This is a genomic window from Novosphingobium olei (genome assembly GCF_012927405.1).
GTDB classification, from domain to species: Bacteria; Pseudomonadota; Alphaproteobacteria; order Sphingomonadales; family Sphingomonadaceae; genus Novosphingobium; species Novosphingobium olei.
In genome coordinates this window covers 221,759-274,952 of record NZ_JABBGM010000003.1, presented here as the reverse complement: position 1 = coordinate 274,952, position 53,194 = coordinate 221,759, and the positions used below count along the sequence as shown (strand labels likewise).

66 protein-coding genes (2 of these 66 cut by a window edge) are annotated in these 53,194 nt (G+C 64.5%); 20 read left to right on the top strand and 46 right to left on the bottom strand.

Annotated elements, in window-relative coordinates; translation table 11 throughout:
* Together HHL27_RS09255 and HHL27_RS09250 are read right to left on the bottom strand one after the other, a co-directional pair.
* Positions 1-249, bottom strand: the 5' portion of a protein-coding gene (locus tag HHL27_RS09255; RefSeq protein ID WP_169493115.1) for an aquaporin. The gene continues 432 nt to the left of window position 1, outside the view; only the first 249 of its 681 coding nucleotides appear in the window; the start codon lies at positions 247-249; its stop codon lies off the left edge, out of view.
* Positions 246-605 carry an ArsR/SmtB family transcription factor gene (locus tag HHL27_RS09250; protein ID WP_169493114.1) on the bottom strand — a complete coding sequence of 120 codons (360 nt, stop codon included), beginning with the start codon at positions 603-605 and terminating at the stop codon, positions 246-248. Before HHL27_RS09250 ends, HHL27_RS09255 begins: the two co-directional genes overlap by 4 nt.
* A 373-nt stretch (positions 606-978) precedes the next feature.
* Here HHL27_RS09250 and HHL27_RS09245 point away from each other — a divergent pair, with 373 nt between their 5' ends.
* Positions 979-1,644 (top strand): hypothetical protein, encoded by a 666-nt coding sequence (locus tag HHL27_RS09245; RefSeq protein ID WP_169493113.1) that lies wholly within the window; start codon positions 979-981, stop codon positions 1,642-1,644.
* A gap of 78 nt (positions 1,645-1,722) precedes the next feature.
* Positions 1,723-2,550 (top strand): ThuA domain-containing protein, encoded by an 828-nt coding sequence (locus HHL27_RS09240; RefSeq protein WP_169493112.1) that lies wholly within the window; start codon positions 1,723-1,725, stop codon positions 2,548-2,550.
* A 138-nt stretch (positions 2,551-2,688) separates the two neighbouring features.
* Here the strand turns inward: HHL27_RS09240 and HHL27_RS09235 are convergent, their stop codons facing one another.
* The 9 genes from HHL27_RS09235 to HHL27_RS09195 all read right to left on the bottom strand — a co-directional run bounded on the left by HHL27_RS09235 (position 2,689) and on the right by HHL27_RS09195 (position 14,670).
* Positions 2,689-5,481, bottom strand: a complete 2,793-nt coding sequence (locus tag HHL27_RS09235) for a TonB-dependent receptor (RefSeq protein WP_169493111.1) — start codon at positions 5,479-5,481, stop codon at positions 2,689-2,691.
* Between the two features lie 196 nt (positions 5,482-5,677).
* Positions 5,678-7,075 (bottom strand): glycoside hydrolase family 43 protein, encoded by a 1,398-nt coding sequence (locus HHL27_RS09230; RefSeq protein ID WP_169493110.1) that lies wholly within the window; start codon positions 7,073-7,075, stop codon positions 5,678-5,680.
* A gap of 26 nt (positions 7,076-7,101) precedes the next feature.
* Positions 7,102-8,100: an arabinan endo-1,5-alpha-L-arabinosidase gene (locus tag HHL27_RS09225; RefSeq protein ID WP_169493109.1), complete on the bottom strand. Its 999-nt coding sequence runs from the start codon at positions 8,098-8,100 to the stop codon at positions 7,102-7,104.
* On the bottom strand, positions 8,097-8,729 hold the full coding sequence (locus tag HHL27_RS09220; protein ID WP_169493108.1) for a 2-dehydro-3-deoxy-6-phosphogalactonate aldolase: 633 nt from the start codon (positions 8,727-8,729) through the stop codon (positions 8,097-8,099). The genes HHL27_RS09225 and HHL27_RS09220 overlap by 4 nt, the downstream gene beginning before the upstream one ends.
* Positions 8,726-9,622, bottom strand: coding sequence for a 2-dehydro-3-deoxygalactonokinase (locus tag HHL27_RS09215; RefSeq protein ID WP_169493107.1), 897 nt, complete (start codon positions 9,620-9,622; stop codon positions 8,726-8,728). The genes HHL27_RS09220 and HHL27_RS09215 overlap by 4 nt, the downstream gene beginning before the upstream one ends.
* The gene (locus tag HHL27_RS09210; protein WP_169493106.1) at positions 9,619-11,184 is read right to left on the bottom strand and encodes an alpha-N-arabinofuranosidase; all 1,566 of its coding nucleotides are present in this window, start codon (positions 11,182-11,184) and stop codon (positions 9,619-9,621) included. The genes HHL27_RS09215 and HHL27_RS09210 overlap by 4 nt, the downstream gene beginning before the upstream one ends.
* Before the next feature lie 23 nt (positions 11,185-11,207).
* Positions 11,208-12,134 carry a Gfo/Idh/MocA family protein gene (locus tag HHL27_RS09205; protein WP_169493105.1) on the bottom strand — a complete coding sequence of 309 codons (927 nt, stop codon included), beginning with the start codon at positions 12,132-12,134 and terminating at the stop codon, positions 11,208-11,210.
* Positions 12,135-12,139: 5 nt separating this feature from the next.
* The gene (gene araD1 / locus HHL27_RS09200) at positions 12,140-13,138 is read right to left on the bottom strand and encodes an AraD1 family protein (RefSeq protein WP_169493104.1); all 999 of its coding nucleotides are present in this window, start codon (positions 13,136-13,138) and stop codon (positions 12,140-12,142) included.
* An 11-nt stretch (positions 13,139-13,149) separates the two neighbouring features.
* Entirely contained in the window at positions 13,150-14,670 is a 1,521-nt protein-coding gene (locus HHL27_RS09195) for an aldehyde dehydrogenase (NADP(+)) (protein ID WP_169493103.1), read from the bottom strand.
* Between the two features lie 224 nt (positions 14,671-14,894).
* On the opposite strand from HHL27_RS09195, the gene HHL27_RS09190 reads away from it, so the two are divergent.
* Entirely contained in the window at positions 14,895-15,584 is a 690-nt protein-coding gene (locus tag HHL27_RS09190; protein ID WP_169493286.1) for a FadR/GntR family transcriptional regulator, read from the top strand.
* A 112-nt stretch (positions 15,585-15,696) separates the two neighbouring features.
* Here HHL27_RS09190 and HHL27_RS09185 read toward each other — a convergent pair whose 3' ends face one another.
* The gene (locus HHL27_RS09185) at positions 15,697-17,001 is read right to left on the bottom strand and encodes a sugar MFS transporter (protein WP_169493102.1); all 1,305 of its coding nucleotides are present in this window, start codon (positions 16,999-17,001) and stop codon (positions 15,697-15,699) included.
* Positions 17,002-17,172: 171 nt separating this feature from the next.
* On the opposite strand from HHL27_RS09185, the gene HHL27_RS09180 reads away from it, so the two are divergent.
* The 16 genes from HHL27_RS09180 (at position 17,173) to HHL27_RS09105 (ending at position 26,059) form a co-directional block, all read left to right on the top strand.
* Positions 17,173-18,297, top strand: a complete 1,125-nt coding sequence (locus HHL27_RS09180) for an aldose epimerase family protein (RefSeq protein WP_240959629.1) — start codon at positions 17,173-17,175, stop codon at positions 18,295-18,297.
* 29 nt (positions 18,298-18,326) lie between these two features.
* Positions 18,327-20,123 carry an IlvD/Edd family dehydratase gene (locus HHL27_RS09175; RefSeq protein WP_169493100.1) on the top strand — a complete coding sequence of 599 codons (1,797 nt, stop codon included), beginning with the start codon at positions 18,327-18,329 and terminating at the stop codon, positions 20,121-20,123.
* Positions 20,124-20,135: 12 nt separating this feature from the next.
* Positions 20,136-21,005 carry an SMP-30/gluconolactonase/LRE family protein gene (locus tag HHL27_RS09170; protein WP_169493099.1) on the top strand — a complete coding sequence of 290 codons (870 nt, stop codon included), beginning with the start codon at positions 20,136-20,138 and terminating at the stop codon, positions 21,003-21,005.
* Positions 21,006-21,227: 222 nt separating this feature from the next.
* Positions 21,228-21,389 (top strand): hypothetical protein, encoded by a 162-nt coding sequence (locus tag HHL27_RS09165; RefSeq protein ID WP_169493098.1) that lies wholly within the window; start codon positions 21,228-21,230, stop codon positions 21,387-21,389.
* Positions 21,386-21,586 carry a hypothetical protein gene (locus HHL27_RS09160; protein WP_169493097.1) on the top strand — a complete coding sequence of 67 codons (201 nt, stop codon included), beginning with the start codon at positions 21,386-21,388 and terminating at the stop codon, positions 21,584-21,586. The genes HHL27_RS09165 and HHL27_RS09160 overlap by 4 nt, the downstream gene beginning before the upstream one ends.
* Positions 21,570-21,980 carry a hypothetical protein gene (locus HHL27_RS09155; protein WP_169493096.1) on the top strand — a complete coding sequence of 137 codons (411 nt, stop codon included), beginning with the start codon at positions 21,570-21,572 and terminating at the stop codon, positions 21,978-21,980. The genes HHL27_RS09160 and HHL27_RS09155 overlap by 17 nt, the downstream gene beginning before the upstream one ends.
* On the top strand, positions 21,977-22,225 hold the full coding sequence (locus HHL27_RS09150) for a hypothetical protein (RefSeq protein ID WP_169493095.1): 249 nt from the start codon (positions 21,977-21,979) through the stop codon (positions 22,223-22,225). Before HHL27_RS09155 ends, HHL27_RS09150 begins: the two co-directional genes overlap by 4 nt.
* Positions 22,215-22,748: a hypothetical protein gene (locus HHL27_RS09145; protein ID WP_169493094.1), complete on the top strand. Its 534-nt coding sequence runs from the start codon at positions 22,215-22,217 to the stop codon at positions 22,746-22,748. The genes HHL27_RS09150 and HHL27_RS09145 overlap by 11 nt, the downstream gene beginning before the upstream one ends.
* Positions 22,738-23,079, top strand: coding sequence for a hypothetical protein (locus tag HHL27_RS09140; protein WP_169493093.1), 342 nt, complete (start codon positions 22,738-22,740; stop codon positions 23,077-23,079). The genes HHL27_RS09145 and HHL27_RS09140 overlap by 11 nt, the downstream gene beginning before the upstream one ends.
* Positions 23,069-23,287 carry a hypothetical protein gene (locus HHL27_RS09135; protein ID WP_169493092.1) on the top strand — a complete coding sequence of 73 codons (219 nt, stop codon included), beginning with the start codon at positions 23,069-23,071 and terminating at the stop codon, positions 23,285-23,287. The genes HHL27_RS09140 and HHL27_RS09135 overlap by 11 nt, the downstream gene beginning before the upstream one ends.
* Positions 23,277-23,627: a hypothetical protein gene (locus HHL27_RS09130; RefSeq protein WP_169493091.1), complete on the top strand. Its 351-nt coding sequence runs from the start codon at positions 23,277-23,279 to the stop codon at positions 23,625-23,627. Before HHL27_RS09135 ends, HHL27_RS09130 begins: the two co-directional genes overlap by 11 nt.
* Positions 23,624-23,869: a hypothetical protein gene (locus HHL27_RS09125; protein WP_169493090.1), complete on the top strand. Its 246-nt coding sequence runs from the start codon at positions 23,624-23,626 to the stop codon at positions 23,867-23,869. The genes HHL27_RS09130 and HHL27_RS09125 overlap by 4 nt, the downstream gene beginning before the upstream one ends.
* A complete protein-coding gene (locus tag HHL27_RS09120) occupies positions 23,853-24,284 on the top strand; it encodes a hypothetical protein (RefSeq protein ID WP_206069484.1) in 432 nt (143 codons plus the stop codon). The genes HHL27_RS09125 and HHL27_RS09120 overlap by 17 nt, the downstream gene beginning before the upstream one ends.
* A 147-nt stretch (positions 24,285-24,431) precedes the next feature.
* Positions 24,432-24,626 carry a hypothetical protein gene (locus HHL27_RS09115; protein ID WP_169493088.1) on the top strand — a complete coding sequence of 65 codons (195 nt, stop codon included), beginning with the start codon at positions 24,432-24,434 and terminating at the stop codon, positions 24,624-24,626.
* Positions 24,623-25,021: a Lar family restriction alleviation protein gene (locus tag HHL27_RS09110; RefSeq protein ID WP_169493087.1), complete on the top strand. Its 399-nt coding sequence runs from the start codon at positions 24,623-24,625 to the stop codon at positions 25,019-25,021. Before HHL27_RS09115 ends, HHL27_RS09110 begins: the two co-directional genes overlap by 4 nt.
* Before the next feature lie 204 nt (positions 25,022-25,225).
* Positions 25,226-26,059, top strand: a complete 834-nt coding sequence (locus HHL27_RS09105; RefSeq protein WP_169493086.1) for a calcium-binding protein — start codon at positions 25,226-25,228, stop codon at positions 26,057-26,059.
* On the opposite strand, the gene HHL27_RS09100 is transcribed toward HHL27_RS09105, so the two are convergent.
* The 33 genes from HHL27_RS09100 to HHL27_RS08950 all read right to left on the bottom strand — a co-directional run bounded on the left by HHL27_RS09100 (position 26,056) and on the right by HHL27_RS08950 (position 52,200).
* A complete protein-coding gene (locus tag HHL27_RS09100) occupies positions 26,056-28,977 on the bottom strand; it encodes a hypothetical protein (RefSeq protein ID WP_169493085.1) in 2,922 nt (973 codons plus the stop codon). The genes HHL27_RS09105 and HHL27_RS09100 overlap by 4 nt on opposite strands.
* 47 nt (positions 28,978-29,024) lie before the next feature.
* Entirely contained in the window at positions 29,025-30,083 is a 1,059-nt protein-coding gene (locus HHL27_RS09095; protein ID WP_169493084.1) for an SGNH/GDSL hydrolase family protein, read from the bottom strand.
* Positions 30,083-30,250 (bottom strand): hypothetical protein, encoded by a 168-nt coding sequence (locus tag HHL27_RS09090; protein WP_169493083.1) that lies wholly within the window; start codon positions 30,248-30,250, stop codon positions 30,083-30,085. The genes HHL27_RS09095 and HHL27_RS09090 overlap by 1 nt, the downstream gene beginning before the upstream one ends.
* The gene (locus tag HHL27_RS09085) at positions 30,250-30,513 is read right to left on the bottom strand and encodes a hypothetical protein (protein ID WP_169493082.1); all 264 of its coding nucleotides are present in this window, start codon (positions 30,511-30,513) and stop codon (positions 30,250-30,252) included. Before HHL27_RS09085 ends, HHL27_RS09090 begins: the two co-directional genes overlap by 1 nt.
* 1 nt (position 30,514) lies before the next feature.
* Complete coding sequence (gene lysC, locus HHL27_RS22885; RefSeq protein ID WP_420874037.1) at positions 30,515-30,736, bottom strand: Rz1-like lysis system protein LysC; 222 nt, start codon at positions 30,734-30,736, stop codon at positions 30,515-30,517.
* Complete coding sequence (locus HHL27_RS09080; RefSeq protein ID WP_169493081.1) at positions 30,681-30,989, bottom strand: hypothetical protein; 309 nt, start codon at positions 30,987-30,989, stop codon at positions 30,681-30,683. Before HHL27_RS09080 ends, lysC begins: the two co-directional genes overlap by 56 nt.
* On the bottom strand, positions 30,986-31,255 hold the full coding sequence (locus tag HHL27_RS09075; protein ID WP_169493080.1) for a hypothetical protein: 270 nt from the start codon (positions 31,253-31,255) through the stop codon (positions 30,986-30,988). Before HHL27_RS09075 ends, HHL27_RS09080 begins: the two co-directional genes overlap by 4 nt.
* The gene (locus HHL27_RS09070; RefSeq protein ID WP_169493079.1) at positions 31,252-31,908 is read right to left on the bottom strand and encodes an N-acetylmuramidase domain-containing protein; all 657 of its coding nucleotides are present in this window, start codon (positions 31,906-31,908) and stop codon (positions 31,252-31,254) included. The genes HHL27_RS09075 and HHL27_RS09070 overlap by 4 nt, the downstream gene beginning before the upstream one ends.
* Positions 31,905-32,297 carry a hypothetical protein gene (locus HHL27_RS09065; RefSeq protein ID WP_169493078.1) on the bottom strand — a complete coding sequence of 131 codons (393 nt, stop codon included), beginning with the start codon at positions 32,295-32,297 and terminating at the stop codon, positions 31,905-31,907. The genes HHL27_RS09070 and HHL27_RS09065 overlap by 4 nt, the downstream gene beginning before the upstream one ends.
* Positions 32,297-33,019 (bottom strand): gp53-like domain-containing protein, encoded by a 723-nt coding sequence (locus tag HHL27_RS09060; protein WP_169493077.1) that lies wholly within the window; start codon positions 33,017-33,019, stop codon positions 32,297-32,299. Before HHL27_RS09060 ends, HHL27_RS09065 begins: the two co-directional genes overlap by 1 nt.
* On the bottom strand, positions 33,019-33,648 hold the full coding sequence (locus HHL27_RS09055; protein WP_169493076.1) for a DUF2612 domain-containing protein: 630 nt from the start codon (positions 33,646-33,648) through the stop codon (positions 33,019-33,021). Before HHL27_RS09055 ends, HHL27_RS09060 begins: the two co-directional genes overlap by 1 nt.
* A complete protein-coding gene (locus HHL27_RS09050) occupies positions 33,645-34,853 on the bottom strand; it encodes a baseplate J/gp47 family protein (RefSeq protein ID WP_169493075.1) in 1,209 nt (402 codons plus the stop codon). Before HHL27_RS09050 ends, HHL27_RS09055 begins: the two co-directional genes overlap by 4 nt.
* The gene (locus HHL27_RS09045; protein WP_169493074.1) at positions 34,850-35,188 is read right to left on the bottom strand and encodes a contractile injection system sheath initiator; all 339 of its coding nucleotides are present in this window, start codon (positions 35,186-35,188) and stop codon (positions 34,850-34,852) included. The genes HHL27_RS09050 and HHL27_RS09045 overlap by 4 nt, the downstream gene beginning before the upstream one ends.
* A gap of 10 nt (positions 35,189-35,198) precedes the next feature.
* Positions 35,199-35,876 (bottom strand): Gp138 family membrane-puncturing spike protein, encoded by a 678-nt coding sequence (locus tag HHL27_RS09040; protein WP_169493073.1) that lies wholly within the window; start codon positions 35,874-35,876, stop codon positions 35,199-35,201.
* Positions 35,873-36,739, bottom strand: coding sequence for a baseplate hub protein (locus HHL27_RS09035; protein ID WP_169493072.1), 867 nt, complete (start codon positions 36,737-36,739; stop codon positions 35,873-35,875). Before HHL27_RS09035 ends, HHL27_RS09040 begins: the two co-directional genes overlap by 4 nt.
* Entirely contained in the window at positions 36,736-37,710 is a 975-nt protein-coding gene (locus HHL27_RS09030; protein WP_169493071.1) for a phage baseplate plug family protein, read from the bottom strand. Before HHL27_RS09030 ends, HHL27_RS09035 begins: the two co-directional genes overlap by 4 nt.
* Positions 37,710-39,257 (bottom strand): phage tail tip lysozyme, encoded by a 1,548-nt coding sequence (locus tag HHL27_RS09025; RefSeq protein WP_169493070.1) that lies wholly within the window; start codon positions 39,255-39,257, stop codon positions 37,710-37,712. Before HHL27_RS09025 ends, HHL27_RS09030 begins: the two co-directional genes overlap by 1 nt.
* Before the next feature lie 464 nt (positions 39,258-39,721).
* Positions 39,722-40,255 (bottom strand): hypothetical protein, encoded by a 534-nt coding sequence (locus tag HHL27_RS09020; protein ID WP_169493069.1) that lies wholly within the window; start codon positions 40,253-40,255, stop codon positions 39,722-39,724.
* 1 nt (position 40,256) lies between these two features.
* Positions 40,257-40,697, bottom strand: coding sequence for a phage tail fiber protein (locus HHL27_RS09015; protein WP_169493068.1), 441 nt, complete (start codon positions 40,695-40,697; stop codon positions 40,257-40,259).
* 12 nt (positions 40,698-40,709) lie between these two features.
* The gene (locus tag HHL27_RS09010; protein ID WP_169493067.1) at positions 40,710-42,206 is read right to left on the bottom strand and encodes a DUF3383 domain-containing protein; all 1,497 of its coding nucleotides are present in this window, start codon (positions 42,204-42,206) and stop codon (positions 40,710-40,712) included.
* Positions 42,196-42,702, bottom strand: a complete 507-nt coding sequence (locus tag HHL27_RS09005) for a phage neck terminator protein (RefSeq protein WP_169493066.1) — start codon at positions 42,700-42,702, stop codon at positions 42,196-42,198. Before HHL27_RS09005 ends, HHL27_RS09010 begins: the two co-directional genes overlap by 11 nt.
* Positions 42,699-43,112, bottom strand: a complete 414-nt coding sequence (locus HHL27_RS09000) for a hypothetical protein (protein ID WP_169493065.1) — start codon at positions 43,110-43,112, stop codon at positions 42,699-42,701. The genes HHL27_RS09005 and HHL27_RS09000 overlap by 4 nt, the downstream gene beginning before the upstream one ends.
* Complete coding sequence (locus tag HHL27_RS08995) at positions 43,109-43,633, bottom strand: hypothetical protein (RefSeq protein ID WP_169493064.1); 525 nt, start codon at positions 43,631-43,633, stop codon at positions 43,109-43,111. Before HHL27_RS08995 ends, HHL27_RS09000 begins: the two co-directional genes overlap by 4 nt.
* Positions 43,621-44,058 (bottom strand): DUF4054 domain-containing protein, encoded by a 438-nt coding sequence (locus tag HHL27_RS08990; protein ID WP_169493063.1) that lies wholly within the window; start codon positions 44,056-44,058, stop codon positions 43,621-43,623. Before HHL27_RS08990 ends, HHL27_RS08995 begins: the two co-directional genes overlap by 13 nt.
* Before the next feature lie 3 nt (positions 44,059-44,061).
* A complete protein-coding gene (locus HHL27_RS08985) occupies positions 44,062-44,400 on the bottom strand; it encodes a hypothetical protein (RefSeq protein ID WP_169493062.1) in 339 nt (112 codons plus the stop codon).
* A gap of 4 nt (positions 44,401-44,404) precedes the next feature.
* Positions 44,405-45,448 (bottom strand): DUF2184 domain-containing protein, encoded by a 1,044-nt coding sequence (locus HHL27_RS08980; RefSeq protein ID WP_169493061.1) that lies wholly within the window; start codon positions 45,446-45,448, stop codon positions 44,405-44,407.
* A gap of 3 nt (positions 45,449-45,451) precedes the next feature.
* Positions 45,452-46,153 (bottom strand): gp53 minor capsid family protein, encoded by a 702-nt coding sequence (locus HHL27_RS08975; RefSeq protein ID WP_169493060.1) that lies wholly within the window; start codon positions 46,151-46,153, stop codon positions 45,452-45,454.
* Between the two features lie 2 nt (positions 46,154-46,155).
* Positions 46,156-47,403, bottom strand: coding sequence for a DUF2213 domain-containing protein (locus HHL27_RS08970; protein WP_169493059.1), 1,248 nt, complete (start codon positions 47,401-47,403; stop codon positions 46,156-46,158).
* Positions 47,400-47,525, bottom strand: coding sequence for a hypothetical protein (locus HHL27_RS22700; protein ID WP_277350561.1), 126 nt, complete (start codon positions 47,523-47,525; stop codon positions 47,400-47,402). Before HHL27_RS22700 ends, HHL27_RS08970 begins: the two co-directional genes overlap by 4 nt.
* Before the next feature lie 17 nt (positions 47,526-47,542).
* Positions 47,543-49,486, bottom strand: a complete 1,944-nt coding sequence (locus HHL27_RS08965) for a hypothetical protein (RefSeq protein WP_169493058.1) — start codon at positions 49,484-49,486, stop codon at positions 47,543-47,545.
* Positions 49,487-49,519: 33 nt separating this feature from the next.
* Positions 49,520-50,293 (bottom strand): phage head morphogenesis protein, encoded by a 774-nt coding sequence (locus HHL27_RS08960; protein WP_206069483.1) that lies wholly within the window; start codon positions 50,291-50,293, stop codon positions 49,520-49,522.
* The gene (locus HHL27_RS08955) at positions 50,293-51,807 is read right to left on the bottom strand and encodes a DUF1073 domain-containing protein (protein WP_169493057.1); all 1,515 of its coding nucleotides are present in this window, start codon (positions 51,805-51,807) and stop codon (positions 50,293-50,295) included. The genes HHL27_RS08960 and HHL27_RS08955 overlap by 1 nt, the downstream gene beginning before the upstream one ends.
* Before the next feature lie 132 nt (positions 51,808-51,939).
* Positions 51,940-52,200 carry a hypothetical protein gene (locus HHL27_RS08950; protein WP_206069482.1) on the bottom strand — a complete coding sequence of 87 codons (261 nt, stop codon included), beginning with the start codon at positions 52,198-52,200 and terminating at the stop codon, positions 51,940-51,942.
* 82 nt (positions 52,201-52,282) lie between these two features.
* On the opposite strand from HHL27_RS08950, the gene HHL27_RS08945 reads away from it, so the two are divergent.
* A complete protein-coding gene (locus HHL27_RS08945) occupies positions 52,283-52,444 on the top strand; it encodes a hypothetical protein (RefSeq protein ID WP_169493056.1) in 162 nt (53 codons plus the stop codon).
* On the opposite strand, the gene HHL27_RS08940 is transcribed toward HHL27_RS08945, so the two are convergent.
* Positions 52,416-53,194, bottom strand: partial view of a PBSX family phage terminase large subunit gene (locus tag HHL27_RS08940; protein ID WP_169493055.1) — the 3' portion only. It continues 685 nt past the right edge of the window; 779 of the gene's 1,464 nt are visible here — the last part of the coding sequence; the start codon falls outside the window, past its right edge; its stop codon occupies positions 52,416-52,418. The two genes, HHL27_RS08945 and HHL27_RS08940, sit on opposite strands and share 29 nt — an antisense overlap.

Below are 53,194 nucleotides of genomic sequence, written 5' to 3'. Positions count from 1 at the left end.
CGCCTGGCGCGTATCGAGCGCGCCGAGGATGCGGAACACCAGCGTTACCGCCGGATTGAAATGCGCGCCGGAGATCGGCCCGAGCATGGTGATCAGCACGTAGAGCATCGCGCCGGTGGCGATGGTATTGCCCAGCAGCGCCACCGCGACGTTGCCCTGCGACAGGCTTTCGCCCATCACGCCCGAGCCGATTACGGTCGCAAACAGAAGGAAGCTGCCGACGGCCTCTGCCAGAATCGGGCGGGTCAAGCTGCCGCTCCCTCGCAAGGGGCGGGAATGGTGCAGGCGGGGACGGCGATCCCGCAGTCCGCCCCGCCGCAGCAATTTTCGGTCAGGTAGCCGATCAGCGCGCTCATCGCCGCCAGGTCGGCGCGATAGATGATCGAACGGCTGCGGCGTTCCTGGCTGACCAGCCCGGCCTGTGCCAGCAGCGCAAGGTGATGGCTGAGCGAGGATGGCGCGAGCGCAAGGCGCGCGGCAAGCTCGCCCGCGGCAAGGCCGTTGCCGCCGGCCTCGATCAGCAGGCGAAACGCTGCGAGGCGATGGTCCTGCGCCAGCGCGCCGAGCGCACGGACGACGTGGGAAGCTTGCTCGTCTGAATCCATGTTTCGAATATTGTCGAAATGTCGAAAGGTCGTCAACCGATCACACTCGCCCCCTGAGTCATCCGACTATTTCCTTGATCTTAACCGCGGGGAGGAGGACACTTGGCATTATGACGATGCGATCGGCGATCTCCCTGCAACGCGCGCTATCGCTGCGTCACGGACGATTGCTCCGATACCGCGCGGATCGCTGCCGTACTGGTCGCGCTTGTACAGGTGTCACAGGGACTTGTCTGCTCGTCTGGCCCCGTGAATTGCGTTACCATCCCATTGCACAAGCTTCCGCCGTGCCGAGCGTTTCGGTGTGCAGCGGTCTTGTGTCCGCCCGCGCGGAAATCCCCGCCGGAATGCCCCGTACTGCGGAGACACGGTGATGAGCGACCACACCGAAGAACGCCTTGCTGCCTATCTCGACGGTGCGATGACCGCCGATGAGGAAGCCGCGTTCGACCGCGAACTCGCCGCCGACGTGGTGCTGGCCCGCCTGGCGCTCGAATGGCGCGACCGCGACCGCCAGCTTGCCGACCGCACCACGCGCCGCACACCATCGGTCGAGCCTGAAATTGTCGAGCGGCTGAGCCGAGGCCATGCCCGGCCGCAGACTGTGGCGGCACCACGGCCGGGGGCTTGGAGCTGGCAGCGCCTGGCCATGATCGTCGCTGCCATGGCAATGGTCGCAGCGGGTGTCGTCTCGGCGCTAAGGCCGCGTGCAGCCAAGAGCGCGGCCGATCCCGTGTCGCTCGCGCTCGAAGGCACGTCTTCCGGGCGCACCGCGCATCTCGCCGATGGCCGGATGCTGACGCCCGTGCTGACGGTGCGGGCCGCCGACGGCAGCTGGTGCCGCGAATACACCCTCGCGCGCGCCAGCGGCCTTGCCTGTCGCCGCAACGGACGCTGGGTGATCGAGGCGCAAGGCGACGCGGCATCGTCCGAAAACAGTGCGCCGTCGCCGGCGATCGAGGACGCCTACCGCCGCATCGGCGCGACGTCGCCGCTGGGCGCAGACGAGGAAATGGCGCTCGTCGGCAACTGGGACTGATCGCCCCAAGCCGTCGGCAAGCCGGCCCCTATCCAAAGTGGGCATCGCGCTCGGAGGGCAGGGTGGTACCAAGGCTGCATGCCGACAATCGACTATCACGCCCCATTGAAGGTCCTTGCCGCCGTTCGCGGCCATCCGTTCGACCGCAACGCCTATGCCGCGCTGTTCGATGGCATGGAGGGCATTTCGGTCACCTTCGTCGACCAGCCCGCCGCGTCGCTGCTGATGCAGCCCGATCTGGCCGATCAGTTCGACGTGCTGCTACTCTATGATATGCCCGGCATCGATTTCCATGGACCCGTTCCGGGCGCTCCGATGCCGATCCCCGACGCGGTGCGCGAAGGGATCGAACGGTTGCTGGAGCGGGGCATCGGCGTGGTCGCCACGCACCACGCGATTGCCGGCTGGCCTGCCTGGGAAGGCTTTGCCGAAATCGTCGGCGGGCGCTTTCTCTATCGCGCCGCCACCTTGCGCGGCGCGGCGCGGCTCGATTCGGGCTATCGCCACCAGGCGAGCTACAACGCGCAGGTGGTCGCGCCCGATCACCCGGTCATGGCCGGCATACCGCCGATGTTTGCGCTGACCGACGAGCTTTACCTCGCCGAGATCTTCGAGCAGGACGTCGTTCCGCTGCTGCGCTCGGACTACCGGTTCGAGCGCGACAACTTCTATTCGGCCACCGCCGCGATCGAGGGCACGATGTTCTCGAACGAAGGCTGGGACCATGCGCCTGGCAGCAACCTGATCGGCTGGGCCAAGCGCGCGGGCAACAGCCCGCTGGTCTATCTCCAGCCGGGCGATGACGAGGTGACTTATGCCAACCCGGTCTATCGCCGCCTGATCGAGAACGCGATCCGCTGGACCGCCTCGGCCGAAGCGCGCGACTGGGCGCGGGCTGCGGCCTGAGCATAACCTCCCACGCATTGACGGCGGTCGCGTGCCGTCGCGCGGAGAGAGAAGGCTTTCGGCGCGAGGCGACCGCCACCAGGAAGGCCGCCCGGCGCGAGGGAGCGCGGGGCGGCCTTCGCCGTACAAGTGGCGCGATCAGTCGAACTTGAAACGCACGCCCAGCGCGAAGGTGCGCGCCAGCAGTGTAGTGCCCAGGTTGAACTGGTCCGCATTGCCGACGTCGCCGAACCGGTAGTAGTTCTGCTGGGTCGAGTTGGTCAGGTTTACCGCGTCGAAGGTGACGCCGATCTTGTCCGTGACGTTCCAGGTCAATTGAAGGTCGAGACTCTTTTCGGGGCGGAACCACACGCCGATCGGGTTGGCAAACAGGCGTGCCTCGTTGTTGTGGAGGAACTCCTTGCGCCAGATGTACGACAGGCGGGCATTGAAGGGCCCCTTGTCGTAGGCGAGCGTCGCATTGTACGAAAGCTTGGAGACCCCGAAGAACTGCGATGTCGACTGGCCGACGATGTTTCCGGCGCTGTCGGATTCCGGGATGTTCTGCTTCGAATCGAGGATCGTGACGCTGCCCTGGAAGCCCAGGCCGTCGAGCGGGCCGGGCAGGTAGTGCGGGAAGTAGGTCACGCCGACTTCGACGCCCTTGAGCACGCCATTCGATGCATTCACCGGACGGGTGATCGCAAAGTAGTCCGTCGCGCCCGCCTGGATGCCATTGTTCGGGATGTATTCGCGTACCGTCAGCGGCACCACCAGCCCGTCAATCTCGCGGCGGAAGCCGGTGACGTAGATCGCGCTGTCGCGGTCGAAGTACCATTCGAGCGCCAGGTCGAAGTTCTTCGAATGGGTGGGGCGAAGGTTCGCCGTGCCCGCCGAGCCCGAGCCATAGCCGACGTTGGTGAGATCGCCAGTCAGGCTGTAGTTCGGGTTGATGTCGGTGAAGTTCGGACGACGCAGCGTTTCACCGTAATTGAAGCGCAGCCGCAGGTTATCGGTCACCTCATACCGCAGCGTGAAGGCTGGGAGGAACTTGTTCGATCCGCTTGACGCGTTGGTTTCGGCACCGCCGTTATAGCGGTCGAAGAAGCGGCTGTCGGTGTCGACGTTCACGAAACGCACGCCACCCTGAAGCTTCAGCGGGCGCCCGAACAGGTCGATCTGCGCGTCGGCCATGATATAGGCCGACATCGTCGTTTCGGTGATGTCGAACACGCGATCGAGCACCAGCTGATCCGAAGTCTTCAGGCCATAAAGTGCGCGCACTTCGTCGGCGTGCGAGTTGATCCAGTATCCGCTCGGCAATACCCAGCTGGTCGGTACATCGGCGCGGCCGTCGAAGAAGCCGCTGTTTGTGAACAGGCCGTCAGCGGGAAGGGCCGCGTTCAAGGCCCGGTTCAGGCGGCCGCCATCCTGTGTCCGCACGAAGGTCTGCGCGGTTCGGCGATCGACGCGCAGGCCGGCCTTGATCGAACGAAGGAAGCCGTCGTCCCAGGTGTAGTAGCCGTCGAGCGTACCGGTGATCGCATCGCCCTTGGCTTCATTGGCGTTGTCATAGAACTCCGCGACGTTCCAAACCGACGGATCAGCCAGCAGGCTGTCATCGTTGAAGTGGAACGAGGGGATGCCTCCGCTCTTGTTGAAATCGACCACGATCTGGTCAGCGACACGATCGGTGCGCATGGCTTGGAACGTCGTCTTGTTGGTGCTGGTCTGATAGGCGAGGTCTGCTGTGATCTTGCCGCGGTTGCCAAGGTCCCACTTGCCGTTCAGCGCATAGACGTAGCTGTCGGTGCGGTTGGTGGCGTAATCGCCGCTGTTGAACCCGTAGACGTTGTCGACGGTGCGCGACTTGATGATGTTGGTGCCATCATAGAGCTGGACCGGTCCCGGATTGCCCCACCAGTCGACGAAGCTGAACTGCAGCGAATTGAAGGTGTTGCCGCGGAAGCCGGCATAGAACACCTCGGCCGTGTAGACCGAGCTGCTGTTCGGTGCCCATTGCAGCGCCACGTTGAACGAGGGCCGTTCGCGCTTGCCATACAGGTCCGAGCTGAACACCGCATCGCGGCCAAGGTAATATGGAACGTCGACGCCATTGACGTTGAGCGTGGAGCCCGCTGCCGTGGGTAGGCCGGCGTTGAGCCCTGGCTGCCAGTTGACGTTGCCCGGGCCGGGGAAGATGCGCTCAAGCTTGCTCAGGCCCGAACCCGCGGGCGGCGTCTCGGTGGCGAATGGCACGAAGGCACCGGCCGTCGTGCTCATGTTCCGGTACTTGGTCTTGCTGTAGCTTGCGTTGACCAGCAGTCCGATGTCGCCGATGCCGGTTTCCCAGCGATCGCTGACAAGCAGGGCAACGTTGGGGTTATAGCTATCGGCCTGCTCGTTGTAGATCCCGCGGGCGAGGCCCGAGATGGTGAATCCATCGAAATCGAACGGGCGGCGGGTTTCGACGTCGATCTGGCCGGCAAGGCCGGTCTCGATCTGGTCCGCCGAGCGCGTCTTGTAGACGTTCACCGCCTTGACGAGGTTTGCGGAAATATCCTGCAACGCGAACGACTGTCCGGCGGCGGTGAAGATATTGCGGCCGTTGAGCGTGGTCAGCGGGTCAGACAGACCACGGATCGTAACGGCGCCTGCTTCGCCACCGGCGCGATCGGTGATCTGGATACCGGTAACGCGCTGCAGCGCTTCCACGACGTTGTTGTCGGGCAGCTTGCCGACATCTTCCGCGACGATGGAATCGACGATCTGGGTCGACTGCTTGCGAACGTTCAATGCGCCCACGATCGAGGCGCGCACGCCGCTGACGACGATTTCATCGCCCGCCGCCGCGTCCGCAGAAGCCGCGTCCACAGCCTGCGCGTGCGCAACCGTCGACAGCGTGAGCGCGAGAACCGACGTCGTACCGAAAGCAAATGGCTTGATCGCCATGAGATCACCCTCCCTGTTATGGGCCAGCCCCTTCGCCATGCCCAAATTTGTCTGACTAATTATTTGTCTGACTTATTCTTGGCAAGGGGATTTTTTTGCGCTCTGGAGGCGGTCGGAAGAAGTGCTGCCAAAGCGACGCAGCAGCCAGGCAGCTCTCCAATCTGCACCATGCATTGGTATGAACAACGCCGAGTAATCAATCCACGCGCCAAAGCGTTGCGCTGGGCGCCGGAACGAGCGCCAAGGTACGCGATGCCGACAGGGCAAACGAGCGGCGCGCGGCCGACTCAAGCGATACCGTGCCTTCTGCGGAGCGGTGCGCGATGAAACGTTGGGCTGGACTTGCACCATTGCGCGCAAGCCCGATGCCGCCATCCGGCAGCACGGTAACACGCTCGTCACGGCGCAGGATCGGCTGGATCGTCACGATTCCTGCCGCATCCTCGATCATGCGGAACTGTGTCGATGCGAGATGGGCAGCACCAACGAACAGGCGGCCCTCTTCACAGCAAAGCGCCGATCCGTCGGGACCCAGCAGGCGGACGGGGAGCGGCCCGTTGCCCACGGGGACACCGAAGTCCGGCGACCCATCGGCCTTGAAATAGAGCCGCTGAACGCGCGTGTGGCGGTTGGGATCGAACAGCGGATCGCCATCGATCCGTTCGTAGTCCCGCCCGTGATAGACCAGGATGTCGCGTCCCTGCTCATCGACCGTGAAGCTGTTGTGGCCTGGCCCGAACACGCCCGTCTCACCGCTCGTGACGAACACCGGCATCTGCGCCTTGGTCCAGGCGCGCGGGTCCATGATGTCGGCATCCTCGGCCGCGGTCAGCATTCCCAGGCAATAGCGCGCGTCGGTCGCGCTCGCCGAATAGGTCATGAACAGGCGACCGTTGCGGGCCAGCACGGCGGGCGCCTCGTTGACCTTGAAGCCTCGCACTTCCCAGTCGAGCATCGGAATGCTCAGGCGTGTCGCCGGGCGCGCGAGGGTTAGCGGCGAGGCGAGGGGGGCGATGTAGAGGTTCGAGTTCGTCTCGATCCCCGGTTCGCGCTGCGCCCAGGCGAAGTAGCGGGTGCCGCGGTGGACGAAGCTGGTGGAATCGAGGCAGAAGCTGTCCCAGGGTGCCTGGAACTGGCCGAGCACCGTCCAGTTGCCGGCCATCGGATCGGGTCCGTCGCAGACGACGGCGAACGTGCGGATGCGGAAAACGTCTTCGCCGCCGCCGCTGGGGCCTGCTGCGAAGTACATGATCCAGCGCCCGTCGATCAGATGCAGCTCTGGCGCCCAGATGAACCCGGACATCGGCCCTGACGCCTGGTGGCGCCACAGGACCCGCTCCTCAGCCGTCGCAAGCCCCGCGATGGTCTTCGATCGGCGCAGCACCAGGCGATCGTACTCGGGAACCGAACCGGTCAGGTAATAGAAGCCGTCGTCGTGCCGGAATACCTGGGCGTCGGCGCGCTGGCGGACCAGCGGGTTGACGGGGCCCGCATCAGCCGACGGCAAGGGCAGGTGTGCCGCCATCGGCGCGCAGGCGATGGGCAGGGCAGCGCCGCCGGCAACGAAGGCACGGCGCGAGAGCGAGATTGTCATGGCAGGTCCTCTCTGTCGTATTGGCTTCAGTCGATCGGTTCCGCCACAGGCCAGCCGGTTTCGTCCCAGCGCAGTTTGCCGACGCGCAGCTTTGGCGCGCCGTTGGCTTCACGATCGTAGGCATGCCACACGAGCCAGGTCGTCCCGTCCGCGTCGGTGAACGCGCCGGCATGGCCTGGTCCGCGATAGCGCTGCTTTTCCTGCAGATCGGCGCGAAGCAGAATGGTGCCGCCTCCCTCCAGCATCGAACTGCCGTCGCGACCCTTGTAGGGGCCGGTGATCCTGTCCGCCCGTCCGACCACGGTGTAGTAGGTGCTGTTCACGCCCTTGCAGCAGTAATCGTACGAAGCGATCAGGTAGTAGGCGCCCCCGTGCGGCACGATGAACGGAGCTTCGATCGCTGCGGGTGCTGTGGCAGGGGCAGGCCGGCTGGCGAGGGTATAGGGTTCGGTCCCCGGAGCGGGCTTGCCCGTCTTCGGATCAAGCGCAAACAGCTTGATACCGCTCCAGAAACTGCCCAGCGCAAGCCATTGCCGCCCTTGGCCATCGGCCACGAAGTTCGGATCGATGGCGTTGAAATCGTCTTGCGGCGTGGATTGCACAACCATGCCGCGGTCCGTCCAGCGATAGGCCTTCGATTTGGGATCGAGAGTCGGGCTTGTCGCAAGGCCGATTGCCGAACGGTTCGAACCGAAGGTGGATACCGAGTAATAGAGCCGGTATTCGCCGTTCACATAAGCGATATCGGGTGCCCAGATCCCCTCCGTCCCCGGCACGGCTTGCCGCGCCCAAGCGGGTATCTCGGCGAACACCGATCCGGCATCTGTCCAGTGTCGCAGGTCGGCGGACGTTTTGATCCCGACATACTTGCCCACGGTGCTGAACACATACCATGTCGCCCCTTCGCGGGTCAGCACGGGGTCGTGCACCGTCAGGTCGCCGGTCAAGGGGGTGGGCTGCGCGTTGCCCGGCGTGGGGACGATCCACAGGGCAAGCGCCAGCACGGTAACGCGCAGCCGGCTCATGCCTCGCATGCCATCCAGGCTTCGACGAGAGCGCGCGCCTTCGCGCCGACCGCCTCGGGCTCGTCGCCCGGCTTGTACAGGCTGCCTCCCACACCGATACCGAATACACCGGCCTTGCGGAATTCGGCGACGTTGGCCGGACCCACCCCGCCCACGGCCCATATCCGCGTGCCAGCGGGCAGGACTTCGCCAATGGCTTTGACATAGGCGCTGCCAAGCACCGATCCGGGGAACAGCTTCAGGCTTGTCGCGCCCGCGCCGATGGCGGCGAAAGCTTCGGTGGGAGTGAGGAAACCGGGCAGGACGTCCATCCCCAGGTCCAGCGAGCGCCGGATGACCGCGGGATCGACGTTGGGCGATACCATGAAGGTTCCGCCCGCCTGCGCAAGTGCCTCGGACAGTTCGATGCTGGTCACCGTGCCGCCGCCAATCGCGGCCCGATCGCCGAGTGCGCCGGCCATGGCCGCGATCGAAACTGCCGGATCGGGAGAATTGAATGGCACCTCGATCAGGCGGACGCCGGCGGCAACCAGGGCTTCGGACACGGCGACCGCTTCGTGCGGGCCGATGCCGCGCAGGATCGCCACGATCGGTGGAGCGCCCGCAGCCAATGCTTCTTCGATGGTCATGTCCGGTCCTGTTGCTGGAGCGATTGGGTAAGGCCCGCGAGCACGGCGGCATCGCCGTCGATGGTGCGCGTGGCGATGCCGCGGCTTTGCAGCGCGCCTGAATAGAGCGTGGCGAGCGTTGGCGCGCCGATGACGATCACGGTCCCCGTGCCCGGCGCAAATTGCGCGACTTCCGCCCCGATCAGCAGGCCGGAGAGGTAACCGCGCGACCATGCCTGTGATCGCCCGTCCATCAGGCGGGCTGCCCGGGCTTCGAACAGGGCACCCGGCATGGGCTCTCCCGCGCGCTCAAGCCCGCGGGCATAGCCCTCGTCGAAACTGCCGGTTCCGCCCTCGTTGCTTCCTGTCAGCGACGACTTGCCAGCGAGCAAGGCGAATACTTCACCCGTAGGTGCGGTCGAGAAGCGACGGATCGCGCCGTCGTCGAGCGTTACCCACTTGCTGTGGGTCCCGGGCAGGACAATGACGTGGCTGCCCTGCCCGAGAGAGGGTTCCAGCGCGATCGCCCCGAAAACCTGCGCTTCCTCGCCGCGCATCACGTCGGGCACGGCCGCATCGCTACGGTGCGACAGGCCCGGCAAGACGTCGACGTCGATACCTGCCACCTTCACCGTGGCCGGCGCGGCGAGCCACTGCGCCAAGGTGCAGGGGCAGGGCACATACGGGGCCAGCAGAAGTCCGGCGGGAGAGCCCGCCATGCCGCACAGCGTAACGCGCAAAATCGGTCCCTGCACGGCCCAGGACGTCAGGCGCTCCTCAAGAACCTGCGCTGCATTTCCAGCAAGCGCGGTCGTTCCGGGTCCGTCAATCCGGTCGGTGATCGTCCCGCCGCGCAGCCGCCACAGCCGCAGGTTGGTGCCGCCCCAGTCGCCAAGGACCTGCGTCGCGGTCATTGCAGCGTCAGGACCACGATGGACTTGGCAGGAAGTGTGACGGAAAGCGCACCGTCGCTGATCGAAGCTCCGTCGAAGGACACCGGCCTGACCACGTCGGGCGCATCGAAAGTGTTGTGCGAATTGATTGCCGGCGCGGTGAGCACGCGGCCCGAGACACCGCTGGCCGCCACCCCGGTCAACTTCACCCGCACGGTGTTGGCCTGATTGGGATCGAGGTTGGACAGCGCGACGTAGGTCTTGCCATCCTTGGCCTTGACGGCCGAACCGCTCACGGCGGGCATCGTGAACTGGTCCTTGGCATACCACGGCGCGTCGATGTCGATCGGCAGGACGGTCCCGTCCTGCCATGGCTTGTACATCTCGAACACGTGATACGTCGGGGTGAGCACCATCTTCCGGCCCTCGGTCAGGATCATCGCCTGCAGCACATTGACCATCTGGGCGATGGCGCTCATCCGCACGCGGTCCGCGTGGCGGGCAAAGATGTCGAGGTGGATCGAGGCAATCAGCGCATCGCGCAGGGTATTCTGCTGGCGCAGGAAGCCCGGATGCGTGCCCGGATCCTGCGCATACCACGCGCCCCATTCGTCAACCGCCAGGAAGACCCGCTTCTTGGGGTCGTACTTGTCCATGATCGCGGTGTGACGGGTGATCAACTCGTCCATCCGGCGCGCGCCGGCGAGGGCATCGGCCCAGCCATGTTCGTCGAAATCGACCGCCGGCGCCCGCGGAGGCCACCCTCCGGCCGGATGCACGTAATAGTGCAGGGACACGCCATCCAGCATGTCACCGGCCACGCGCATCATCGTCTCGGTCCAGGTGTAGTCGTCGACATTCGCCCCTGCGGCGATCTTCAGAATCCGGGTACCGGCCGGCGCTTTGACGAAGGTGGCGTAACGGCGGGTAACGTCAGCAGCATATTCGGGCCGCATGTTGCCGCCGCAGCCCCACAGTTCGTTGCCCACGCCGAAGTAGGGCACCGCCCACGGCTGCTTGTGCCCGTTGCGCGCGCGCAGGTCGGCCAGGCTGCCGGCCGGGGCGGTCATGTATTCGACCCACTCCGCCATTTCCTGCGGCGTACCGTTGCCCACGTTGCCGGCGATATAGGCTTCGGCACCGACCTGCCGCAGCAGTTCGAAGAATTCGTGGGTGCCCACCGCGTTGGGTTCGGTCACGCCGCCCCAGTGCGTGTTGACCTTGACCGGGCGCTTTGCCTTGGGCCCGATGCCTTCGCGCCAGTGGTATTCGTCGGCAAAGCACCCCCCCGGCCAGCGGATAACCGGTACCGACAGGTTCTTCAGTGCCGCCACGACATCATTGCGAAAGCCGTTGGTCTGCGGGATCGACTTGTCGTCCGCTACCCAGAGCCCACCGTAGATGCCGTTGCCGAGGTGCTCGGCGAACTGCGTGAAGATCCGCCTGTCATAGACGGGGCCGGGCGTATCGGCGTGGAGCGTTGCACTGGTAGGCCGGCCACCGGTGTCGGCATGTGCAGACGTGGCAAGTGCGCTCGCGGCGAGCAGGACGGCCGCAGCGGTGCGGCGGAAAAGTGATGTCATCGGGCCTCTCCCAAGGCAGTCGGTCAATCGATGAATGCTTCGGTGGTGGCGCGCTTTCCTCGGAGGAACGCGTCGGCCACCAGCCGCAACGGATCGACGTCGACGTCGCTGCGGCCGCTGCGGATCAGTGTGGCGAAACGGGCATAGAGGCCGGGGTATTCGTGGTCCTCGGCGTGTTCGGTGCCGCTGGGAAGCGACAGGACCGCTCCGCCGTTCGACAGCTTCAGCGTGCCGGCGTCGGTCTCCACGATGATGTCCCAGCTTTGCGGGCCGGTCTGGCGCCAGTCGAGGTCCATGTGGATCGCCGCGCCTCCGGTATCGCAGAAGTGCATGTCAGCCGCGATCGGTGCCGCGCGGTTCGCCGGGATTTCCAGCGTCGCGGTCTTGAGGAAGAATGGCCGCGGCAGGATGTGGGTCACGATCGACAGCGCATTGATGCCGGGATCGAACACGCCGAGGCCGCCCGGCTCCCAGATCCACGCCTGACCCGGATGCCAGACCCGCACGTCTTCGCGCCACGTGATCTCCACACGCTCGATCCGTCGCTCGGCGAGCCAAGCCCGTGCTGGTGCCACGCCGGCGGCAAAGCGCGAATGCCAGGCTGCGAACAGCGTCGCGCCTACCTTGTCCGCCCGGCTTTCCAGCGCGGCGACCTCGGCCAGTGTCGCGCCCGGCGGTTTTTCCAGGAACACATGGATGCCGCGCTTCAGCGCCATCGCGGCAAGGCCGTAGCGAACCTGCGGCGGGGTGCAGAGCGCCACCGCATCGACCGCCGGGCCATCTTCGAGCAGCTGTTCCAGGCTTTCGAGATGCGGAACCTCCGGCACGCCCGGATCGTGCGGGCTGACCGTCGCGGCCAGGCTGAAAGCGCGGTTGCCGGCAATGGCGGGAAGGTGCTGGTCGCGGGCGATCTTGCCCACGCCGACAACGGCGATGCGAATGGGGTCCATGATGGTTACAGGACCTTGACGGCAACCGGCGCGTCGTCGCCGGCCGCCCGCGCCAGCGAATTGCGCAACGGCAGGGTAAACGGCGCAGCCTCGATCTCGAACGTATCGCCGACTTGGGTGCTCACGCCGTCGGCGAACGATAGCGTGGCCGTGCCGAAGAAGTGGACGTGGATATCGCCGGGACGACGGAACAGGCCATATTTGAAGTGGTGATGTTCAAGGTTCGCAAGGGCGTGGCTCATGTTGTCCTCGCCTGAAAGGAACGGCTTTTCCCACAGCACTTCGCCGTTGCGCACGATCCGGCTGGTGCCGCGAACGTCGCTCGGCGCCTCGTCGATCAGCAGTTCCGGACCGAGCGATGCCTGGCGCAGCTTGGAGTGCGCCAGCCACAGATAGTTGTGCCGTTCGGTCACGTGGTCGGAGAACTCGTTGGCGAGCGCGAAGCCCAGGCGGAACGGCGTGCCGTCCGTGCCGATCAGGTATATTCCGGCAAGCTCGGGCTCCTCGCCTCCGTCCTTTGCGAACGCGGGCATCGTGAGCGCCTCGCCCGGGCCGACGAGCTGCGAACCATCGCCCTTGTAGAACCATTCGGGCTGCTGCCCGACCGCGCCCGGTGCCGGCTTGCCGCCCTCCAGCCCTTCGAGGAACATGCGCATCGAATCCGTCTGGTGCGCAGCGGCTGCCGCATCCCGGTGCATCTTGTCACGCCCTTCGGCCGATCCGAGGTGGGTCAGCCCCGTACCGGTCATGATCAGGTGCGCCGGATCTTCATGGTCGATGGGCGGCAGGAAGCGCCCTTCGGCCAGTTCCTGCGCCAGGTCGATGTCGCTGCCTCGGGCGCAGGCGCGCGCGGCAGCGGCAAGGGTTATACCGCCGGCGATCGCGCGCTGCGCCAGATCGCGCACGCCGGCGACACCGTCCAGAACGTGAGCACTGGCGCCATCTGCAAAGACGACCGATCGCGTGCCATCGGGGGCACGATGCTGAAGCAGGCGAAGAGACATCGTTTATTCCTTCAGATCTTCAGGACGCCATCGACCAGACGGGGCGCGCCGTGCGCATCGTCGCGCAGTTCCGGGGGCAGCAGGTTGGCGGAAAGGTTCTGGTAGCTGACCGGGCGCAGGAAGCGGTCGATAGCCAGGCTGCCGACCGACGTGGTGCGCGAATCCGACGTGGCGGGGAAGGGGCCGCCGTGCACCATCGCATGGCAGACTTCGACGCCGGTCGGCCAGCCGTTGGCAAGGATGCGCCCGGCCTTGATCTCCAGCACGGGCAGCAGACGCGCGGCCAGCGGTTCGTCGGCGACATCCATGTGCAGCGTGGCGGTGAGCTGTCCTTCCAGTCCCTTGAGCAGCGCCAGCAGTTCGGCCTCATCCTTGCAAACGACGACGAGCGACGCTGCACCGAACACTTCGTGGCCCATTGCCTTGTCGGCCAGGAAAGCGCTGGCGGTTGTGCGGAACAGGGCCGCGCCGCCTTGCGTCCCTTCGCCGGGCGCACCCTTGGCCAGCGTTTCGACCGCGGCGTTTCCTTCCAGCGCCAATACACCGCTGGCATAGGCCTGGCAGATCCCGCTGGTCAGCATGGTCTGTGCCGCAGCCGCTGCCACCGACGACGTCGCGGCCGCCACGAACGCATCCAGCCCTTCGCCCTCGATCGCGAGGACCAGTCCGGGGTTGGTGCAGAACTGGCCAGCGCCCATGGTCAGCGAAGCGACGAAGGCCGTGCCCAGCGCTTCGCCGCGCGCCTTCAGCGCTTCGGGAAGAAGCAGCACGGGATTGATGCTCGACATTTCGGCATAGACCGGGATCGGCACGTCACGGGCCTGTGCCAGCTTGGCAAGCGCGAGCCCGCCTGCACGCGAACCGGTAAAGCCCACCGCCGCAATGCGCGGGTCCTGCACCAGCGCGGCACCCAGTTCGTTCGACGGGCCGACAAGGTGGCCGAACACGCCCGATGGCAGTCCGCAGGCAGCGACCGCCCGCTCGATCGCGGCAGCGACCAGCGCGCCCGTCTGCGGATGCGCGGGATGGCCTTTGACGACAACTGGGCAACCGGCCGCGAGGGCGGAGGCGGTGTCACCACCGGCGGTCGAGAACGCCAGTGGAAAGTTCGATGCGCCAAACACCGCAACAGGGCCGAGCGGGATCATCCGCAGGCGAATATCCGGGCGCGGCAGCGGCTGGCGATCGGGCAGGGCGGGATCGATGCGCAGTTGCTGCCAGGCGCCTTTGCGCACCACATCGGCGAACAGCCGCAGCTGGCCGACGGTGCGGCCGCGCTCGCCTTCCAGGCGGGGCCGGGGCAGGCCCGATTCCTGCATCGCCGCTTCGATCAGGTCGTCCCCGATGGCAAGGATTTCCTCGGCAATGCGCTCGAGGAATGCAGCGCGAACTTCCGCATCGGTCGCGCGATAGGTGTCGAACGCCTCGGCCGCGGCGGCGCAGGCGTTGGCGACATCGGCGGGGCCATGAACGGCAAAGGACGGTCCTTGTGGCTGACCGGTTGCGGCGGCCACGGAGCGGAAGTCGGTCATTGGAGTCTCCTGATTTACTCCGACATATTATGGCGCTTGGCGAAACGCAATATCTTGCGCAGGCCTGGCTGCATTAATCGTTTCGCCGTGCGGTACAGGCTGTTAAGCCAAGTCAGCAGGAGGAACCCCAGCACGTGACGGACGCCGTACCCGATAAGCTTTCCGACCAGCGCAACCCGGCAGAGGGCGCCAAGGGCGGCGCCACGCGCGGACCGGGCAGGCGGCTGCACGGCGCGCTGGCGCACAAGCTGGGTACCGCGATCTTGTCCGGCCAATACGCGCCCGGCGATGTCCTGCCAGGCGAGGTGGCCTTTGCCGAGGAACTAAAGGTTTCGCGCAGCGCCTATCGTGAAGCCATCCAGGTGCTGACCGCCAAGGGGCTGGTCGCCAGCCGGCCCAAGGCTGGTACGAAGGTGCTCCCGCGCGAACGCTGGAACCTGCTGGATCCCGAAGTGCTGGCATGGGCCTTTGCCGGCGAACCGGACGTGGCGTTCGTGCGCGACCTGTTCGAACTGCGCTCGATCATCGAACCTGCGGCGGCAAGGCTTGCCGCATTGCGCCGATCCAAGGAGGACGTGCGGCTGATGCGTGAGGCGCTGGCGGCGATGCGTCGGCACACCTTGACCACCGAGGCCGGTCGCGCTGCGGACCGCGATTTCCACGACGCCATCCTTCGCGCAACCGGCAATCACGCCATGGTCGTGCTGTCCGCCAGCATCGGCGCGGCCGTTCACTGGACCACCCAGTTCAAGCAGCGGACCCGCGAACTGCCGCGCAATCCGATCCCGGACCATGCCCGGGTGCTGGACGCCATCGCCGCAGGCGATGCCGACGCCGCGGCAGAAGCGATGGGTGTGCTGGTCGATCTGGCGCTAGAAGATACGCGCAGCTCGATGGAGCGGGGCCCAGGCTGACTCCGAGCGGCTGATTCCGACCGGCTGAGCCCGCCCGGCTGGCAGGCAAAGCAAAGGGGCGGAACCTTCCGGCTCCGCCCCTTGCGGCCCACAATCCTTGCAGGGCTGCGCGTCAGCTCTCGATCGCCGCGTCGGGCAGCGCGTGCGTCGGCCGTGATCCCCACAGCGCGTAGAACAGCACGTAAAGCTCGCAAGCCGCCGTCAGCAGGAACGAAGTCTGCAGTCCGTAGCTGTCCGCCAGGTATCCCTGAACCACCACCAGCGCGCCACCGGCGATCGCCATGATCAGCAGCCCCGAGCCTTCTTCGGTCAGGGGGCCAAGGCCCTTGATGCCAAGCGTGAAGATGGTCGGGAACATGATCGAATGGAACAGCCCGACCAGGATCAGCGACCACATCGCGACAGGTCCGGTGCTGAATACCGTGACCAGCATGACCACGAAGGCGCCGATCGAAAAGGCCGCGAGCACGATGCTTGCGTCGATCTTCTGCATGATCGCGGAGCCTGCGAAGCGGCCGATCATCATCCCGCCCCACAGGAACGAAAGGTACTTGCCCGCCTGCTCGTGGGTCAGGTTGGCGATTTGCGGCTGGCTGACGAAATTGACGAACAGATTGGCGACGCCGATCTCGGCGATCAGGTAGATGAAGATGGCGGGCACGCCGAACACCAGGTTGCGGTGCTGCCACAGCGAGTGCTTCTTGCGCTCTTCCTTGGCCAGGCGCTGTGTCGCAGACCCCATCGCCGGTAGCGGGAAACGCGCGATGATCACGGCCAGCACGATCAGGACCGTCGCCACCAGCGCATAGGGCAGGATCACCGATTGCGCATCGGCTATACGTTCCGCCTGCGTCAGCACCGTGCCAGCAGTCGCGGTGCCGCTCTTGGAACGGCCCAGGATCAGGTAGGCGCCGAACATCGGCGCCAGCATCGTTCCTGCCGAATTCATGGCCTGTACCAGGTTCAGCCGCGACGAAGCCGTCTCGGGCTTGCCCACCACGGCGACATAGGGATTGGCGGCCACTTGCAGCAAGGTGATGCCGCTGGCGATCACGAACAGCATCGTCAGCGTCACGCCGTACGACGGCATGGACGCGGCCAGCATCATCCCCAGCGCCCCGGCGGCCATGATCAGCAGGCCGGTCACCAGCGACTTCTGGTAGCCGATCTTCTCGATGAGCTTGGCCGAAGGGATCGATGCCACGAAATAGGCAATGAACCAGACGCTCTCGATCAGCGTGGTCTGCGTGTAGTTCAGGTCGAACACGGCGCGCAGATGCGGCAGCAGCGTGTTGTTGATGACCGTGATGAAGCCCCACATGAAGAACAGGCTGGCCAGAAGTGTCAGCGCGGGCCCGTAGCGCACGGAACTGTCGTGGGGGGTGGCGCTTGCACCCGGCAATACCACTGGCGGCATAACTGTAATGTCCTCTCGCTGTGCAACGGCACCTACGGCAAGTCTTGCGTTCCGTCTCTTACCGGCTTGCGCTCGTTCTATTTGTCGGACTATATGCACCAAACGGCGGCGTCAATGGGGCTGCCTGCGTGAAAGGATACGGGAATGAGGGGTCGCGGAAAGAATTCGGCGATGGTGGCGGCAGCGCTCTGCGCCAGCATCCTCGGTGGTACCGGCGCGGTCGCCGCCGAAGCGACGCAGGAAGCGGCCGGAAACCTGGCCGATGGCGCCCCGATCCAGGCCATCACGCTGAAGGCCGCAAACGGGATTTCGGCGCGCATCCTGTCCTACGGCGCCACCCTGCAATCGCTCAAGGCGCCCGGTCGCGATGGAACCGTCGCGGACGTGCTCCTCGGCTATGACGATCTTGCCGGCTATGTCGATCACCCCAACTATTTCGGCGTGACTGTTGGCCGCTACGCCAATCGCATTGCGGGCGGCGCCTTCACGCTCGACGGCAAGACGTATCGCCTGCCGCTCAACGACAAGACCAACTCGCTGCACGGCGGCGGCAAGGGTTTCGACAAGCAGGCGTGGAAGGTTGTCTCGATCAAGTCGGGGCCGGTCGCCAGCGTGGTGCTCTCGCTGCTCAGTCCCGATGGCGATTCCGGATATCCCGGCACCCTCGCAGCCACGGTGACCTACTCGCTCGACGAAGCGGGCAACCTGACCATCGCTTTCGAAGCGAAGACCGACAAGCCGACGATCGTCAACATGACCAATCACGCCATCTTCGACATGGCCGGCGAAGGTTCGGCGGCAGGGGCGATGGGGCAGCTTCTGACGATCCCGGCTTCCGCCTTCACGCCGGTCGATGAAAAGCTGATCCCCACCGGGGAACTGCGAAAGGTCGATGGCACGGTGTTCGATTTCCGCGCGCCGCGAACCGTGGCGCAGGGTCTTCGCGACGGGCGCGACCGGCAGATCGTGGTCGGTCGCGGCTATGACCACAACTTCGCGCTCGACAAGGGCGTGACGGCGACCCCGCAGCTCGCGGCACGTCTTGAAGATCCGGCGTCGGGCCGCGTGCTGGAAGTGCTCAGCACCGAACCGGGAGTGCAGTTCTACTCCGGCAATTTCCTCGACGGCACGCTCGTCGGCAAGCAGGGCCATCTCTACCGCATGGGGGACGGGATCGCGCTCGAACCGCAGAAGTTCCCCGATGCGCCGAACCAGCCCGCGTTCGTGTCCGCCCGCGTCGATCCCGGCAAGCCCTACCGCCACACCATGATCTATCGCCTCAGCGTCGCCCGCTGAACGAAGTTCCTACCCAAGCGAAAGCTGCAATGACCGACACCCCATCGATGAAGCTGCGCAGCCGCGCGTGGTTCGACAATCCCGCCAACATCGACATGACCTCGCTGTACCTCGAACGCTATCTCAACTTCGGGATCAGCCTCGAGGAGCTGCGCTCGGGCAAGCCGATCATCGGGATCGCCCAGACCGGCAGCGACCTTTCGCCCTGCAATCGCCACCACATCGTGCTGGCCGAACGCATCCGTGAAGGCATTCGCGAAGCGGGCGGCATCGCGCTGGAATTTCCGGTTCACCCGATCCAGGAAACCGGCAAGCGGCCGACCGCCGGGCTGGACCGCAACCTTGCCTACCTCGGGCTGGTCGAAGCGCTCTATGGCTACCCGATCGATGGCGTGGTGCTGACCACCGGTTGCGACAAGACCACGCCCGCGCTGCTGATGGCGGCGGCCACCGTCAACATTCCGGCGATCGCGCTCTCGGTCGGCCCGATGCTCAATGGCTGGCACAAGGGCGAACGCACGGGTTCCGGCACGATCGTGTGGAAGGGGCGCGAGATGATGGCCCGGGGCGAGCTCGACGCCGACGGCTTCATCAAGCTGGTCGCAAGCTCCGCCCCGTCGACCGGTTATTGCAACACGATGGGCACGGCCACCACGATGAACAGCCTGGCCGAAGCGCTGGGCATGATGCTGCCGGGCTCGGCGGCGATCCCCGCGCCGTACCGCGACCGGCAGGAATGCGCCTATCACACCGGCAAGCGCATCGTCGACATGGTGCGCGAAGATCTCAAGCCCTCGGACATCCTCACGCTTGAAGCGTTCCACAACGCCATCGTCGTCAATTCCGCGATCGGCGGATCGACCAATGCGCCGATCCACCTTGCCGCGATTGCACGGCACGTGGGGGTCGAATTGCCGCTCACCGATTGGCAGGAAAAGGGTCACAAGGTTCCGCTGCTCGTCAACCTGCAGCCGGCGGGCGAATACCTGGGCGAAGATTACTACCGCGCCGGCGGTGTGCCCGCCGTGGTGGCGCAACTGATGGGGCAGGGCCTGATCGCCGAAGCGGCGATGACGGTCAACGGCCGCACCATCGGCGACAATTGCCGCGATGCCGTCATCGAGGACGAGCGGGTCATTCGCCCGTTCGCACAGCCCTTGCGCGAAGAGGCGGGTTTCCTCGTGCTCACCGGCAACCTGTTCGATGCCGCGATCATGAAGACCAGCGTCATCAGCGAGGAATTCCGCGCGCGCTATCTTTCCAATCCAGACGATCCCGAAGCGTTCGAAGGGCCGGCCGTGGTGTTCGACGGTCCCGAGGACTACCACCACCGCATCGACGATCCCGCGCTCGGCATCACCGCGCAGACGCTGATGTTCATGCGCGGGGCAGGGCCAATCGGCTATCCCGGTGCCGCCGAAGTGGTCAACATGCGTCCGCCGGCCTACCTCATCACCGAGGGCGTCGGCGCCCTGCCGTGCATTGGCGATGGCCGCCAGTCCGGCACCAGCGGCAGCCCCTCGATCCTCAACGCCAGCCCCGAAGCGGCGGCGATGGGCGGTCTGGCCCTGCTGCAGACCGGCGATCGCGTTCGCCTCGATTTGCGCAAGGGCCGCGTGGACGTGCTGATTTCCGATGCGGAACTTGCCGAGCGTCGCGCCGCGCTGGAAGCGGCGGGTGGCTATCCCTATCCCGAATCGCAGACGCCGTGGCAGGAAATCCAGCGCAGTATCGTGGGTCAGCTGAACACCGGCGCCATTCTCGAAGGCGCGGAAAAGTACCAGCGCATCGCCCAGACCCGCGGGCTTCCCCGCGACAATCACTGAGCGGGTGCCGCCATGTCGAACTGGAAGGTGATCGAGCGCGCCGGCGTTCGCGATGTCCTGGGCGAAGGCGCCCTGTGGTGCGCCCGTGACAACGCGTTCTACTGGGTCGACATCCTGGCGCCCGCCCTCAATCGCTTGGCGCTGTCGACGATGCAGGTCGAACGCTGGGACATGCCCGAGCCGCTCGGCTGGGTGGTGGTCCATGCCGATGGCGGACTGGTTGGCGGCTTCCGCTCCGGCATCGCGCCCATCACCGTCGATCCCGAACTCGTCGTCGGGCCGCGCAAGGCGATCGAGGCGCACCTTCCGGGCAACCGGATGAACGATGGCAAGACCGATGCCACCGGCGCCATCTGGTGCGGCACGATGGACATGGGCGAAACGCAGGCCAGCGGCTCGCTCTATCGCATCGGCCCGCAGGGCGACATGTCGATCATCGACATCGGCTACATCGTGCCGAACGGCCCCACGTTTTCCCCCTGCAACCGATGGCTTTACCACACCGACAGCGGGCGGCGGACGATCTACCGCTTTGCGCTGGAGGACGGCCGGGCGCAGAAGGATGGCGTGTTCGCCGTCTTCGATGAAGACGATGGCTTCCCCGACGGCATGACGACCGATGCCGATGGCTTCGTGTGGATCGCGCACTGGGATGGCGGGCGCATCAGCCGCTATTCGCCCGATGGCGTCCGCGTGCGGACGATCGAACTGCCGGCACGGCGAATCACCAACATCGCCTTCGCCGGAGAAAACCACGATCGCATGTTCGTGACGTCGGCCTCGATCGGTCTGGACGCGACCGAATTCGACGGCGCACTGTTCGAAGTCGATTGCGGCACGGCAGGCCTCGCCACGATCCCCTATCCCGGGCCGGTTACCTGACGTCTGAGTGATCGCGTCATGCCCGACGAAGCGGCTGGGGCACGAAATTTGCCGCTAATGCGCCTGCCTGGCTGGGGCGGCAGGATTCGAACCTGCGAATGCCGGTACCAAAAACCGGTCAGACACGGCCTCTAAGGCCGGTCCTCGTGCGGAAAGTCGGACTTATCCACACGCTGATTTCAATAACTTAGGTGGAAACTGCGGAATGCGGAGGGCCGCCGCATGACCGCCGCGCTCTTCATCCTCGCCGCGCTAAGCGTTTTCGGTGCGCTCACGCTGGCGCGCTTCATCCGGCGCACTGACCCCTATCGCTGTCCCTACGATCTGAACGACTGCACCGAGGACACCATGTGCCTGCGTTGCTGGGGAGACTGGCAATGGTGAGTGAGACCTACAGCACTGACGCGCCGGTCTGCCCGTACTGCGAATACACCCACAAGCACGATGGCGGCTTCTTCTACGATGAAGCTTTGACCGAATTTGAGTGCGAGAGCTGCGAGAAGGCGTTCAACGTGAATGTCTACACGCGGACGTCTTGGACCTGCACACCCAAGGAGCCCCATCATGACAGCATGGCCTGAATGGAAGGATATCGAGAGCGCGCCGTACAATACCGTCGTGCGCGTGAAAGCCGGGCAGATGACCTTTCTCGCCCGGCTCATCCCGAACGGTGCGATGTCCGACATGGACACTTCCTGCGATCAGTGGGTCGCAGAGATCGAGGGGGAGCATCCCCCCTGCTGGTCTGGTGGCGCTTGCTGGGAAAACAACGAGGATGAATCTCCTAGTTTGCAGCCAGACGGTTGGCAGAGCCTATCGCGCCAAGGGCCTGACCTTCTTGAGGCGTTGGAATTGGCCGACGCTCTTTTGCGCGGTGCAAATATGAACCGTGGATTGGTGGAGCGGAAAGTTACCGCCGCGATTGCCGCAGCCAAGCTCCCCACCCCTCCAGCACAGGCAGGTGAAGGACAATGACCGACCCCCAAGCCATCGCCGCAGGGCTTACGGATGCGCAGAAGCGGGCGTTGCTTGCCACGCCGGAAGAGAACCCTTGGCTGGATGAATACACGAACCCTCCGTGGCCCAACATTCACGTTCGTGCTGATCTCGGAGACTTAGGTACGATGAGGCCAAACACGCGCTTCCGACATGCATTTCGCCTCACCCCGCTCGGGATCGCCGTTCGCTCAATCCTACAGGAGCAGGAAAATGAAGGATAATTCCGGGCGTCCGGCCATGACGCACGTACCCTACCCCGGCTGCTACTGCGCCGATTGTGTAGAAGGAGCCGAGCCAATTGGCTACATCAACGCAGAGATGCTGAACCGCAAAGGCGAGTTCGAAGCGAACGGCATGGTACTGTTTGACTGCCCATGCGGCGCGGCCACTATGCCGCTTTATGCTGAACCCCCTTCCGCGAGGATAACGGGCGATAAGGACAGGTCAGTCCAGTCGAGGGCGCCCACCCAACGCATCATCATCCTGACTGAAGCCAACCGCCAACTTGCCATCGAATGCCACCGGTTGCGTGGCGTGCTGCGCTGGATCGCAGAGGTCGCCTACGTGGACCAACATTCTGGCAACCAGAACTTCGAGTACCTGCAAAGCGTGGCCCGTGATGGACTTGCGCAAGGGATGAGCGCCGAAGGCCAAGACCTGAAAGGGCTTGGGGCAACGCCCGCCAGCCCGGTCGCTGAAAGCGATGCGCCCGTACCTATGGGGGACAACCGCCATGAGGGATAAGCTGGAAGCTGCGGCTTACGACAAGCACGGTCGCCAGATCAAAGTTGGCGATGTCCTCAAGGTGTTCCACTTTACCGGCGCGCGTCGAAAGCGGTACTACATGTACAAGCATGTGGTCGGCACCCGGCCTGCTAACAATGGCGGTGAGTTCCTTGTTGTCTCCCACCTCAATCTGAAACCGCTCGACGGGCGGGACGCTGGCTATTGGATATTCCAAGAAGGCCAGATCGAGCGCGATACCGAGATTGTGCAGAGTTCCGACGACTATTTCGAGGATCGCCCACGTCTCCCCGCCATCCTATCCACCAAGGAGCAAGAACGTGGAAATTGAAAAACTGGTTCAGCCCGCGCCTGACTGGTGCGGCGGCTCTTGGGCGGCGCGCATCGATCAGGCTGCAAGTGTGCTGTTCCTGCACGGCTATATCTCACAGAGCCAGCGGCAGAAGATTACGCAAAAGCTGGAAAAGCAGTTCCAAGCGGGACTTGGGCAGGGCCGCATCGTCTGCGTAGCCACCAAGGAGAACACCTATGTCGAGTGATGTGACCGTGACGCAAGCGCATGTTGGCTGGGCAGGAAGCATCGCACAGCACTTGTGCCATTCCGCCGACCGGGACGCAGCGATCCGGCTTGTCGCAGATGCCTTCGCCCGCTTCGAAGCCGAAGTTCTCGCCCGCCACCGCGCACCGGACGCCGAACCTGTGGCGCAGGCCGTGGAGCATGAAGCGGTGCTGGAACTGATCGCCATGCTTTCGCCAGACGGGCCGAAGGAAGAGGGCTGTACCGTGTTCGACCACAGCCCCGAGGAAATCGGCCTGCATGTGATGGAAAACCACGAAGCTATCCGCGCAGCCCTCGCAGCAATGGGAGAGCGTCAGTGAGCGAGGTTCGCGAGCCGGATGAGATCGTCACCCTGTCGCCTTGCGGCGCGGCGCGCTTGCGGGTTCGCGTGTACCTCAAGCCAGAGAAGCAGCAATGCCACGCGGCGCGCGATGGTGAATGCGGGTGGGTCTATTGCCCGCAGCTTCGCGACAACGAGCCTTATGCCACCGGGCGGCACTGCCCGTACGATCACTGGTGCTACTACTGCGGAAAGGACGAGAGCGATGGGCACATCTGCTAACCCACCCATGACAAACGAAGAACTAGCCGCGCTGGATGCGGCTGCGACGCAGGGGGAGTGGGCGATTGGTGCTCACTACACAGCGACCGGGCCTGATGAGAGATGCCATGGCCTCGTGGAAGTGGACGATTTTCCCATCGGGATAATAGACGAGGAAGGGGCTACGGCAGAACGCCTGTCTCCAAATCTTGAGTTCATCGTCAGCCTCGTCAACCTCTACCGAGCAGGCAAGCTGGTGCTGGTGCCGAGCGTGGAGGAAGTGGCGGACGCCATTGAGGCGCGCATGGGGCCGGTGTTCGGTTCTCCTGAATACCTGGCCGACCCGGTGAAGCTTGCACGCGCCGAGAAGCGTCGCCGCGATGGAGCAATGACTTACGCCACCGCCGTCCTCGCCATCATGGGAGCCAAGACCTAAGCAGAAGATTGACCATCGGGGCCGACCCGCCGTCTCAGGCAACGCGCCGGCCCCTAAGCCTTTCGGCCTGGCATCCGCATAAGCTCACGCCGACGCATCCGGTATGCCGGAAAAGGGGTATAGACGGGGCGCACGAAAGGATTCGCGATGACCAACAACCCCCAGCACGCCGCCGCCGAACTTGAAAAGGCGCTCGCCCACCTCAGGTCCTCGCTGATCTACTGGCGAGCAGAAGCCAGCGGTCGCAAGGAACTGTCCGGCATTACCGAGGAATTGACCGGTCTGGCTGAACGGCTCGCAATCCTGATCGATGAGAGCGGGCCGGTGAAGGGCCAGCCATGAGCCTGCACGACCGCCTGAAAGGGCTCTACGCCCGCCTCGCCATGTTCCCCGAAGGCGGAAGGTGCGAACATGGCGTGCACCTGAAGCGGGACGCCTACGTCGCGTTTCTCGACCTGCGCAAGCTACTTGAGGACGAGGTGTTCCCGCTGCTTCACAAGCTGGAGCAGACCGGCCGGACCGAAGCACCTGTCGCGCCGTCCGAGCCTGCATCTATCGAGCTAGGACCCTGTAGCAAGTGCGGCGGCGAACCGGTCCCGTCGTTCTACAACGGCCTCGCCAAGGCTGGATATGTCGTCCAGTGCGAGACCGATATGGCGACGGGCAACGGTAGCCACGCAACCGGCGTCCACAGGACAGAACGGGAAGCCGCGGCGGAGTGGAATGCGCGAGGGTAGGAACCAAGGTCGCATCAGCGCGTATCATTGGCTGTCCGGTGTATGGCCCGCCTCTTTCAGCAAGCGAGAGGCGGGCCTTTTCTATGCTGGCGCCCAAGGAAAAAGCTGGCCTTAACCATCTGTCCCAAATGAAACCAATCGCTTAACTTGCGCTCCGACTCGCAAAACGCGGGCGCACGGGTCGCTCTGTAAGGAGCGAGAAGCATGGCAAGGCAGTTGATCGGCGTTAAGCCGCAACATGGTTTCAGCATCGATGCATCGGCGAGCTTCGCCGACTACTTCATATACGAGCGTGGCTTCGCGACCGATGAGGAAGCCACAAATTACAATCTTCTCGGCGGGAAGCAGCAGTTCGCAGACAATCAGCTGACGACAGGCGACGCGGGTAGCTCCATCACGATCCGCAACCTCCATGTCGACTTCCACGGCGGCAGTGGTGACGACAACGTGTCGTGGACGCTGGGCCAGACCTATCAGCATTATGACGCGCTCAAGCCGAGCTTCGATGGCGGTGCCGGCGACGACACGCTGACGATCGACTTGTCAGATCAGGTTATCCCACTGACCATGAAGCCCGCCGTCATCTACGGCGAGTTCAACGTTGGCAAGCCGAGCTATCGCGAGCTGGCGGGCCTGATTACCAACTTTGAACACTTCAACTTCACCGGCGGCTCAGCTGACGACGAAATCCAAGGCGGTGCGTCGACCGATCGCCTTGATGGTGGAGCCGGGCGCGATCTCATCGTTGGCAACGGTGGCAAAGACATCTTGACCGGCGGCGCCGGCGGCGACTTCTTCAAGTTCAATGTCGGCGACAGCGGCATCGGTGGCAACAACCGCGACATCATCAACGACTTCCAAACTGGCCTGGACAAGATCGACTTGACGGCTCTTGGTGTTGGCACTGCCGTTAAGATCACGCAGACGGCCTCAGGCTCGCTCTTGCAGATTGATGCCGACCACAACGGCAGCTTCGAAATGCAGATCAGCACCGTGGGACATGTCGCCGAGACCGATCTCCTTTTCCAGTACGTCTAGCTTGGCGTGATCGTGATATTCACCGGGCCGAACTGCACCACAGCCCCGTAGTTTAGCGCGCTGTCTCGCACCACTGCCGTGACCTGAATGTCAAACGCTGACGTTCCAGTCGCGGCAGTGGTGTAGAGCAGGCCCGACCAGCCCTGCGAAACCTTCCCGGCGTTCGGGCCACTGATCACGAAGTCGACTATCACCGGGCGACCGGCGGAATCGTTCAGACCATCGACCCAGTTGTGTGCCAGGATCAGCTGGCCAACCTCGGTCCCGACTGCTGCGCCGCCAGAAAACGGCGTGGCGGTCAGGCTGATGCCGGTCATGTCCGCGCTCACAGGATCGCGCTGATTGTGGAACTGGTACTGGTAATTCCAGACATCGAGCGTCGGCGGCGCATAGTCGCCGTTCGGCGGAGTGCCGTACTCGACGCCGCCGCGCCAATTGGACCAGTTGTCGCCCTCGAAGGGAAGGAACTGGTTGCCATTGGGCAGCGTCACCGCGTCGTTGGGCGGGAAAAGCATCCGGTCGAAACCGATGCGTGGCGGCGTATTCTCGATGTAGACGTTCGTCGCCTCGCGCCGATACGGCGAGCCAGCGGAAAGCCCGAGATAGATGAGAGGGGCGGTGTATTCCTGCGGGTTCTTGTCGAGGCGGCGGCGCACGTTCTCGTTGGAGATGATGCACTCGTTGTCATTGTCGGATGTGTTTCCGTCGACGCCCCAGGCGGTGTAGTTGCCGTAGTAGGTGTTGCCGTCGCGTCGGGTGCGGCCAGCCACGCCCTTGTTCTTCTGGCCACCATCTGAGTGGTTGTCGGCCTTCTTGACCAGCACACAGCACTGGCCGGTATTGTTCACGGCACGCGCGCCATTGGCCGGACCGAATGAACTGCCCAGTTCCGGTGTGGCGATGATCTCGCCGGTTGCGGCGTTGTAGCTCACGACCGCGTAGTTGGTGTTCCAGTCGACGTTTACGTCGGTGGTAACACCTGCGCTCACCTGCGCGCCGTAGACGATCAGGTAGCCTGCATCGCCGTTGGCATCGACAACCACGGGCGCGCGGAATCCGGTCGGCACGTTCACCGTGTCGATGATGATCCGGATGCTCCCGCTCGTGCCGCTGCTTATCCGCTCGATGCTCTTGATCGGCGCAGAGTTGTAGCCCGACGATGGCGTGTTCGGGGTGATGAACGGGTTCGCGTAAGTGCCTTTGGTCGGCAGGTAGCAGCCTTGAATGTCAGTTTCCTGATAGCCGGAAACGCTGATGTCGCTGCCGCCGTAGAAGATCTGGTCCTGATCGCCGGCAACGTCGCCGCCCTTGATGCCGACGAAGGATACGCGGCCCCATGCCCGGGTGTGCTGTGTCTTCCAACCGTTGGTCTCGAAGCCCCAATAGATACCGTTGCGCCCGACCTGGTTGACGATGGCGTTGCCCATGGGAGTGCCTGGCGTCTGCCAGTGCAAATTGCCCCGATAGTAGAAATCGACACGCTTATCGAAGGTGCGCTGTCGCGAGCTGAAGCTGTTGAGCACCTTCGCGGTGCCCTTCTTGCCCGGCTCGTACGGCGTGATGAGCACGGGGGTCGGATAGCGCTTGCGGCTGCCATCAAACCACGACGGGTTGCCGTGATAGTTGCGCGACAGCTTCGGCGAAATCGTCGCGCTGTTCGATGAGCGAGCGACAGCTACCTTGCCTGAGCTGTTGGTCCGCAACTCAAGGCATTCGATCGTCTTGTACCTATCCGCCCACTGGAACTGATACGTCGTGCCCGTGGCGCCATCGATCGGCACGCCGTTGGCGACCCACTGCCGCTGGGGCGCACCGGACGAACCTGTAGCGGTGCCGGCCACCCACGTTGCGACATCGCCAACTTCGGAGCCCGTCACGGTGATCGACGGCTGCTGAGTGAACACCGGCGGTCCCGGGGGCGCCAGTACGATCGTGTCGGTCCAAGGCGTGTAGGCCTCGCCGTAAAGCGAGCCGCGGTACCAGCGGATGCGCCAGCGATACTGCCAGCCCTCTTCGGTCGAGGGGATCACACGCGTCTGGGAATCGCCGCCCTCATTGTACGGAATTGCGGCACCCACGCCGGTCGTGCCGGAGCGACGGAAGATCTTGTAGCCGACCGATGTTCCGCCCGGGGCAGCGCCGGGGTCAGCACCAACAGTCTGGCCAACCTCATAGACATTTCCGGCCTGCAGGGACGGCTGCACCGTGAACGACGGCGCGCCAGCCAAGACACTCACCGGGCTGACCAGTGGACTGTTCGTCGCATTCGGCGCCGTCTGCGTGATCGAGAAGCTGTCGCCCGATGCCGTTGCCGTGCCGAGCACCTTCACCGGTCGCACCGTCGCATCGAGCGTCAGGCCCGGAACGTCGAGCGTCGGGGTCACGCCGTCGAGCACGCCTTCGATCGTGATCCCGTCAGCTGGCACGCCGATCTGCGGAATTCTAGAGAAGTTGACGGCCTGCAGCGTGATCGCGCCCTCCGCCACCGTCACCGAAGTAACCAACCGATACCGCCACCCCGTCGCATCCGTCGCCAGGACGATCAGCGGGAACGTCCCCGCAACCGGGTTGTCTGCCAGCACCAGGTTGCTGCCGGAGATCGCGAACAGGCCGCTTGGATCGGAGAGCAGCGCGTAGGATGCCGCTGCACCCGTTGGCGTCGATGCGCTGAAGCTGCCGGCGACGGAGCCAATGTCGGCTGCGCTGTCGATTGTGGTGGCGGTGAAGGCCGCGGCGCCTTGCACGATGACGTACTTGGTCTTTCCGCCATCGACGGCGGTGACGTACTTCGTTTTGCCGCCGACTGTCGATGTGACGAACTGGCCGCCGTTGGGCAGCGATCCCGGGCCTCCGGCGCGCAGATCCAGGCCGGGTTTGCGGCGGGCGTCTGCGGAGCGGAGGTCGAGGGTTCGGGTCATCGTTCAATCACCTGATGCGCGGTGTGCAACGCAGGGCTGGACAGTGATCAGACGAAAGAGGCGTTGTCCCAATCGGCCTTCAGTGCGGTTGCCATAGCGGTATGACCTGCCAGGTTGGGGTGGACCCGCGCTCCCGAACTCGTGCCGTCTGTGGTTATGTAGTTAGTGTCACCAACCGCACTGAAAGCCGTCGCAAGCGACGTAAAGCGGAAGCTTGGGTCATTAAGCGCGCTAACTGCAGAGGCTGCATAGGAGCGAACTGGCTGCAATACTGATGTCTCAATGCTGTCCTGCCGTGGCGGCGCACCAATGATGCACTTCTTGGCACTGGGATACATATCCCGCATCCATGCCAATAAGGGCGGAAGGTTTGTTTGAACATCGGTTAGGAGCAACTCGTTCGTGCCCAGCATCAGGGTAACTAGATCAGCCTGCGGGACATCAAGCACCCCTCGCTTCATGGCAATTACTGCGTGGGCCGTCTGCCAGCCACCATCGCCTTTAAGGATGCGGCGATACCACTTCCCCTGTGCCCTGTAAGCGCGGGCCACCTGGGCCGTGTAGAACTCGCTGCCGTAGGTCGGGCCGGTGGTATTCGTGATACTGTCGCCAATAGCGAGCCAAACCTTCGGGGCTTCGAACGCAAAGTCATTGGTCATTCGATGCCCGGTCATCCCCGCCCGGAACTGGAACGTGTCTGTCCCGGATCCCGTTGTAACGGTCGTCCGCAAGATGAATGAAATGCTTTCGCCCTCGCGGAGAATGGAGTTGATGGTGATCGTGGGGCAGCCGTAGTTTGGCCCGACCAGTACAGGCGTAAGTTGCGAGGCCGCGCCGTTGGCAATGATCGGTGCCATCGCTCGCTGCACCCACACAACGACATCGATAAGCGAAGTCAGGCTGATGCTCTCAATGAACCATGCCTGCCCCGGTCCGGGGCCGATGCCGCCGAGAGAAGCGCCAATCGCCAACCCGCCGCCCGAATTACTTGCCCCGATACTGCTAGCGGTAAGGGGATAACCCTCCCGGACTGCCCGCTCTTGGATCGACCTATCGCCTCTGACTTGCAGATTGAGAGCCTGAATATCAACTGTGTTCCCAGCCATTACGAAACCCTCGCGATAACAAAGGCGGTGCGCCCGCCCGAAGTGGTGGTGACGCGGCTCAGGCCGCCGTTGGTGGTGACGAAGGCGTACCCCTTGGGCAGGCCCGCCCGCAGGTCGTGGCTCCCACGCCCGCGCAAGCCAGGTGCCCGGAGGTCGAGAGACTTCATCAGTCGGTCAGGCCGCAGGAGACGGCGGCGTTGGCGCGCAGGGCACGGACCCAGATATGATCCGAGGTGCCATAGGACATGACCGCACGCCCCATGATGGTCCCGTTCGATCCGGTCGGTGCCGATGCGCCTCCCCAATAGATCAGGACCTCGTCCGGGCCTTTGCACTGCACAAACGCCGAGGCCGAGACGAGGTCAGTGAACTGCACGGTGAGATCGACCCAGGTCGAAGTCAGCGCCACGTCGTCCTTGGTAGCAGCCATCTCAGTTCCCTTCCGTCCAAGCGCGCAGGCCATCGACCTTGGCGCGGCAGTCTCCCCACGCATCGCGCAGGGAGAGCACGTAGTTTAGCGTCAGAGCATCGCGCTGGGCTTGCTGGTCGCGGCCCGGGAGGTCCGGCGCCTGCGGTTCATCGGCGCAGACCAGCAGATCAGCGGGAGGCTTGATCCGCTCGACCCTTGTTGGCCCGCAGGCTGCGCAGGCCATCAGCGAGGGGATCATCAGAGCGAGCCGCAGCTTGGCGAGCATCGTCATTCTCCTGTTGAATTGTTGCGGCGGTGGACGCGGCGATCTGTCCCGCCATGTCGTCGGCTTGCTTGCCCTTGGTCAGGGCATCGGCGCGGGCCTCGTTGCGATCGGCGACCACGGCGTTGTGCACGTAGAGCTGCAGCGCGGCGAAGATTGCAGCGATGAGTGCCAGCGCGGCAAGGATGCGCCAGAAGATCGGGGGCGGGATCATGGTTGCGTCTCCACGGGGACAGGGGCGTCGGGACCGTTCACGACCGCCACGGGCGCAGGCTCGCCGTCCTTGGCCTTGCCGGCCGAGCTGCTGCCCAGCCAGAAGCCGAAGGCCAGCGTGGCAAAGCTCTTCCATGTGCCGACGACGTCGCCCCGGAGGGCCGCATCGGCGGTCCAGCCAAAGACCCAGACCGAGAAGCCGAAGTAGCCGAGCACTGCGAGCAGACTGGCTCCGACCACGATCTGGAGGTGCGGGATGCGGGTCATGCCGCCATCTCCTGCGCCAGCTTCTCGTCGTACCGATTCTTGCGATACGACGGCCCATTGTACGCCGCAGCGAAGGCGCGGCAGGTTTCCGGGTTCGATGTCAGGGCCGCCAGTTCGTCCTGCAGGCGGTTATGCTCGATGTACCGGATCAGCAGTTCAAGCTGGTCGCCTTCGCTCTGTGCCGTTGACCAGGCCAACGCATAGGGCGAACGATAGCCAAGCTCGTCCCACCATTCGCCCATGACCTGAAACGCGCCCCAGCTTGCCGACTGGAAAGCCGCGTCAACCTCGCCGGTTGCGATGGCGCTGCAGAGCTTCGTCCACGAACTGACATCGTAGCCGCCCCAATCACGCTGGCTAAACGGCGCAGGCGTGTACCGCCCACCCGTCAATTTGTGGAAGCGATGGCGTTCGAACAGGATCTTGGGGCGGCCCACAGCATCGAAGCCCCGGCCAGCGGCTTCCACCTTGCGAACGGCATCGATCTGGTGGATCGAGCAGCCGAGACGCACCGCAGCGCCCGCGATCTCGGCAGGAGACAGTGTCGGGGCGTCGGTGTTCGTGAACTTGGCGAGGAGCGCGCCGGTCGACTTTGGGCCCCAGATGCCGTCGGGCGTGGCGCCGATCTCGCGTTGGAGGTCTGTGATGTTCATTCCGAGCCCCCGTCCATCTTCGCGGCCAAGACCGCCATGTCCTTCGGGATGCAGTCCTCGGGTGGGAACGCACGCTTGAGGCCCGGCCGAGTTGCCAGCAGCATTGCCTCCAACCGCGCGGCCTTCGCCTCGCTCTCAGCATGCTTGGTTTGACAGTCGGCAAGCTCTCGCTCGACAGTTGTTACCCGCTTCGTCAGCTCGTCGATCCGGGCTTCGAGGCGGTCCATGAGCCGCTGCGTGCCGTCATCCAAAGCCGCAGCGCGTCGATCCATTCGACCCCCAACGTACTCGAAGACCCATTTCAGGGCGAAAAAAGCGCTCCCTAGGCCTGCGCCGAGCCCAGCGCCGCCACCAAGCACCCGTGCCGCATCGTCGAGCCAGGTAGGCATCAGTACCCCCACGCCCGCCAGCGGATGCCGCCGGCGATGTCGACGAGGCTCGACTGGTGGTTCTGCGCATAGAGCAGTGCAGACCCAGCCGAGAGCGACACCTCCTGAATGGTGGTCTGCCCGGTGTTCGACTGGCTCGAATTGATGACCGTCGCCACGACACCGAGACAGGCGTTCGGAAATGCCTGCGGGAACGTCAGCGTGAAGTTGCCCTCGGTGGAGCGGCCAATGGCTGCGACACCGCCGGTTTCGATCCAGCCGTCGGAGTTCACACGCCGCCATGCCGAGCCGGCGATGGTTCGCTTGGTCGCGCCCATGGTCTGCCAGTTGGTCGCATTGACGTCCGGGTCGGCCGTGTTGTTGTTGACCTGCGAGACGAAGAAGAGGCCATCGGTTGCAGCCGAAGCGAGCACGGCGCCCTTCGGATAGCCGCCGATGGCACTCGACAAGGCAGCATCGAAGAATACCGGGCCACCAGCCTGCGCCCACCGTACCGCCAGCGACAGCCAATTCAGGATGCCGTTGAAGTCCTTGCCGTTGGGCGGGATGCCGCCGGATGCTTCGGGCAGGAACGTTTCGGGTGGAAAACCGTCGAAGAGGCTAGCCGGCGCGTCTGTCGAGGTCGCAGCCTGGTGCGCTTGCGGGATGGCGCGGATGTAACCAGCCCCAGCGCCGTCCGCGAAGGGGATCAGGAACCGGGGCGGAATATCGGACTGCTGCATCAGGACGTCTCCACGGACACCGACACACCGGCAGGGCGGGGGAGCGCACCTGATTGCGTGACGATGGCGTAATCAACTTTCGACAGTGCAGCGCCGAAAACATAGGTCATCGTCATGTTGCCGTTGTCGCGGACGTAGACGTTGCCGTAGCCGGGGAAGAGCGCGCGCAGGATCGCGTTGATCGACGGGATCGCGCAGTCGGTGATATTGGCTGCTGCCTTGGCGAGGATCAGCTGGCGATAGGCGTCATCCGCCAAGCTGAAATTCGGCGTCAGTCGTGATGCGGAATAGAACGGGCCGGAACCGAACGGTACGGCATCGGCGCTCTGCGAGAAACCTAGAAAGCTTCCTTCCGAGACGTAAAGCGACCGGGCGACACCGACGATCCGGCCCCAGATATCCAGCCCGAAGCCGATGGCCGTGTCGACGTTCCAGACCGTGTCGTAGAAGTCATCGAACGCCGCCTCGGGATCGATCGAGTAGGCAAGCGCATCGATCAGGCCCAGCAGGACCGGGCTGTTCGCATACTGGCTCAGCACGGTGCGGCGGACGTCGAAGAATGTCGCCCGACCGCTGTCCGGGCCACCGGCATAGCCCAGCGGCTGCGAGGTGAAGGCCTCGAGCGTCATACCAGCGTGACCGAGATGTTCGCTTGGGCCAGCGTCGGGATTTCACCGATACCGGCATCGACTTCCGAGCTGGTCGGTGAAGACGTCGTGCCGATCTGCAGCGATACGACCTGCGCCCAGGTGCCGAGACCGGCGACGGCAGAGACGAAGCGCAGGGCGTAGACCTTGCCGCCGATGCGGGCGCGCGGGCCGCCGTCTTGCCCTGCGAACGCCGCGGCGATCGCGGCTCTGATCTGCGCCTCTGCGTCCGCCGGGACCTGCCCGTTGTCGGCCAGCGCGACAGCGAAATAGATCGGCTTCGGCGTCGGCCGCTGCAGCTTCACCGTGTAGGAAGGGTAGGGCGGCGAATAGCCTTCGCTGGTGTCGGTGACAGTGACAGACGTCGAGCCCGTCATGGCACAACCCGGCGGCTTCTTCGACCAGATGGCCTTCGCGACGTCGGCATCGGTGCCGCCACTGACGCAGACGTAGATCGAGCGGGCCGCGATGCTGACGCCGCCGATGGTCACCGCCGAGCCCGTCGCGTTCTCGGTCACGTAGGCATCGGAGACGCCGTCGACAGCCAGCACGGCGCCCTTGACGGCGGGCAAGCTGCCCGCAGCGTTGGCGGCCACGGAACCGGCCCGGCGCGCCTCGAATTCGGTCGCGGTCTCGATGTTGCGTCCCGGCACCCCCGCGCTTGGGTTGGTGATCGCATCCCAACCGGGGACGACGCGATAGATCCGCGTCAGGGTGCCGGGAGCGCATTCGATCGGTCCGACATCAACGCTGGCGAAGTCGATCGAAACGGTTCCGCCGCTCGGGATCGTGACGGCCCCCAGCGATTGGTAAAGCCTGCCGTCCGTTGCCTGGGCGAGCGCAGCATCGGGAATGACGGTGCCGGCGCGCCCGGTGCAGGTGCAGGTCACGACAGTCGGCTGACCCGCGATGCGCTCCATGTAGTAGATGCGCCCGATCGCGTCCTGCATCCGGCCCGATGTCCGCGCCGGATCGACGAGGTTGACGTAGCTCAGCAGCAGGTCATTCGCGGCGCCAATGACGGCGGTCAGTGAGGTGACAAGCTGGCCTTGCGGGGTCGCATCGGATTCGTTGAGGTTGCCGCCGAACGCCGCCTGAAAGTCGGCCCACAGCCCCTCCTTGATGGCGCTCTCGGTCGGAACGGTAAGGCCCGCCGTCGTGAATGCCGGGGAAGGAACATTGCTCATAGCGTGGTCGCCCCGCCTTCGAATTGAACCTGCCCGCGAACACCGCGCTGCGAGATGTCGGTGAGGTAGACGACGACGTTGCGGACGCCGGGAACGCGCCGCGCCGCGGCCGCCAGCCGCTCCTTGATGAGCAGCATCGGCACCGGGCGGCCGAGGATCGATGTCAGGTAGGGAACGCCGAGAGTCGTGTCGTACCAGGCCTCCCCCTGAAAGACGCGGCACTCCGACGCGACGTCCTGTTCACGGGAATAGGGTTCGGTCGCAACGGCGATGTTGCCGGTTGCATCGACGGCCAGGTCCCAGTTGTCGCGATCGAGGAGGAGAGTTGCGGCCATGTAATCTAGTCTAGGACGAGATCAGGCCGTGCCCCCGAAGTGCAGAGAGGATGGCACCGATTGCGGTGCGCGCTTGGCTGTCGACTGTCGAGCCGCCGGTCGGTGCGGTGATCGATCCGGCCTGCGCGCCGACAACCTTGGTACCGCCGACGCGGTATTCTGCCGAGGTGTTGACTGACCCGGCGACATCGACCTTGTCCGTGACGGTGATCGTGACCTTAGGCGCCGTGATCGCGACATTGTCGTCTGCATCGATCTCGATGAACGTCGTCGCCGCGCCCTGGGCATGCACGCTGCCGCAATAGATGCCATCGGACCAGTCGAAGCGCCGCCGGCTGCCCGGATTGGCAACGTCTCCGGTCTCCTTCACCGCCGAGATATCGCTGTGGCAGAACGAGACCAGCCCGACGTCGCCGACGCGCGGCTTGACCCTGATCTCGCAATTCCCGGCGCGTACGGTCTGCACCGGCAGGTCGTGAATCGTGCCATGCGGAATGCCTGTTCCGGCACCGTCGATCTGGTTGACCATGATCTGCACATCGACGCGCGGGCCCGATGACGTGTCGTGGACGGCCAGCACCTTGACGGGAGCGTTGGTGGCCATGGTGTTCATGACCTGGCGGGCGATGAAGTCGACGAAGCTCGCGTCATCATGGGTTGCAGCAACGCCGCCGAAGCCAGTGGTCACTGGGCGAACTCCAGATAGTTGGCTTGAATGTCGGAAAACCACTGTCCGCCGGGAACGTTGGCTTCGAGCCGGTGCGCCAGGCCATAGACTTCCCACTCGCCGTTGGCGGGCTCGAACTGGCTTTTCAGCCGGAACTTGCGACCGAATTCGAGCGCGGGATTGTAGAGCGTGGTGATCTGAATCCCGCCCTGCGAGAAGGCAGGGTAACCGACGAGCCCTGTCGCGGGTGAAATCTCGATGATGCTGCCTTGACGCGCCGCGCCCTTCGGCCAGATCGCGACAACCTTGCGCGTCTCGTCGAAGTCCACCTTGCAGTCGACGTCGCGGCAGATGCTCTCGATCTGCGCCTTTGCCGAACCGGGCTTGTACGGATTGGTGAGCGTCGCCTGGACGCCGGAATTCTCGAAAGCATAGCCGATCTGGCCAGCGATCTGCTGGATCGCGAGCGCCGCATCGACACCGCCTCGAAAACTCGTCGCCGAGATGGGCTGCGAAAGGTCGACCAGTCCCGCAACTGCCGTGACGTGGAACATGACATCGGGCTGCTGGCGACCATCTGCCCATGCCTCAAGGATGCCCCCTGTGAAGCACACCGACGTTCCGGCCTCGTCCCCGGCGCTGATCGTAAGCGCGTTATTCGGGCGCCCCTCGAAGAAGAACTTCTGCGTAACCGTCAGCCGGTTCATCAGGTCGAGGCTCATGCCCCAGACTTGGACGTCGGCCTGTCCGCCATAAAGCCCGCCGCGCACGATGTTGACCGAGCAGCGCAGGCCTTCGAGCGTGACGGTATCCTGCCCGGCGCTCCCGAAATCGCCCTGGCCGAGCGTGAATTGCAGCGTGATCCGGCGGCTCGTCAGGCTCATGTCGCGCTCGCCCACAGCAGCTTGAAGCGCGAGCCGAGCCCGGTGAAGTCGGGGTCCGAATTGCCCTTCATGTCGAACAGGGCGAGGTCACCAGGAAAGCCCAGATGCGCGGCGTTGATCAATGGCACGGCGTCGCGGCACAGGACGCCGGCAACGACGGGCAAGCCGTTCATGGTGATGTCGGCGAACATGCCCGTTGCCTTCTGCGCCAGCGTGACGCCGATGCTCTTTCCGCCGAGTTGCGTGACCAGCGTCTGTGCCGGAAAGCCCGCCGCCGTGGCCACCGTGACCAGCGTCTGCCCCAGCTTTGACGAGAAGAACGGCGTCTTGCCCGGTGCGGCGACCGCAGTGCTCTTGGCCTCGACAACCTGCTTAGTCGCCTCGTCAGCGGCCTGTGGCTGCACGGTGCCATCGTTGCGAACGTCGGCCCCGCTAGGCTCTGCAGTCGAGCTGGTGTAGGTGGACGTGACCGTCTGCCGGATTTCCTGCAGCACGATCTCGGCGCTGATCAGCCCGGCGCCCTGTTCGCGGCTACGGTCGATGCTGACGCGCGAGATGTTGACGTTGAGGTAGGCGCGCTCCGGCGTGACGACGGAGTACAATTCGGTGTCCGCCCTGATCTCGTCGAGCGTTGCAAGGAAGGTCCGCCGCTCCTCGATCGTGCCGCCCTTGGTGAGGACGACACGCGTCTGGAATGGCAGGCTGACCTTGTCGTAATTCTCGAACCCGCCTTCCTCGATCGGGAAGTCGGCAATCCGGAACTCCGAATCGTACCCGACCGACGTCACGCTGTCGGCCTCCAGCGCAAGTTCGTCGCTGCTGTTGTAGATGCCCCATTCCGCTAGCGCCGTAACCGTGATCGGAACGGCGTCTTCCGTGGCCTTGGGCTCGGTGGTCGTCACTGCGCCATCGGCGCGCGCGACAGGCGGCACGCCAGCGGTGTCCGGCACGTTGGGCTGGGCGACCGACATTAGGGCCGTACCATCGGGTCAGCTTTGGCAACCGAGATCCGGCGCTGCATTGCGCCATTGATGGAACCTGCAATTCCGTTGGCGTCTCGCGCCTGGGTGTGGACGGTGATCTGGCCGATGTTCACGCCGGCGCCGGCGCGGGCGAGGTACTTCCGCCCCCGGTCCATATCCGCGATCAGGTCGCGATATCGCTCATTGTTTCGGCCTTGTGGGCGCATGAAGTCGCGGAAATAGGACGCCATTGTGCCGTGGGCTGTCCGCTGCGCCAGCACTGACCGGCCGCCGTGATCACCGCCGTTCAACTCCCACCAAAGGAATTCCAGCTGTTGCATCATCGACGGACTGTGGCCGTATCGCCTGAATAGCTCTCGCCGTCTTGATCCACGCCATTGCCCAAGGCCGAACGCTCCATTGGCGGCCATCCCGAGCGACCCGCCTTCAGCGTGAATCCCGGCCCGGATACCCAGCGCCTGTTCGCCGGACAGGCCGCGCCTCATGAAGTAAGTGACGATAGGGTCAGCGCCTGCGGGTGTGGCATTTGGCAGCGGGATGCGGACTTGCCCATGGTCGCTACCTGGCAAGAGGTTTTTGGCGTTTCCGCGCGCGACGCTTCCGACGCCCCAGCCATCGATGCCGCCAATAACCGCCCCGATAGCCGCCCCTGGTAGCCCCCCCAACAATCCGCCTGCAGCAGCACCAGCCGCTGCGCCGGATAGAGTATCCTTAGCTTCCTGCGGCGTGTCAGTCATCTTTCCAAGGAAGCCAGATATGGCCTGAAACACCGGCAGCATCTGCTGCAGGATCGGAACCAACGCCTTCATGTACTGAGTGTTGAGTGTGGCGAGTTCTTCCTGAAGCTTCTCAGTTTCCTTCGCCAATTCTTCTTGCCCGTCGGCGTTCGCCTCGTACTTCTGAATCAGCTCGTTGACCGCATCCTGCCCTTGCATGAGCATGGAGACCATCGGGCCGGACAATCCGATTTGCATCAGGCTGTCGGAGTAAAACTGCGGGTTCGTTGTACGGAGCCGTGAGCCCGCCAGCTTCTGCAGGATATCACCCGCGCTGCCTGTGCGCAGGTCGTTGCCGGTGATTCCGAGCATCCCCCACTGGTTCTGCTCCTGCGGCCCCATTTGACCGCGCTGATACTGCATCTTCGCGCTCTGGATGCGCTGCAGCGAACTGTCCGCGTCTCCGGCAGCCCCGCCGAAGCCCTTCATTGCGGAGCGCCAAGCCCAGATTTGCTTGACCGACATCCCGATCATCTGACCGAAGCGGTCGGCGCTGGCAGCGCCCGCCGCCATGTTTGCGAGGAAGCCGGTGATCGACTTTGCACCCATGAACGCGAGACCCAAGCCGACGACTTCGCGCGTGACGCCCTTGATCGTTTCGCCCGCCTTCCGACCGGACTGCTCGATCGCGTCGAAGGTCTTCTTCTGGCCGTCTTTCAGCTTGCGCGATTCGTCATCGATCTCGCGGGCGCCAGACTTGAAATCGTCTAGCTTGAGCCGGAAGATCGTGACAAATTCGTCAATGACGTGCGAGGCCATTTTAGCGCTCCGAGGTTGTAACCTCAGGATAGCGAGTGAAGGGAAGGCAATGCGCAGGATTGGTTATCTGTTTGTCGGCCTCGCTGCCGCGGCATCATCGGTCTGCGCCGACGCGAAGCCCCAAGCCCGCTATTTCCAGACCAGCAAGGAGTTGCAGCGGCAATGGATGGTCATGGAGACGGAATGTCGCGGCGGGCAACACGACCCGAATGATGCCATCTGCCGGTCACGCGACAGCATCGGTGCGGAATTGAAGCGTCGAGGTATCTGTTGGGCGTATAGCGACTGGCGCGTCTTCCCGACGCAATACGACTGGCATCCATGCTCACAGCCGCGCCCGAAGGGGTGGCGGCCTTAAGCCCTTTCCGCCGCTTCGTGTGCACGGCGCTCGTTCTCAGCCGTGACCGCCAACATTTCGAGCAGATCGTAGACGTCCTCCAGCCCATAGACGGACTGGACTTCGGCTAGGCTCGCTTTGCCCGCTGAGACGACCGCGCCGCACGACCTGGGGGCGTTGACGAATTCTGCTGGTTCGAAGCTGTCACCGCCGCCGACAAACCTGAGAGGGCGGCGGTGATGGAAAAACCCAAGTGCAATTCAAGCACCTCCGCGCGCAGTTTCAACAGCGTCGCGATCTCGGAGATGTCGCCGTCGTTGAACTTGTCGGGCACCATCAGCGCCCGGGTAATGGGCAGCCCGGTCATCGGGTCCTTGGCTGAAACGTCGGGCACGAAGCTGATGCAGTCGACCATGGCCGCCATGAGCGGCTCGACATCCTGATACGGCGCGCGCTTGAATGCTTCTAGCCCAACCGCGAGAAGGCCGATCGCGCCTGCGGACGCGACGTCGTCGGGGATCTCCATCCCAGACTTCGCCAGCACGGAAAGCGCTTGAAGCGCCCACTTCTCCGTCTCCCACGCCGACTTCTCGACGATAAGGAACGACTTGCCCTTGTCCCGCCCCTCGGCGTCGATGGTGACCGTCTTGTGTTTGCGCACGTCAGATCTCCGGCGTCGGGGTCACGCTCTGCCAGGTCAGGGTGTGACGGCGCGGCTGCAGCGTCTTACGGGCCGCAGGCATCGGGGCGTAGGTGGTCAGGAAGCCCCGGGCGCAGATGAAAACCTTGTCGACGGCGGGCAGGATGATCTGGCCGGTCGCGACCAGCGCGCGCTTGTAGGTGCGCTCGTAGGTTGCCCAGGCGTCGAAGAAGTCGTTGGACTGGCTGTCAGCCTGCAGGGTGACGTTCTGCATCGCCGGGGCAGGGATGAAACCGGCGCTGAGCCGGCCATCGACGCCCATCGACGTCTCCTTGATCGTCTGTGCGTCGATGTCGGTGATGTCGTCGGCGCTGAAACCCTGAATCCGAACGGCGACGGGGAAGAGCGGGTCCACCGAGATCGTGAAGATGCAGTCGGCGCTGGTAAGCGTGCGGGTGTTCATCTTCGATCCCCCTTACTGGACGTTGACGCTGCTGAGCGTGATGGTCTGGACGCTCTGGCCGTCGGTGTAGAAGACGGTGCATGGCGGCGAGCCGCGTGCCGCGCGCACCGATGCGTCAGCGTCCTGCACCAGCACGTACCAGCCCTGCAGTTCGAGCGTGTCGGCAACGTTGCCACCGGCGAGATTGTTCACCTCGGCCTTCTGCTGCGCGCTGAGCGTGACACCGGCACGGATCGCGCCGAAGTTCACGGCGCTGTCGATGACGCCGCGCAGGGCGGCCTTGATCAGCGCGTAGCCCTCGGCGTTGTACGGGACCTGCCCGACGCTGGTCAGCAGCTCCATGAGCGCAAGCTGGAAGGCGTTGTTCATCCAGACCTGGCAGACCCAGCTGTCGATCCAGTCGAATGCGCCGCTGATCTGGCCCGGGTAGAAGAACGTGAAGGCATCGTTCGCCGTCGCGTAGGAGCCGACGAAGTTGTAGCCGTTGGCCTGCAGGTTGGCGGCAACGGTCTGGTCGATGACGCCGGCCGTCACGTTGCCGGTGCGGAAGGCCATCGTTGCCCGGCCGTTGGTGCGGCCGAAGTCGAGGCTGGCGATCGCCCCCATCAGGAACGCTGCGATCTTGGAGCCGTCGTTCGGATCGTAGATCGGGACCGCGCCGGAATAGCCGTTCGCGCGGACCTGCGCGCCGAAGCTGGTCGTGTCGCCGTTCGCGATGGCCGCTGCGGCATTGTCCCAGCCAACGAAGGCGAAGCGGTCGTTCTTGCTGTCCGTCCAGACCGAGAACAGGACCTTGTCGGCAGTCGAGACGGCGAAAGTGGTCGAGAAGCTGACGAAGTTCTGCGTCAGCGCGATCAGCGCATCCATCGCGGTCGCAGGCGTCGAAGCTGCAGCACCTGCGCTGGTCACGGCACCATCGGCGGGGCGAAGGCGCAGGTTGGCGCCGAGCGATCCGGTCGACGAGGTGTAGACGACCGATGCCGCCGAGCCCGTGGCGACTGAGGTGAACACGAAGGCATTGGCGATGCTGTCGTAGGTGACGGTGAAGCCGGGCGACGAAAACGCGGCCTGGATCGCGGCGGCGGCGTCGCTGAAGCTGGTGATCGCGCTCAGGCTGATGTTGCTCGATGTCTTGGCCGCACCGCCGACCGTAATGGTGAGCGTGCCGCTGACCCCCTGCAGCTGGGTCAGCGTGATGCCTGCCAAGCTGTTGCCGCGCAGGAATGCAGCTGCAGCGGCATCAGCGTAGCGATAGAACCGCAGCGCGGCGGGCTTGATCGTCGAACCGTCGTAACCGGCGAAGTAAATCGCGGCGAGCCCGGCTTCGGTGCTGAGCGGGCCGAAATAGGCTGAGACGCCCGACGCCGATGAGAACGAGAGCACGGCACCCATCGGTACCCGCGTCGAATTGGTGAGGAACAGGCCGACCAGATCGAGCCCCGAGCCGCCCGCATCGATGACGCTGGGCAGCACGGAAACAATCGCCGACGCCGGGATGCTAGATGCCATGGGTGATCTCCGTCAAACCTGTAATCAGCGTATCAGCGAATTGCTGGGGCACGCTGAGGGCGATGGTCCCGTGGAAAGTGCACTGGATCATCCAGCGCTGGATCCACTGCTGCTCGCCCGCAATTACCGGCATCTGCTGCGGGTCGGTGCAGTGCATGGGGGAAACGCCCGCCGCTTTGAACTGCTCGACGCCCCACAGACTGCGGAAGGTGGTCACGATCGTCTGCGCGGCCTCGGCCGCCTCTGGGCCGTAGCAGTCCACCTGGAAGGTGAGGGTCGTTGACAGGCCCATTTCCTGTTCCTGCGCGCCGACGTCGTACTCGCGGACGGTCGTTGCGACGGCACTGCGTCCAACGGACTGCATTACGATGAAGTCGGGGCCGTCGGGCATCGGCACGCGGTTGATTTGCCCGCGCACGACCTCATTGCCTGTCACCGCCGTCAGAAAGTCTCCGAGCGCGACATAGATATCGAACTGCGTGGGGGCGGTGTTCATGCCGTCGGGTCCGTCATCTGCGAGGTGATTGCGGCCTTGCACCAACCGGAGCCGATCCAGCCTTCGAGCAGGGCGACAACCAACCAGGTCTGTCCGCGCAAACCTTCAGGCGTGGCTACATCGGTACCGAACACGATGATGTCGCCGCCGCTCTGACTTGAGCGATCAGCGCTGCTCAGCTGACGGTTGGCGAAAACGCTGGCCTGCCCATTGGAGATGTTCATCTTTTCGAGGTGCTGCAGCTCTTTCTGCGTCAGCGCCTGTACCTGAACCACGATCGGCTCTTCGCTGTAGGTCGGGATCTGATCGTAGCTCGCCCCCTTCGTGTAGCCTGTGCTCCGGCGCAGTGTGGCCGCCACATTGGGATTGATCCGCGACGTCACCCGATTGGCGATGGTGCGCAGGTTCATGCCGCCTCCTCGTGATCGACACTCGCCAGCATGTGCCCGGTCCAGCTCAGCGGCTTCTTGGCCGGAGCCGTCACGCCGGCACGGACATCGCGGCGCGCCTGCTGGACGTCGTCGAAGGTCTGCCCCCCCATGGGGAAGCGCTGGAATAGCAGGTCGGTCACCGGGCTGTTCGCGGGGCCAGCACCTTGCACGATCGCCTCGCGCAGCTGGCCAGCAATGCCCGCCCCCATCAGCGGCATGGCCTTGCCGGTGTCGCCCTCATTCGCCCGAAGGACCGCGGCGAACGATTCCCCCCAGGTCGACGACTTCTCGCGCACCATGTTCGTGAAGAACGGACGTGCCGGGATGCCTGCCTCGGGTGCGCCGAAGTTGTTGAGAGCCGCCACCATCGCGACCGGCGTCCCGTCGGGGTAGGTGGCGTTCTCGAGGAAGCCGACGCGGGTCTCGGTGAGGTGGCCCAGCTTGGCGCCGTATTCGCGCAGGACTTCCGCGATCCGGTCGCCGCCGGTTACGGTCGCCACGGCCTGCTCCGGAACGGCTCGAAATTGTAGGCCTGTGCCGGGACGTAGATCGCAGAGCGATAGGGCTTGGTCGCTTGCCAGAACGACAGCCCATAGCTGGTCTGGGCGAACCAGGGCGCGGTACCCGCTTCGAGGCCGCTGTCGACGCTAACGGAGACCGAACCTTCCGATGCCGACGAGACGCGCCCCACCATGCCCGTGGGCTGGCCGCTGGGTTCGAGCGCGCCGGCAAGGGACGCGATATGCGCCGCCAGCATGTTGAGCAGGACGCCGCGCACGGCGACATCGGAAACGACGCTGCCGTCGGTGTTGTCGAGGTAGAGCCCGGCTTCGGCGAAGAAGAGGGCGGCCCGCTCTTCGCTGACCGCCCCGAACTCCGGATACCGCTGGATCCACGCGGCATAGTTGAACGCCGCGACGCCCATGGATTACTTTTCCTTGACCGAAACCTCGACGCCAAGCTCGTCGGCCGACTTCTGTTCGAGGCCCGACTTGACCTCGCCAGCAAGTTCCTTGGCCTCGTCCTGCGCCTTGTTCGCGGCAGAGGCGAAGATCACGCCGTTGACGACGGCAGGGAACTCGGCCGCGTCCTTCTTCCAGCCCTCGAACCACTCGGAATCGACGCCGGGCGTCATGCCGTAGCCTTCGAGCAGAACCGGCTCGCCGGTGACGTCGACACCCTTGGCGCCGTTGAACACGACCGACGTGCCGCCGAACTCGGCCTTGAAGTCGAACGGCAGCTTGCTGCAAACGGTAACGGTAGCCATGTGATCAAATCCCCAGCATCTGGACGATGGCATACGGGAAGCGGATGACCGTCCCCCAGGTGCCCGCCGACTTCTTCTGTTCCCAGCCAGACGCCATGGTCAGCACCGGATGGACGCGCATCTTTTCGGTGAACGCGGCCTTGGTGACGGGCTTGCGGTTCACCTCGCGCAGCTTGAACTGCATCAGGTTGCCCGAGCCGGTCGCGTTTTCCGGAACGACGGTGAAGTTCAGGTTCGGGAACGACTGCTGAAGGATTTCCTTCACGGTCTTGCCGAAGTCGTTGGTCTTGGCGAGGTACGGCTCGACGGTGTTCGGGATCGAAACGTCGAACGGGCTCGACATGTTGACCAGCGCCGGCATGGCGGTCTGGATCGCCTGGTAGCACTTGAGGAAGTCGTTGTAGATCTCGAGGACCGTGGCGTTCGCCCAGGTGTAGCCGCCGGCCACCTTGGTGACGGGCTGGATCGTCGCGGGCAGGGCCGGGTCATTCAGGCCGCCGTAGAGCTTGAGGCCCGAGATGCCATAGAAGTACGAGGCGTTGAGCGCGCGGGCGAGCGTTTCCGAGCTGGCTTCCGACTGGAGCGACGCCCAATCGATGCGCGCCTCGCCATAGCGCGCCAGTTCACGTTCACCCCAGCGGGTGAAGGTCTGGAAGTGGAAGCTCTGGCGGCTGACCCAGTTGGCGTTCGCGCCCGACTTGCCGTTCTGGTTGAAGTCGCCGTAGGCCGACACGAAGCCGGTGACTTCCGTCAGCGGGAAGGACGCGGTGTCGGTCGTCCAGTCGCCCATCTTCTCTTCGCCATAGAACTCCGCAGCCTGCGTAGGCTGGAAGATGACGCTGATGATCTCGGGCGAGATGTACTGGGTGAACAGGGCGGGCACGCCGATATTCGGCGCGGTCGCCAGCGTGGGCTGGGCGTCCATGGCAAGGGACATGCCATTGCCGGTGTTGCGCCATTCCTTGGGCAGGTAGTCCATGCCCATGGGGAGTTCGATGCCACCAGCTGCAAGGCGGGCGCGGTGTTCAGCGAGACGAGCAGTCAGCATGGCTTAGAACCCCATGTGCGAGATGATGAGGATGTCGCCCGCCACACCCGCCGTCTTCACGAAGAAGCGGGTTTCGTAGGCGGTGGTGACGGTGGCCGTCGGCGAACCGGTCGCCGTGGCGTTGGCCGACAGGGTGGCCGTGCCGGCGACAGCGTTCACGGTGGCGACAGTTGCGCCAGCCGGAATGCCGGTGCCGCTGATCGGCATGCCCGGATTCAGGGTCAGCGAGGCCGGGGTGTAGGTGATGTTGGCCGAACCGTTGGTCGTGCCGATCGTGCCCGTGGTGGTCGGGGGCGAACCGGCCGTGCCGAGAACGATGGTGCCGTCGACATATTTGGCGAACACCTTTTGGCCGATCGTACCGCCGCCGCTCGGGGCGGTGATGAAGTAGGCGCCGCCATCGTACAGGGTGATGCCAAAGCCAGCGTTCACCGCGAGCGATGCTTCGCCGAGGAAGGTGGTGATGAGCGAGCGCTGTTCGCGGCCGACGAAGCCGAAGCGGGTCGAGGCGAGGTTGGGCTTGCCGTTGGTCACGACGCCGGTGTTGTCGTCCGCCCAGGCGAATACGCCGACAGTGACGCCCGAGGGGCCTGCGGTCAGTTCACCCGAGAGAGCCGGGACCGTGGAGTAGGGGCCCGAGGTGGCGAAATCGCCAGCCACGCCGAGCGCGAGATTGCGAGATACGCTGGTCTGAAAGCCGGCCATGGTTACTTGCTCCCGTAGAAGGCTTCGAAGCTGTCGTTCGCGCGCTGGGCGGCTGCAGCATCGAGGGCGATGGGCTTGGCGTTCTTGCGCTCGGTTTCGCGCACGACGATCGCCTTGAGCGTGGCGACGGGCGAACCCTTGAGCGCGGCCTTGGAGTAGCCGACGCTGTCGAGCGCCAGGTGATAGATCGCCACAGCGCTATCCATGCCGACCACTTCGCCGATCAGTGGCTGAACGAGGCGACGAGCCTCTTCGATGGCGAGGACGTCGGCGCGTGCATCGCTGCGGGCCTGTTCCACCATGCGACGGACGGTCGCGGCATCCATGGCCGGCTTGTCGTCCTTGTCGTCGTCATCGTCGGACTCGTCTTCGGCCTGGCCGTCGTCTTCGTCCTCATCCGCCTCGTCTTCGGCCTGCTCGTCATCGTCGATCTTGTCCTCGTCGTGGGCGAGGGGAGTGATCGCGGCGATGGCCTTGGCGAGCGCGTCGGAATCGAGCGCGGCGTCGGTGGCGAGGTGAGGGGTGACCAGCGCGGCGACCTTGTCGGCGATGCTGGCGGCGGAACCCTTGCGGGCGATCGATTTGCTATCGACACCGGCCAGCGCCGACGAAATGTCGACCTTGGCGTCGGCGGCGAGCAGCGGGCGGACGAGGGACTGGACGGCCCCCGAAACCATCAGCGCGGTGCGCGACTTGAGCTTCATCACTTCATCTCCGACCAGAACGTCAGGCCCCGCGCGCCCTTCGATCACCAGAGCAACGTGGTTGCCCATGATCTCCCGCATTACACCGTCGTAACGCAAACCTTCGGGCGTCACGCCGGAGGTCATGTCGGCGCGGTAGCGATAGCCGCAGGAAAGCTCGCGTTTGCGGTCAGCCTCGATCGCGTCCTGTTCGGCCTGGCGCCAGACGACCAAGCTGTTGCGCAGGTAGGTGCCATCGAAGCTGGCATCGGTGCCGGTCGAGCCGATGATCAGGTCTTCGGGCAGCTGTTCGGGCAGCACAGGAACATGCTCGGCGAGCAGCGGGATGTTGTTGAACGTGTCGGCCGCGCGCGCCAGCTCGTCGGGATCGCGGTAGAGCTGGTAGACGCGATCGGGATCAAGCCCGAGTTCCGCGGCACCAGGAATCTCGCGACCGTAGTAGGGGCAGACGTTCGCCTTCGAGATGTTCGACACCTCGACGTGCAGGAAGCCGTTGGCGTCACGGCTGCGGACGCTGGGCGCCCGGTCCATGGCGATCAGGATCATGCGAAGACCTCGTGCTTGACCTGGTCGCCATCGCGCCAGACCTTCCACTTGCCCGGCACGGCAATCCGCTGGCAGTGGCGGGCGCGCACCTGTTCGATCGCGGCTGCAAGGTCTTTCGGCATGGACAGCACCCTTTCCATCACAGGCGGGTCACAAGTACCGGGCCGCTGGTGACCCGGTACTGCGCGGTGAGCTTGGAGTTGACGGCGGTGGGCGTCAGCGTGACGGCGAACGTCACCGTGTCCGAGACGACCGTCGCCGTGAAATTGAAGAAGCCGGACGCCGGGCTCGCCGGGTCGGAAAAGCCGACAGCGGTTTGCTCCGTGGCCGTGACCGTCGATCCGTTGTGCTTGATCGTGAAGGCCTTGCGCCGCACGCCGGGCGCGACACCTTGCACGATGCCGCCGACCTCGAGCTCGACGACGCAGGAATAGTCCGCTTGGATCTGCACCGAGCACAGCGGGATCGACTGCGCGCCGATAGGCAGGCTTTCGAGGTATGTGCCGCCGGTGGATTCGCCGTAGCCCTGCGCCTCGAACTTGTGCCCAGCGGTGCGGAAGCTGTCCTTCGCGATGTCGATGTCACCGCCGACGTTCTGCGGTGCTGAGCGCATGTTGATGTTGGGCGTGGTCGGCAGAGGGTCGAAGAAGATGCCGCGCTTGGCCTGAGCATCGATCTGGCTGTGCGGCGTCAGGCTGATCTGTGCCCGGTAGGAGCAAGCACCATCGATCGACACGGCACCGACCTGGAGGCCTGAGAAGTGCCCGCTGATCGTGATGTCGCCGCACACCGCATTCACGCCACCCGCTTCGATGCGGACATATGCCGGATAGCCCAGCAATTCGGTGCCGACTGGATCGGTGCCGGTCGGAGAGACGCCGACGGCTAGGTTGTCACGGCAGCCTTCGTACGACCAGCCAGTGCCCGAACCGGTGCGGCGGCGGAAGAAATACTTCGCGTTGAGCGCGCCGTAGTAGTTCGGGACGCATCCGGCGACGATGCCGTGGTTCATCCGGCTCTCGTTGCCGAACGGCGTCGTGTAGGTGCCCGCATCGTCGTCGAACATCTGGTAGAAGCCGTAGCCCTTCACGTCCCGGAACTCGGGGTAAAGGATCAGCGCGCCCGCCGACTGGAACTTGATGATCGAGCTGCTCTTCTGCGCCTGCGTCCCGTTGGTGTTAATGAAGGTGCCGCCACGGATGAACCAGTCATGCACCTCGCCCGAGGTTGCCGGCGTCTTGAGCGTCAGCCAGGCAGTCGTGGTGTTGGTCAGCACGCGCCCGTCGCAGATGATCGACACAAGCCCGGTGAGGCAGCTGATCCCGCCGTCGATGTACCAGTCGCCATTGGGGATGTAGATCGCGCGCCCCGTCGAGGCGGCAACGGCGAAGAGGTCTTGCACGGCTGTCTTGTTGGCGGCCGATACATCAGGCGTGGATCCGCGAACGCAGACCGTGGCGATCGACAGCGGCGCCTGCTTGATCGCCTGAACCGCCGCTTCCGTGCTCTCGCCAGTCGACAGGCCGACACGCGACGCGCCAGCGGTGCCGTTGAAGTAGGCCACGGTGGCGAGGTTGCGCTGCAGCTCGGCAGAGCCCGCGTTGTTGCGGTAGATCGTGACCGTGCCGTCACCATTGTCGACCGCGAAGCTCTGGCCGTTGAGCGTGTCAGCTATACCCGCCGCCGTGCTGGCGTAGGACGGCCCGACGATGGCCTCGGCTGCGGTTGCGGCAACGTCCGCCTGCGCTGCGGCCTGCTGCGCCTGCTCCAGATAGAACAGGTTGTTGTTGTCGAGGTCCTCCGCCAGCGCCGTGAATGCCACCTGAGCACCGCCCGCGAGCTTGATGGCTGAGCCGCCGCGCGAGCTGAACATGACGCTGCGGGTCATCTGCTGGCTCTCGGCGAGGTAGGTGCCGCGCCCGATTTCCCAGTTGGCGCCCTGCTGGATCGAGTAACTGTAGCTGCGCCCGTTGGTCAGCGCCTCGACACCGCGATAGCCCGTGGCCGCTGAGCCGAGCGTCAGAGCGCCGGTTCCAGTGCTGGTGATGTTGATCTTGGTCAGGTCAACGAGCGTGGACGCCATGAGTTACTCCTATGTAATCTCATGGTAGGGCGGTCAGTCGAAGCCGGGGACTACGGGAACCCAAGTGCACCGGCAGTTGATGGCGACGCCCGGCAGAACAGGCCCGAGCCCGTCGCCGAAGTCGTGCCCCTCGGCCAGCTTGAAGCGCTTCCCGCTGAATCGGACGTGCGGCTCTCGCGGATGCTTGCCGCCGGCACTGTGCAGCCACTTGCCCTCGGTGATGCCGATCTCGGTCTCGCGAACCCGCCGCATGACCGCCGTCGCCTTGTTGTTCTGATCGCGGGCGATGAAACTGGCACGCTTGCGGGTGAGGCCGTAGGTCTTTTCGAGCGCCTTGGTCAGCTGGCCGAGGTCGCGGCCTTGGCTGACGGATTGCATCACCAGCATCTCGACCTTGGCGAGGTGCTGCGAGGCAATGGACTTGATCAGGCCGACGTTCTCGGCGCGTACCGCTGCGAAGGCATCACGCATGGCCGGCGTCATCTTGAACTTCACGGTGAAGCCGCCCTTGCGCAGCATGTCGGCAAGGGTGCGGTCGCAGCGCGCCCGGGTCGCAGTGCTGAAATACTCGGCAAGGCTTTCGGCCAGGTCGTCGAAGCGCCGGATCCAGCGCCGTGCCGCTTTCTGGATGATCGCCTGCAGCGCCTTGGCCGGTATCTCGTCCTTGGCGATCGTCTCCGGCTCACGGCGTTTCCAGACGCGCTCGATCTCGCGCATCAGGTCGCGGTGCATCGCCGCCAGTTCACCCCAGACCCGCTGCTCGTACTTGGCGCGGATCGGGGCGGCGGCGCGGATGGGTTTGAGCATCACGCACCTCCGAACGCCAGCGAAGCCTCATCCTCGTCGTCATCGTCCTCAGGCTCAGGCGCTGGCCCAGACAGACGCCCGGCATAGAGCCCGCCTTCCTCGTCGTTGAGCCTGTCGCGCGCCTCTTCGGGGCTGACGACGCCGGAATTGATGTACGTGGAATCGGCCTCTGCATCGGACTTGCGGATCGCGGCCTTGTCGGCGTCCGACATCTCCCAGAGGCTCTCGAACTCGAAGCTGATCTCGGGATCGATCGCGTCGAACAGACTGAGCTGCACGACGTTGAGCAGGGTCTTGAGGTTCGGCCCGACGACCTTCTCGTTGTAGGCCAGCACCTTGTCGTAGAAGGTGCGGACCTCGCCGTCTGAGCTGGCATTGAGGCCCGAGGGGGTGACGCCGAGCAGAATCACCAGCGGGATTCCGGAGACCGACGCGATCTGTTCGAGCGCCTGTGCCTGCAGCTTGTCGAGACCTGCGATGGGGGCTGAAACGTTGGAGAATTCCTCGCGGTCCTTGTCGACAGCGAAGATGCCGCGGTTGTCGCGGGTCCGGCTGAACATGTCGAGGCGATCGAACAAGTTCTTGGCGACGCCGCCCGAAAGCACCTGGTCCATGTCCGTCTTCAGGACCATCACCGAGAACGCATGGGTCAGGTCCGAAACAGACTGACGCGTCCGAAGCCAGTTGTCGACGTAGGGCTTGCAGAGCTGCGACAGCGCCATACCCCCGAAGGCATAGGCGGGTTTCAGCATGTTCGGGACCGGCCTCCCGACCAGCGTCAGCATGCGACTGGCATGCACGGTCTGGCCGGACACGTACCAGGCCGACGGCTTGTAGAAGTCCGGAGCGAGCGGGTTCTGCGCCGAGTAGGCGCCGGGGTATGCCCACATCGGCTCGACGAGATCGAGGCGGGCGAGGGGCTTCGCGGTGCCGATTTTGCCCTTGTCGAGGACGATGGGCTTGTCGGTCTCGTTGCGGTTTTCCCAGTCGCCGAAATCCATGAAGAGATGGATGCGCCCGAAGAAGCACTCCTTCTCGATCGCCTCGCGGAACAGGTCGCGCACCTCGAGCCGGTCAAGCTCGGCGTTGATCGCGTTGACCTTGTCCTCTGGCCCTTTGACCTTGATCCACTTGCGGGTGCAGTGCTCGGCCCAGATCGACGCAACATGCCGGTATTCGGCGCGCTGGCTCAGTTCGGCGAGGTAGGGGTAGCCGAGGAAGCCGATGCCTTCGTGCGCGAATTCGGCGCTCAGGGCATAGCTGATCAGCGCATCGGAGCCCGGAAGGCTGTCCATCGCCATCCCGGCAGGCAGCGTGCCAGGCATGGGCTCAGCGACGCGGAAGGTGCGCTCCGGCAGGAACACCGGCGCGTTGTGCCGTTCCGCCTCATACAGCGCCACCGGGCTGATGCGCATCTCGCGCGCCTTCTCGATGTCGGGATTGACCGCAGCGACTGGCAGGGCGGTGCCGGATTTCCAGAAGGCCCGCCACGCGGCACGGATGCGACTAAACATCAGCGGAACAACCTATCGAGAGGGAGCGGGTCGCCGTCGTGCGGTTGCGCCCTCACAGGGGCGTCGTCTTCCGCAAGCCCGGAGTAACGGGGCCGATCTCGCGGCCCCGCTGTAATCGGCTTGTCCGGATCCTTACGCGGCCGGCGAGAAGTCGACATAGAACTTCTGGCCGGGCTCGAACTGGCCATGCAAAGCCGGGTTGGCGATGCAGATTTGCAGGTGAGCGCTGGGGCTCATTTTTGCAAAGGTGTTGTCCTCGTCGAACTCACTGTCCGAATAGCTCGACTTTGAGACGGCAAAGAAGTTGACGGTCTCGGTCACAGTCTCGCCAGTTTCGGGATTGCGGTACGGCATCACCGAACCGACCTGCAGCTTGGCACGCATGGTAGTCATGGACTTCTCCTTCAGCTGATTGCGAGCATCTGACCTCGCTACGACGCTGTAAGGTCCATGTTACCTGTGCTATGCCGGGCGCATGGTACTCAGCCTCAGGGATCTGCTCGAAGCAGCCGCCGCGTCCGAAGAGCTCAAGGCGCGCAAGGCCCGGCTTGAGGAGCAGGGCGTGTCCGAAGAGGAGCAGGACGCGATCTGGGCCGAGATGGCGCGCATCATGCCGCCGCAAGAGCCTCAGGACTGATCTGCATCCCGCGTCGACCCGGCGCGAACGCCATCACGAACGCATCGGCAAGGTTGGGGGAGGGCTGGGGCCCGCCGACGCGGTTGGCCTTGGCAAGGTCCTTCTTGCTCTCGACCTTCACCTTGCCGGCGTTGTCGAAGTCGCGCTTCGGCGTGCAGAGCTCGTCGATCAGCTGGTTGAGGTGCGGCAGGTTGCTGTCGATGAAGATCATCTCATCGGGCCTGAACGTCATGTCGGAATGCACGGCGTTGAAGGTGTTGCGGAAGCGGTCGGCAACGCTCCACCACGCCTGAGCCTTGAGGTTCGCGAAGAAGTCCTTGTTCGAGCGTGGCGGATGGGATCGGCCATAGATCTGGTCGGGCCGGTCGACAGCGCCGCCAGCGTTGAACCCGGTGTGGCGAACCGGCGTCGCGCGCGGGCCCGCAGCCTGATTGAGCTCGTTGATCTTTCCGCCGGTCATCGCACCGACGCCAATGCTATCGAACGTGATGTCGGCACCGTGCTCGCGGGCCTGATCCCAGACGCGGGTGGCCGACTTCAGCAGCTCGTGCTCCCCGGCCTTCCATTGACCCGCATCGCAGGCGAGGGGGCCATGGGCGCGGATCGTCGCGCACTTGTCCGAACCGCTGTCAGCCACGTCGAAGCCGATGCGCATGGAGCCGCTGATCTCGATGCCCAGCGTCTTGTGAGCGTCGATCGCTGCCATGATCCACGACCGCTTGATGACCGCATCGTCGTCATCGTCACGGG

Excerpts from the sequence above, each read along its gene's own strand:
- HHL27_RS09185 (WP_169493102.1), bottom strand. The coding sequence starts at position 17,001 with ATGCCGCCAGTGGTATTGCCGGGTGCAAGCGCCACCCCCCACGACAGT.
- HHL27_RS09165 (WP_169493098.1), top strand. The coding sequence starts at position 21,228 with ATGACCGCCGCGCTCTTCATCCTCGCCGCGCTAAGCGTTTTCGGTGCG.
- HHL27_RS09060 (WP_169493077.1), bottom strand. The coding sequence starts at position 33,019 with ATGCAGCAGTCCGATATTCCGCCCCGGTTCCTGATCCCCTTCGCGGAC.
- HHL27_RS09100 (WP_169493085.1), bottom strand. The coding sequence starts at position 28,977 with ATGACCCGAACCCTCGACCTCCGCTCCGCAGACGCCCGCCGCAAACCC.
- HHL27_RS09050 (WP_169493075.1), bottom strand. The coding sequence starts at position 34,853 with ATGAGCAATGTTCCTTCCCCGGCATTCACGACGGCGGGCCTTACCGTT.
- HHL27_RS09215 (WP_169493107.1), bottom strand. The coding sequence starts at position 9,622 with ATGACCGCGACGCAGGTCCTTGGCGACTGGGGCGGCACCAACCTGCGG.
- HHL27_RS09065 (WP_169493078.1), bottom strand. The coding sequence starts at position 32,297 with ATGCCTACCTGGCTCGACGATGCGGCACGGGTGCTTGGTGGCGGCGCT.
- HHL27_RS09180 (WP_240959629.1), top strand. The coding sequence starts at position 17,173 with ATGGTGGCGGCAGCGCTCTGCGCCAGCATCCTCGGTGGTACCGGCGCG.
- HHL27_RS08945 (WP_169493056.1), top strand. The coding sequence starts at position 52,283 with ATGGTACTCAGCCTCAGGGATCTGCTCGAAGCAGCCGCCGCGTCCGAA.
- HHL27_RS09075 (WP_169493080.1), bottom strand. The coding sequence starts at position 31,255 with ATGACCCGCATCCCGCACCTCCAGATCGTGGTCGGAGCCAGTCTGCTC.
- HHL27_RS08965 (WP_169493058.1), bottom strand. The coding sequence starts at position 49,486 with ATGGCGTCCACGCTCGTTGACCTGACCAAGATCAACATCACCAGCACT.
- HHL27_RS09225 (WP_169493109.1), bottom strand. The coding sequence starts at position 8,100 with ATGAGCCGGCTGCGCGTTACCGTGCTGGCGCTTGCCCTGTGGATCGTC.
- HHL27_RS09110 (WP_169493087.1), top strand. The coding sequence starts at position 24,623 with ATGAGCCTGCACGACCGCCTGAAAGGGCTCTACGCCCGCCTCGCCATG.
- HHL27_RS09170 (WP_169493099.1), top strand. The coding sequence starts at position 20,136 with ATGTCGAACTGGAAGGTGATCGAGCGCGCCGGCGTTCGCGATGTCCTG.
- HHL27_RS08985 (WP_169493062.1), bottom strand. The coding sequence starts at position 44,400 with ATGGCTACCGTTACCGTTTGCAGCAAGCTGCCGTTCGACTTCAAGGCC.
- HHL27_RS09015 (WP_169493068.1), bottom strand. The coding sequence starts at position 40,697 with ATGAACACCCGCACGCTTACCAGCGCCGACTGCATCTTCACGATCTCG.
- HHL27_RS09055 (WP_169493076.1), bottom strand. The coding sequence starts at position 33,648 with ATGACGCTCGAGGCCTTCACCTCGCAGCCGCTGGGCTATGCCGGTGGC.
- HHL27_RS09210 (WP_169493106.1), bottom strand. The coding sequence starts at position 11,184 with ATGACATCACTTTTCCGCCGCACCGCTGCGGCCGTCCTGCTCGCCGCG.
- HHL27_RS08950 (WP_206069482.1), bottom strand. The coding sequence starts at position 52,200 with ATGACTACCATGCGTGCCAAGCTGCAGGTCGGTTCGGTGATGCCGTAC.
- HHL27_RS09130 (WP_169493091.1), top strand. The coding sequence starts at position 23,277 with ATGTCGAGTGATGTGACCGTGACGCAAGCGCATGTTGGCTGGGCAGGA.
- HHL27_RS09090 (WP_169493083.1), bottom strand. The coding sequence starts at position 30,250 with ATGAAGTCTCTCGACCTCCGGGCACCTGGCTTGCGCGGGCGTGGGAGC.
- HHL27_RS22700 (WP_277350561.1), bottom strand. The coding sequence starts at position 47,525 with ATGCCGAAAGACCTTGCAGCCGCGATCGAACAGGTGCGCGCCCGCCAC.
- HHL27_RS09250 (WP_169493114.1), bottom strand. The coding sequence starts at position 605 with ATGGATTCAGACGAGCAAGCTTCCCACGTCGTCCGTGCGCTCGGCGCG.
- HHL27_RS08980 (WP_169493061.1), bottom strand. The coding sequence starts at position 45,448 with ATGCTGACTGCTCGTCTCGCTGAACACCGCGCCCGCCTTGCAGCTGGT.
- HHL27_RS09030 (WP_169493071.1), bottom strand. The coding sequence starts at position 37,710 with ATGTCGGTCGCCCAGCCCAACGTGCCGGACACCGCTGGCGTGCCGCCT.
- HHL27_RS09000 (WP_169493065.1), bottom strand. The coding sequence starts at position 43,112 with ATGAACCTGCGCACCATCGCCAATCGGGTGACGTCGCGGATCAATCCC.
- HHL27_RS09140 (WP_169493093.1), top strand. The coding sequence starts at position 22,738 with ATGAGGGATAAGCTGGAAGCTGCGGCTTACGACAAGCACGGTCGCCAG.
- lysC (WP_420874037.1), bottom strand. The coding sequence starts at position 30,736 with ATGGCCTGCGCAGCCTGCGGGCCAACAAGGGTCGAGCGGATCAAGCCT.
- HHL27_RS08970 (WP_169493059.1), bottom strand. The coding sequence starts at position 47,403 with ATGATCCTGATCGCCATGGACCGGGCGCCCAGCGTCCGCAGCCGTGAC.
- HHL27_RS09205 (WP_169493105.1), bottom strand. The coding sequence starts at position 12,134 with ATGGACCCCATTCGCATCGCCGTTGTCGGCGTGGGCAAGATCGCCCGC.
- HHL27_RS09085 (WP_169493082.1), bottom strand. The coding sequence starts at position 30,513 with ATGGCTGCTACCAAGGACGACGTGGCGCTGACTTCGACCTGGGTCGAT.
- HHL27_RS09115 (WP_169493088.1), top strand. The coding sequence starts at position 24,432 with ATGACCAACAACCCCCAGCACGCCGCCGCCGAACTTGAAAAGGCGCTC.
- HHL27_RS09175 (WP_169493100.1), top strand. The coding sequence starts at position 18,327 with ATGACCGACACCCCATCGATGAAGCTGCGCAGCCGCGCGTGGTTCGAC.
- HHL27_RS09005 (WP_169493066.1), bottom strand. The coding sequence starts at position 42,702 with ATGAACACCGCCCCCACGCAGTTCGATATCTATGTCGCGCTCGGAGAC.
- HHL27_RS09070 (WP_169493079.1), bottom strand. The coding sequence starts at position 31,908 with ATGAACATCACAGACCTCCAACGCGAGATCGGCGCCACGCCCGACGGC.
- HHL27_RS09155 (WP_169493096.1), top strand. The coding sequence starts at position 21,570 with ATGACAGCATGGCCTGAATGGAAGGATATCGAGAGCGCGCCGTACAAT.
- HHL27_RS09245 (WP_169493113.1), top strand. The coding sequence starts at position 979 with ATGAGCGACCACACCGAAGAACGCCTTGCTGCCTATCTCGACGGTGCG.
- HHL27_RS09240 (WP_169493112.1), top strand. The coding sequence starts at position 1,723 with ATGCCGACAATCGACTATCACGCCCCATTGAAGGTCCTTGCCGCCGTT.
- HHL27_RS09025 (WP_169493070.1), bottom strand. The coding sequence starts at position 39,257 with ATGGCCTCGCACGTCATTGACGAATTTGTCACGATCTTCCGGCTCAAG.
- HHL27_RS09195 (WP_169493103.1), bottom strand. The coding sequence starts at position 14,670 with ATGACCGACTTCCGCTCCGTGGCCGCCGCAACCGGTCAGCCACAAGGA.
- HHL27_RS09105 (WP_169493086.1), top strand. The coding sequence starts at position 25,226 with ATGGCAAGGCAGTTGATCGGCGTTAAGCCGCAACATGGTTTCAGCATC.
- HHL27_RS09235 (WP_169493111.1), bottom strand. The coding sequence starts at position 5,481 with ATGGCGATCAAGCCATTTGCTTTCGGTACGACGTCGGTTCTCGCGCTC.
- HHL27_RS09095 (WP_169493084.1), bottom strand. The coding sequence starts at position 30,083 with ATGGCTGGGAACACAGTTGATATTCAGGCTCTCAATCTGCAAGTCAGA.
- HHL27_RS09035 (WP_169493072.1), bottom strand. The coding sequence starts at position 36,739 with ATGAGCCTGACGAGCCGCCGGATCACGCTGCAATTCACGCTCGGCCAG.
- HHL27_RS09120 (WP_206069484.1), top strand. The coding sequence starts at position 23,853 with ATGGGCACATCTGCTAACCCACCCATGACAAACGAAGAACTAGCCGCG.
- HHL27_RS09150 (WP_169493095.1), top strand. The coding sequence starts at position 21,977 with ATGACCGACCCCCAAGCCATCGCCGCAGGGCTTACGGATGCGCAGAAG.
- HHL27_RS08975 (WP_169493060.1), bottom strand. The coding sequence starts at position 46,153 with ATGGCCGGCTTTCAGACCAGCGTATCTCGCAATCTCGCGCTCGGCGTG.
- araD1 (WP_169493104.1), bottom strand. The coding sequence starts at position 13,138 with ATGTCTCTTCGCCTGCTTCAGCATCGTGCCCCCGATGGCACGCGATCG.
- HHL27_RS08960 (WP_206069483.1), bottom strand. The coding sequence starts at position 50,293 with ATGCTCAAACCCATCCGCGCCGCCGCCCCGATCCGCGCCAAGTACGAG.
- HHL27_RS09080 (WP_169493081.1), bottom strand. The coding sequence starts at position 30,989 with ATGATCCCGCCCCCGATCTTCTGGCGCATCCTTGCCGCGCTGGCACTC.
- HHL27_RS09145 (WP_169493094.1), top strand. The coding sequence starts at position 22,215 with ATGAAGGATAATTCCGGGCGTCCGGCCATGACGCACGTACCCTACCCC.
- HHL27_RS09230 (WP_169493110.1), bottom strand. The coding sequence starts at position 7,075 with ATGACAATCTCGCTCTCGCGCCGTGCCTTCGTTGCCGGCGGCGCTGCC.
- HHL27_RS09220 (WP_169493108.1), bottom strand. The coding sequence starts at position 8,729 with ATGACCATCGAAGAAGCATTGGCTGCGGGCGCTCCACCGATCGTGGCG.
- HHL27_RS09045 (WP_169493074.1), bottom strand. The coding sequence starts at position 35,188 with ATGGCCGCAACTCTCCTCCTCGATCGCGACAACTGGGACCTGGCCGTC.
- HHL27_RS09010 (WP_169493067.1), bottom strand. The coding sequence starts at position 42,206 with ATGGCATCTAGCATCCCGGCGTCGGCGATTGTTTCCGTGCTGCCCAGC.
- HHL27_RS08990 (WP_169493063.1), bottom strand. The coding sequence starts at position 44,058 with ATGGGCGTCGCGGCGTTCAACTATGCCGCGTGGATCCAGCGGTATCCG.
- HHL27_RS08955 (WP_169493057.1), bottom strand. The coding sequence starts at position 51,807 with ATGTTTAGTCGCATCCGTGCCGCGTGGCGGGCCTTCTGGAAATCCGGC.